We start from the raw sequence: 56405 nt of genomic DNA, 5'->3' as shown, positions 1-56405 counted from the left end.
CGTCTCCAGGGCGATGGCCTCCATTTCGGAGAGATTCCACTGCCGGATCGCCGACATCCGGTCAGACCGCATCGCGATCTGTGGAAACGCTGCGATCTGACGTGCAAGCTCGACCGCACTCGTTAAGGCCTGGCCCGTCGGAACGAGGCGGTCCGCAAGGCCCATTACAACTGCTTCTGCAGCGGAAACCTTGCGCGCCGTCAGCAGCATATCGAGGGCGCGTCCCGCACCGACCAGGCGGGGCAGGCGGACCGTCGTGCCGTCACTCATCGGCACGCCCCAGCGCCTCGAGAGCACGGCGAACGTGGCGGTCTCCTCAGCCACCCTGAGATCGCAGCGGAGCGCGATACCCAGGCCGCCTGCGCAGGCGTAACCCGCGACGGCAGCTATGATCGGTTTCGAGAGGATGTCGTGGCATGGGCCGTCGGGATCGCCGGCCCATGGTTTGTATTCGTGGCCCGCGGCGAGCTCGTTGAGATCGGCTCCGGCGCAGAAGTGCCCGCCGGCGCCGGTCAGGACCGCGACTGCCTGGGTATCGGCACGGTCGAAATCCCGAAGTGCTTTCGAGAGCGCCGCGGCCGTCTCGTTATCGAGGGCGTTGCGGACTTGCGGACGATTGATGGTGATGACCGTCACCGGTCCATCGTCCTCGACCAATAGTTTCGGAGCATCCGCCATGTGCCGACACGCCTTTCCGCTTAATGGGTTGTCTTGAGCAGCGGACAATCGCTCTCATCGGCGGGCCGCCAGGCCTTCTCACCAGGTATCGTCGCGACAATCTTCCAGTAGTCCCAAGGTCCCCTGGATTCTTCAGGCTTCTTGACCTCAGTGACATAGAGATCGCGCAGCAGGCGTCCATCCGCACGGATCTTGGCGCCGTGAGTGAACGCATCGTCTACCGGCAGTTCGCGCATCTTGTCCGCGACCTTGGTGCCGTCATCGGTGCCGGTAGCGGCGACCGCCTTGAGGTAGTGCACGACCGAGCTGTAGACGCCGGCCTGAACGATTGATGGTGGGCGCCCCATCTTGTCCGAGAAGCGCTTGGAAAATGCGCGGCTACCCTCGTCAAGATCATGGTAGTAAGTCGTGGACGAGATCAGGCCTTGGCCGTCCTTCAGCCCCATGGCGTGAACGTCGTTGATGAACATCAGGAACGTCACGACCTGAGTGCTCGGTCCGATGACGTTATATTTCGTGCGCCTGCTTGATCGCGTTGCTCGTGTCGCTGCCGGCGGTCGCCAGCGCGAGCACTTTGGCTCCCGAGGCTTGCGCTTGCAGCAGGTATGACGAGAAGTCCGGGGTGTCGAGCGGCGCTCGAACGCCGCCGATGATCTTGCCGCCGCCGGCTTGAATTCGCTTGGTGGCCTCGCTTTCCATGGACTTGCCGAACGCATAGTCGGCGGTGATGAAAAACCAGGTGTCTCCGCCGCGCTTGAGAACTCCTGCCGGAGGCGCCGCGGCCAATGCGTAGGTGTCGTACATCCAGTGGAAGCTGTAGGGCGAACAGCTCTTTCCTGTTATCTCGGCCGTCGCGGGGCCCGACAACAGGATGATCTTCTTCCGTTCGCGCGAGACGTTCTGCATGGCAAGCGCCGCGGCGGAAGATCCGCCGTCAGCGATCACGTCGACGCCCTGGGCATCGTACTCCTGCCGGGCGAGATTTGAGGCGATGTCGGGCTTGTTGGCGTGGTCTCCGGAGACGACTTCGATCTTGGCGCCCGCGACCTTTCCGCCAAAATCTTCCGTTGCAAGTTCTGCCGCTACGATCGAGCCCTTGCCACCGGCGTCGGCATAGATGCCGGTCATGTCGTTGAGAATGCCGATGCGTACCACGTTGTCGGATATCTGCGCGACCGCAACCGACGATACCAAGCTTGCGAAGGCGCCAATTGCGACAGCGCACACCACGTTTTTCTTCTTCATTGTTTCCTCACCTCTGTTGTGCCTCGATGATCGTGCCGTCCCGGACGAGACGATCGATCCGGGATTGCGAATAGCCCCGTTCGGTCAACACCTCTCTCGTGTGTTGGCCAAGCCGGGGCGGGCCGGGAAGGCGGGTGCCCGCTGCCGCAGTGCCCGGCAACAGCGTGAGCGGGAGCCCCTCGAAGGCTCCGCCCTGCAGCGTGGCTTCCAACCCCAGTCCGCGGACATGTCCGTTGTTCAAGAACGACCGATAGTCCTGGACGGGACCGCACAGAACGTCTTGCCGCTCGAACTCATCGATCCAATGCGCGCTGGTCGCGCCCATGAGAATCCGCGAGACCTCCGCCGTGATCTCTCCGGCGTGGTTCAGGCGTCCCGCTTCGGTTGCGAACCTTGGATCGGTGATCCAATCAGCCTTTCCGATGGCCTTGCAGATGCCTTGGAACATCGCATTCGAGACGCACGACAGATTGATATGCCCATCCGACGTCGCGAATGTCCCAATTGGGACGCTTAAGGGAACGTTCGGCTGACCGCGTTGGCGGAGCGCGTCTTCGACGATAGGCATTGCCTGGAAGGCGGCGGCGACCTCGACGAGGGAGACCTTGATGTGCCGGCCGCCGCGTCCCGTCAAGCGGCGGTAAAGCGCTGCGCCGACCTGCTGGGCGGCGTAGACGCCGGCGGCAGTGTCGACGGCCAGCATGCCGATCCGTCGCGGCGCGCCGTGCCCGTCACGGTTCATCATCATCATGCCGGTGAAGCCCTGGATGATGGTGTCTGTCGCGGGGCGCCTTTCGTAGGGGCCCTGACCGAATCCGAGAATGGAGACATAGATCAGGCCTGGATTGTCGGGGCGCAGTTGATGATCTGCGATTTGCAGCCGCTCCACGGCGCCAGGCCGGAAGTTCTGGATGACGATGTCGGCATTCCTGGCGAGCTCGACCAGGATCTCACGGCCCTGCGCCGTGGCGCCGTCGACGCAAACGGCGCGCTTGCCAATATTCGGAACCAGGCTGAAAGCGGTATGACCATCGATCGCGCCGCCAATCGTGCGAGCCCAGTCACCCGACGGAGGCTCGACCTTGATCACCGAGGCGCCGCCACGCGCGAGAATGCCCCCGCAATAGGGACCTGCGAAACCCTGGCTGACGTCGAGCACTTTTATTCCGGCATAGTCGTCGAGCATGGTGCGGCACCTCCAAAGATACCGAGTAGTATGTTGCATCCTACCTGGTAGTATGTTTGACTGTCAACGCCGCTTAACGGAGGAGGACAGGTTGGGCAGGATGAGCAAGGTCGACACCGGTGAGCCGCTAGTTGACCGTCGCGTCGAACTATTGGATGCCGCGGCGCGCGCCTTCATGCAGCAGGGTTTTGCGGCGACCTCGCTCGACCGGGTTAGCGAGGAGATCGGTTCGACCAAGGGGGCGATCTACTACTACTACCGGAGCAAGTCGGAGCTGTTCTTTGCGGTCCATCGTCGCGGAATGGAGCTTACCGAGGCCGCCATCCGCCCAGCGTTCGAGGTGGCTGCTGCGCCGCGCGTGCGGCTTCACGCCATGGCCTTTGCGCATACGATGCTCGTCATCGATCACCTTCCATACTTGCGTGTGATCGCCCAGGGGCTGGAGATGCACCTCCTGCAACGCACGAATGAGAGCGAGCGGGCGGAGCTCGCGGAGGTGGCCGCGCTTCGCGAGGCCAATGAGAACCTCTACATCCGCGTCATCAAAGATGGCGTGTCATCTGGAGACTTTCGCTCCGTTGACGCGAAACTGGCAGCAAAACCGTTGCTGGGCGCACTGAACTGGACCTCGCGCTGGTATCAGCCGCGAGATGGCGAGACGCAGGCCAACAGGAAGAAGTTGGCTCAGTCGATCGCGGACTTTGTGACAGCGGGTCTGGAGGCGAGAAATTGAAGGCAAGCAATAGTGACGTGATGTCCGATGTGGCAGCATACCGCGCCGTCGACCTGATCTACCATTCCTATCTTACGGGTCTCATCCTCATGCTGTCGTCGCGTGCGGGGCCGCGGCGGGCCGCGGATGTCGTCTTCAGAACGTTCCGCCGGCAGCAATTGGCGCGCTTTCTGCCGGGACTAAAGAAGCTCGGGCTGGACGAACTTCCGCATGCGGTCGCATGTGCCCAGTATCACTATCTGTCCAATCAGGTCGGCGGCGTGAAGGTCGAATACGTCTACGAAAACGACCAAAAGGCCTGGGTGAGGTATCCTCCGCCACGATGGATCTGGTCGGGCACGGCCGTCTGCGGCATTGCGTCGGATGTATCGCGCGCCATGCTGCGTGGATGGCACGCCAACAACGGCGTTGTTCTCGGTAACCGGCGGCTCGGCTTCGTATGCACGGGCCAGACGGTCGACGGACAACCGGGGCTCGAAGGATACTACAAGGAATGGGACCGCGATCTTGCTCCGGAAGAGCGCCTGCAGTTCGCGCCAGGTGAGCGATGTCCGCGCTTCGATCCGCAATGCGCTCCAAGGCTGCCTGAAAACACCTGGCCGGAGGAGCGGCTTGGCAAGGTGCTCCGCAACTATTCGATGGAATACATTACCTCGATCGTTCCGGAGACGGTTGCTGCCCTCGGTCCCGAGGAGGGAGGCCACCTTGCAGGGGCTGCTGCGAGGTTGATAGGCATGCATACGTTCGACGAAGTTGCCGCGCTTCTCGGGGGCGTTGAGCCAGGGGCCGCCGGGTTTGCCAAGGCGTTCGCGCGACTTGCCACGGGCCAGGGCGACGATGCGGAGCTTCTGCAGGAAGGTTCTTCGACAGTGGTTCGTCAGTCGACGTGGCGCCTGATGTCGGAGCGAGAGAATCTGTCGCCAGCCGTGTTTGACGCCTGGAATGAGCTCTGGGTCGGCGCCGCGCTCGCGCATGATCGGTTCATTCAAATCGACCTGATCGGGCGGCGAGACCGGGGCGATCCCCATTGGGCATGGCGATTCAAGTGAACCGTGACGTGGGCGCGGAGTGAACCTCAAATGAAATCCCTCAAAGTCATTCTCAACCTGAATTCGAGGCAGCAGCAATGAACACACCTGTTCACGACGGCGCCGGCGCGGCCATCTCCGGCGTTCCGTTGGCGGGCCGGACCGTCATTGTCACGGGTGCCGGACAAGGGATCGGCCGTGCGACCGCTGAACTCGTGGTGCGATTGGGCGGGAACGTCGTCGCGCTCGATCTCAACGAGGCTACATTAGGCGAAACCGTCGCGGCCTTGCCGAAGGAGCGGACATTTGGCGTGGTCGGCAACGTCAGCGATCCCGATCTTGCCGCACGCACTGTGGAGAATGCCGTAGCGCGATTTGGCGCCGTGCACGGACTGGTCAACAATGCGGGTATCATCCGCCCGGCGATGATCGAGAAGATGAGCGCCCGGCAATGGCAGGACGTGATCGACGTGCATCTGACGGGCGCGTTCTATTGGCTGCAGGCGGTGGGGCGTCACATGATCCAGCGCGCCAAAGAGGGCGACGCGACCGGCGGATCGATCGTCAATATCTCGTCGGATGCGGGCCGCAAGGGCTCGATCGGCCAGATCAATTATGCGGCGGCAAAAGCCGGTCTGCTCGGCATGACCATGACGGCGGCGCTGGAATGGAGCAAGTTCAACGTCCGCACCAATTCGATTTGCTTCGGGGTTGTGGAGACGCCGATGACCGATACAATTCGCGGCGACAAGTTCCGGGAAGGGATTCTGGCCAAGATTCCGCTCGGTCGCTGGGCGCAGCCCGAGGAAGTGGTGAAGGCGGTCTGCTTCCTGCTGTCGGACGATGCGTCATACATCACTGGCCAGCATATCGGCGTCAACGGCGGCTACCACATCTCAGTCTGATTGGGCGGCGGCCCTTCGCTCATCTGTGCGCGGGGAGCGGAAGTCGAGCGCCGCTTGCGTGAATGCGGCATCCTCAAATCCGTGTCCGCTGCGCCTTCAACGCCGACATAGAACCGAGCCCAAATGACGTCGGTCCTCGTCATTCGGCAACAGCGGCTCTCGTCCGTAGACCGCCGGGCGACGTGGTCTTCTTCAGCTACTCGCGTTCCGGAACGAGAAGAGCCGATGTAAGAAGCCAACCAACGAACCAGACCAAGCCGGGAACGAGGAAGAGGCTTGCGAAGCCGGGGTCATGATGCGGCGCGAACGGAAACAGCAGTAACGGGACCAGTCCGAGCGAGGCGATTACGTTTCGCACCCGTGGCCCGGTACGTCTTTCGATCCCATCGAGGATCGCGACGATCATGACCGTCGGCAAGCTCCAAAATGTAAGCAAGAGCGACCCTATGATGCCAAAGCTCTCCGCATCTTCGCTGCCACCCCACGACAGCGTAGCAGTCAACAGCAGAACGGCAACGAGGAGTGCAGTTCGCCAGAATGCCTTCATGGCACCATTTTTCCTTTGAGCTTCAGCATGGCGCTTCGAGCAATGAGATGCTTTGATCCTGACTAATGCCTCTGAGGGATCAGTCGTCGATCCCGCCCAGACGCCGCCGAGCCGATCGACAACTCATCTCACGTTCGGTCAGATGAGCGGTCGAAGCGGCGTAGGGGCGCCGGGTTATTCGACGTGCTCGTCGATAATTGGTGCCTTACGAATCCCCTTTGCCTTTTCCGGCGTGATGCCCAAGGCATCCAGGAGCGGCGAGCCCGCGGTCGGCGACCAAGCGGTGGGCGGTCCGATCGACAAGCCGCCATCCACCACCAGATGCGTACCGGAAATGAAGGCGGAGGCGTCCGTCGAAAGGAAAAGTGCCGCCTGGGCGATGTCGTGCGGCAGTCCTGGCTTCGGGACCGGCTGGAACTTATGCGCGACCTGCGCGATCTTGGATGCCATTTGGTCAGCCGCTTCACGCGGAAGGCCCAGGGAGTCACCGATGATGGAGGTGGCAATCAGTCCGGGGCAGATCGCGTTGACACGAATATTCTGCGGCGACAGTTCCGCCGAGGCGACCTTGGTCAGATGGATCACCGCCGCCTTGCACGCGGAATAGGCGAGGCCCGCCATGCCCGCCTGTTGGCCGGCGATCGAGGCGATGTTGACGATCGCGCCGCCACCACGCTGCTTCATCAGTGGCACAGCGTGTTTCATGCCGATCACGGGGGCACGCACCAGAAGGGCAAAGGTATCGTCCCACGCCTTGGTTTCGATCTGCTCGATGCCTCCCCTTGCGCCGCCGTTGCCGGCGTTGTTGACTAGAATGTCGAGACCGCCGAATGCCGAGGCGGCCAGAGCGGCGGCGGCCTTAACGTCTGCCTCCACCGTCACATCGCAATGGATATAGCGAATTTGGCCGGGGAAGCACTGCTCCAGGAACGCGCCCTTGGCGTCCTGCATGTCGGCAACGACCACCCTGGCCCCTTCGGCCACGAACAAGCTAACCGTCCCCAACCCGATCCCCGAGCATGCACCGGTAATCAGGGCGACTTTTCCATCCAGGCCTTGCGGCATCCTACTCTCCTGTAACTTTTTACTTCGTTGTTTGGTCAGATTTGCCTGCCGCGAACCTGCGAGGCAGACGTCGTGTTGCCTCGGTGATGGTCGGTCGGCGAGGCAGCAGAAGGTCGGGGAAGGGGAAGTGAGGGGCTCTCGCAGCGCCGAGCGTCTCTCTCAGTGAGCGGCGGCCCGTGCAGCTAATGGGCCGATGAATAGCCCCAAGCCAATTGCGATCAACATCGCTCCTCCCTTCGCTCGGCTGCGCATAGCGCGCACGAGTTCGTCCCAGCTCGGGTGTATGAACTGCCCGCAAACGATGAATGCGGGCAGTTCAAGCCTCAAGGCTAACCGGCCTTGCCGCGCGAGGCGGCCCGGATGTCGGCGAGCTTGACGATCCGGCCAGCTGTGCCCCAGCCGCCGTCCTTGATCTCGCGAAGGTGCACCCAGTGATTGGCGCCAGCCCCGGTCGGCCCGATCACCTCCTCGACGATCTTGCCGATATCGGCGACGAGCCCAGCGCGGCTTTCGTCGGTCAGCACGCCTTGGGGGGTCGTGATCTTGAATTTGAACTTCGGGGTCTTGGCGGGCGATCCGCCGACATAGAAGCCAGCCATCGGAACCTCCTGATAGTAGCTCCAGGCGTTCGCCAGGATGACGGGATTGTCCAGCGGGGCGCCCTCGCGGGTCAGCAGAGCTTCCGTTGCCCGCTTCATCAGGGTGTCGCGGGCGGCTTGGTCCAGCGCGCCTTCCGGCGCGGTCACTTCGATCATGGGCATTGCAGGTCTCCTCGGGGGTGAGAAAATGATTCCGAAACGAGACTTATTAGTTGCGTAACGAAACCAAATTGCTGGTAGCGCATTTGGTTGCGTAACGCAACAGATTTTGATATGATGGCATTCATGTCCAGAAAACGCTTTTCCGAGATGAACTGCGCCGCAGCCCAAGCGCTCGATCAGATCGGCGACTGGTGGACGCTGCTCATCGTTCGCGACGCATTCAATGGTTCGACGACGTTCAGCGAATTCCAGGAAGGGCTGGGAATTGCCAAGAACATCCTGACCGAACGTCTCGGCGCGTTGGTGGCCAATGGCATCATGGCGCGCGAGCAAACCCGGCCCCATGTTAACCGGTACACTTACCATCTCACCAAGAAGGGTGAGTCTCTGATGCCGATTCTGATCGCGCTGATCCAATGGGGCGATCAGTGGGCCTTCGGAGGCGAGGGGCCGCTCCGGATCCTCGATGCAAAGGAAAAGAAGGCCATTCGGCCGGTGACAGTGCAGGCGGCGGATGGCCGCGCGTTGTCGTACACCGAACTCCGATATCGGCCCGGCCCCGGAGCAACTGAAGAGACGCTGGCTCAGTTTGCAAGCAAAGCCAAGCGTGTCGGTGCGTAGCCGAAGCGACGACTGCCAAAGCGCGCAGGAGAGTGTGGGCGAGCAATTTCCTTGGTGCGAAATTGCCCTGCTGGAGTATCAACTTGACGCACATGATGCTAATCATGCTGAATTGCCGCGGCAGACGAAGCAGATGAATATGTGACTTCCGTCGGGCTTCTTTGATCGGAGCTCGTGTCCAGAGGCACGGCATCGGGAGCCGATATTTGGTCGGACGCTCAAGACTAATTCTTAAAGCATAGAAAGCGGGAAGGCGTTCCACAGGCAGGTCGCAAGTCTTGCGAGGGCGCAATCGGCTGAATCTCGCAGTTACCACGGAGGCGCGAGTGATGGAGGCCAATTGGGATCTCTTCAGATTGTTTTTTTCAGTCACGAGGACAGGCAGCGTTAATCGGGCCGCTCGTGAACTTGGCATGAGCCAACCCACGCTAAGCCGGCGATTGAAAGAGCTGGAGCAATATATGGGAGCGCCGCTTTTCTTTCGCGTCGCTTCCGGGGTGAAGCTAACTCAGGAAGGCGAGGAGCTCCGCCGGGTGGCGGGAGGTCTCGTGGAATCCTTTGAGTCCTTTCAGCGAGACCTGTCATCGCGCGTGGGTCAACGGTCCGGCGTGATCAAGATTTCCGCTACGGAGGGGTTGACGAAGCACTGGTTGCTCCCCCGGGTGAGAAAGTTGCGAGCGTTGAACGAGCCCATCCGGCTCGAAATCAATTCGACGAACACGCAACAGGACCTTGCCGATCGTGATCTCGATTTTGTCATCAGGGTGGGCGATCCAGTTGACGATGACTTGATTGGAAAGCGAGTCGCAACGCTCGCGTTTGGGATCTTTGCCTCTTCGACCTACCTGGCACAGTATCCAGCGCCGTTATCGTTCGCCGAGCTCGCTCACCACGACCTGATCGGCAGGCCGGCGGATCTTCGGGAACTCCAGAGCGAACGCCAAACGAAGCTGCTCGCGCGATTCAGGGAAGCCCTCCGCGCCCAGAATGGGTTGCGCGTCACGTCGATCACGAACCATTTTGCTGCCGCTTCCCAAGGGCTTGGGCTGGCGTTCCTGGCCGTGCCGTTTGCACACGCCGAGGGCTTGGTACGGGTGCTACCCGAAGAGTCCTCGTCGCAGGATATCTGGCTCTTGCGTCGCCGCGAAAGCGATCTTCGGAAACTGACCCGCCAGGCGCGACGGGTCTTGGAGAGCGAGCTCTCGCGATCGCGCGCATGGTTCCTTGGACAACAAGGAGTGGAGGAGCCTGATCCTCGGCCGAAGCTCAGCGTCTTGTGTCCAGAGATGCGCAATCCCGGGCGGAAGGCGCGACGATTGTCTGGAAAGCGTTTGCATCTCGTCCCCTCGTAAGGGTGAATTGAGCGCAAACTTGACAAGGCCCGCGCGCTCGCGTGTCGCCGCCGCCTAGGATTGCGGGTGACCTTCCGCAAGTTCCAGCAGCATCTTGCGTGTGGTCAGTAGCAGCCTATCTGACATTTCCTCGCCGCTCATTGCTCGGGACAGCGTTATCGCTCCCACAATTGCGCTCACCGCCAGAAGAACGAAGTCAGCAGCGTCTTCATCGTCAACCAGCTTCGAGATGCCGTCGATGAACTTCGCGATGTGTCCGGTCATTATCCTGCGCAGGCGCGGGCTGGTGCGCACGACGTCGGCTGCAAGTGCAGATATGCCGCAGCCCGAGATGCGATCGTCCCGATGGGCCTTGCTTAGGTAGTCGTTCAAAAAGGATCCAAAACTGCGTACGCCTTTGCTGCCATTCGCGCTAACGTGAGGCGCTTGGTCGTCCTTGAGCGCCCATTTCAGGGCCTCGGAAATCAGCTCGTCCCGCGAGGCGAAATGCCCATAAAAGCCACCGTGGGTAAGCTTCGCCGACTTCATCAATGGAGCAATCCTGAGGCTAGGCAGACCAGACTGCCTGATTTGTAGAGCCGCAGCATCCAGGATCCGCCGGCGGCTGTTTGCCTTCCTGTTTCGCGAGTAGCCCACCTGTGCTCTCCTCAAGCAAATGCCCCTTTGACCCCTGAACCGGTCCGCTGCCCGGCAGCGGAATGGCACGCGACCTCTTGAGGCAGGTGAGACAACAATCAGTATTTTGAGAGCTCGGCGAGCTCTCAAAACCATCTGACGCGCGGATACCTGGATCCGTTAGAGGGTTGCCATCGCGCTCGCCGAAAAGGCGGTGAGCTTTTCGAACTGCCTGTCGCGCACCTTCGCCGGCCATTCGGCGTCCGCGAGGAGAGCGCGTCCGACGGCGACGAGATCGAACTCGCCACTTGCGAGGCGGACTTCCAAATCGTGCAACTCACCGACTTCGGCGCCCTTGCCCTTGAAAGCCTCGACAAAGTCGGCGCCCTTGAGCCCGACGGAGCCGACCGTGATCGTCGGCTTGCCGGTAAGCTTCTTGGTCCATCCGGAAAGGTTGAGGGCGGAGCCAGGGAATTCCGGCTCCCAGAACCGCCGGGTCGATCCGTGAAAGATGTCGACGCCCGCCTCGACCAGCGGGGAGAGGAAGGTGGCCAGTTCGTCCGGCGTGTGCGCAAGCTTGGCTTCGTAGTTGCCCGATTTCCATTGCGAGAAGCGCTGGATGATAACGAATTCCGGCCCGACGCGGGAGCGAACCGCCTTGACTATCTCCGCGCCAAACCGTGTCCGGCTCGCGATGTCTCCGCCAAAGTCATCTTCGCGCTGATTGGTCTGCGACCAGAAGAACTGATCGATGAGATAACCGTGCGCACCATGCATTTCGACCGCGTCAAATCCGATCTCTTTCGCAACGCCGGCCGCGCGCGCAAATGCGTCGATGGTGTCCGCGATATCGGCATCGGTCATGGGATCACCGACCTGCTTGCCCGAAGCGGACAAGCCCGAAGGTCCGTCCGACTTGCCTTCAGGCCGAGGTCCGGTACCGGGCTTGCGCATCATGCCCTGATGCCAGATCTGCGCTGCAATCCTTCCGCCAGCAGCGTGGACGGCGGCCACAACCTTTCGCCAACCCTCAATGCTGTGCGGAGAATACATGTTTGGAATCTTGGAATCGTTGGAACTGCCCGCTCGATCGACGGCGACACCTTCCGTGATGATTAAGCCAACGCCTCCCTCGGCTCGTCGTCGATAATACGTGACAACGTCTTCGCCGGGGGTTTCGTTGGGGCTCTTTGCCCGCGTCATCGGAGCCATCACAACGCGGTTCCGGACGTTGAGCGACTTGAGGGTGTAAGGCTCGAAGAGGGGGCTTGTTGTCATGATGCTCATTTGTCGCGAGTGGCAGCCAGCTTCTGGAATCCTCCCGCGGCATGGCGGCCAAGGAATGATAGTCTGAGGGTAGTGAGGGGCGCATTCGACCGCAAATTCAAATCTGAATAAGCCCACTACAGAAATGCTATGGCGGTGACCATGTCTTGCCATGCATGATTACGGTGATCTGATCCTTGCAGGGTCTGACGTCGTTCGATGACCTTACGAGCTGATCATTTCCGCTTTAGTCTTCCCGAGACTTGAAACTGCAAATCCCTGGCCTCTGGCCAGGGATTTTTTTGTTTCGGGGAGCTTGCCTGCCCAGGAAGTCAGCTCGTCCTGCGTCGTCTGCCGGCGCCGTTCAATGTTCAACGTCCCGGGCAGGCGTGAGAGATGAAGTCCATGTGCGTGAAGCGCACTCATTGCCCCAATTGATCGCACAGAGGAGGTCTATTGAACGATCATGAAGCAACGGTACGTCAGCTCAGTGTCGAAGACGCGAGGAACAGGCCTCAAAGGATCCGCCGAACAGAATTTCTGCAAGAACTATTCGAAGCCAACGGTGTCGCATTCTTCGGTGGAGAAGATGCCGTCCAGACCTATTGGGAAGCGCGGTTAGCCTTCACTCACGGAGTATACTTGGGATCGGCGCTGCTTAGCTTAAGTTGCATCGAGAAGGAACTCAGTGCGAGAGCTTTTGCGCGCGGCGTTCATGAGGTCGTTGGGAACACTCTTGAAACGATTCTCGACGTCTCTTGCGTTCTCCAGGAAATTGATCGCGAGATAGCTGACCGGATAAAGGACCTTCTTTGCTTGTGCAGGGGATACGCAACATTCCGACCGCCAATATTCATGGGTGGAAATCATATGCTTCAGCGCAAGGTCGGTGTTCATAGAATATCGGAGCCAGACGCGGTTGATGCACTCAGGGCGCTCGCAGACGTGATTGTTCGGTCCATCTCATCAAAACCGACCAGCAATTCGTAGTTCTGCGAAACGCCGGTGTGCTAAGGGTGTGGCGCAATCACATAACAGGACGCTAAATGCGTGCCGCTGTCGCCGAACGCCAAAACGGTTAAAGACGGCAAGCAACTCGAGGGAGGGCGGATGTCGGACCTAATTGTCCACCACTACGATTTCTCAAACTACTCGGAGAAAATTCGTGTGGCACTTGGGGTCAAGTCACTCGAATGGGGGAGCGTGGCTATTCCGCCCGTCCTGCCAAAGCCGAACCTAGTGCCATTGACAGGCGGCTATCGCCGAGCGCCTGTCCTGCAGATAGGTGCGGACGTCTACTGTGACACGCGTTTGATACTCAGGGAGCTCGAGCGTAGGCACAACGAGCCCACCTTCTTTCCGCGAGGACGGGTTGGTCTGGCGAACGCTGTCGCTGCCTGGGCAGAGGGCCCGCTGTTTCAGTCGGTCAGGCTTTACGCTTGGGGAACCAATCACGACCTGATGCCGAGGGAACTGTTCGAGGACCGCGCGCGCATGCGAGGACTACCTATTCCAAGTGTCGCATCGGTTGAGCAGGCGGCCGCTCGCAATGCACCACTCGTTCGGGCGCAGCTCCCTTTGGTCGAAGAGATGCTGTGCAACGGTCGCCCTTGGTTATGTGGAGAGCAGTTTAGCGTAGCCGACCTCGCGGTCTATCACGCCCTTTGGTTTCTGACAGATCGGAGCGAAAGGCTTGCGCACGAGCTCGACCGATTTGAATCGATCCGGTCGTGGATGTCGCGTGTCCGGAGCGTCGGGCACGGGCGGCCGCACCCGATGACCGCCGAAAGCGCACTGGAGGTCGCCCGGCGGTCGCAACCTGCGCCGGCACGCGCATCATTTCGCCAGCCGGAAGATCCTGAGCTCGGGAGCATCGTAGAAATTCGTGCAGTCGACTACGCGAAGGACAGCATCGTTGGGAAGCTTACGTTGCTGGACGAAGACGAGATCGTAGTGTCGATTGAGAATGATCTTGTGGGCATTGTAGCTGCCCATTTTCCTCGCATCGGCTTCGAGATGAGAGCAGCACGTAGTTCCCAGCAATAGTATCCAGTCATGCTAGCACTCGCGCCGTACCTACACTGGGCACCGGCGCGATACTTAAAGGAGGCACTGAAATGAAGACTACCTTCGAAGTTGGACCGGTAAATGTTGTTGTCGACGACCGGATTGCCGTCGTGACGCTCCGCCGCGGCGACCGATTTAACGCTCTTTCGGTCAAGGCGATCGAGTCTCTCCGAGAGGTCGCTTACCGGTTGCGAGAGGATTTCGTCACCAGCGCCGTCGTGCTGACCGGAGATCCGGTCTTCTCGTCCGGAGCGGACCTGAACGATCCTGATCACAAGGCGCGTCGTACAGCGCCCTTGCTGCAAAAACGGGAGCTGCTTCGGTTGGCACCGACGACCTGCGCCGCGTGGGAGGGATTGGACCAGCTTACGATCGTCGCTATCGAAGGTTTCTGCTTGGGTGGCGCTTTGGCATTGGCGGTATCCTGTGACTTCCGCGTAGCCGGGCGAAGCGCCCATCTCCGTCTGCCGGAGATCCCGCTTGGCTGGAATCTGAATTGGAATGCCCAGCCACGGGTCCTGAATCTGATTGGTCCGTCTCGGGCGAAGCAACTGATCATTTTTGGCGAACGTATTTACGCCGAGGAAGCCTGCCGTTGGGGCCTGATCGACGAAGTGGCGGAAGACGGAAAGGCGCTGGAATGCGCCATGAATTGGGCGCGCAAGGCGGCGGCGTTACCACCGCTGGGAGTAAGAATGTCGAAGCGAACGATCACCGAACAGGCAACAGCGCTGAACCGTTTAACCTGCCACATGGACAATGATCAGTACATCTTGACGCAGGGGACGAGCGATCACCGTGAAGCCATGGAGGCGTTCTTTGAGAAGCGGTCGGGAGTCTTCAAGGGCGAGTAAGGGGCTTCGATGAGCGCAGCAACGACGCGGACGCGTCGTTGCTGAATTCCAGATCCCTTTTCAGGGCCCCAGTTGGAGACCGGCCAGACGCGCGGGCTGCTTCGTCGATCTGCGCTATCGGCGCCGCCTCCTCCTTGACCCTTCGTTCGTCGTCTAGCTAGGGCGTGTACCCGTAATTCCAACCGTCGAACGACGTCCACGTGAGCGTCAGAAGCGGACCGATACTCCTGTCGTCAAGCGGCGAAGATGGTCGTTCCTTCAGAACGGGGCGGGCGAACGTAGTGCTGCATAAGGTGTTTGGTCGGAATGATCAGGAGTGCTCTCGGCAGGGGCAGCGGCGCTGGCCTCGCGAGCCCTTCCTTGCGTTTGATGGGGAGTTGTGCGAGAGCCGATTACCCTGCGGAAAGCCGTTATTTCGTGACGCAGTGGGGGATCTGCTTTGGAAGGCCAATGTCGTCAGAAGGAAACCGGTCGATGCTGAGTGCGCATGGCATCATGCGTCGAGTTCTCCGCGGTGTCTCGGGAGCCGAAATTCGTCGTTCCGCCAGCGCTCCGGATCATCAAGTTGCCTATTCTGAGGAGCGCGCGAGCCATGGTGGGGTCGATCTGAGCGTCGATCCTGGCTTTCGCAACGCCCATAGTCGGTAACTCGTTTGCAGAGAAATCGATGTCTCCGCTGATTACGATGAGCGTTGCGCTCGTACTGAATACGATCGGCTTTGCGAATTATGCCGCAGTTCTTCCTCAGGTCCGCGCCGGCGTCGGGATTTCGGAAAGTCAGGCCGGGATTGCGGGCGGCATCTTCTTCCTGGCCTACGCCCTTGGCTCGCCGGTATTTTCTGCACTCACCGACGTCCGCAGTCCGCGGCGGCTCTACATTATCGGAGCCCTATTCGGAATATTCGGCGGCTTGATCTTTCCCTTGATCGATGGGAGCTTTCCTTCGCTGCTTGCTAGCCGGGTGCTCACGGGTCTCGGCATGGCTGGAACATACATGCCGGGACTGCGATTGCTCATCGAGACGCTCCCGCCGGATCGTCAGAGGAGCGGGGCGGGCATCTACGTCTCGGCCCTCACGCTCGGACTATCGGCGTCGTTCGGTCTGTCTGGAGCCTTGGATCTCGTATTCGGATGGTCCGCGGCTTTCATTGGCGCGGCGTCGTGCGCGGCGCTCGCGCTATTGGTGGTTTATGGTAGCATGCCATCGCCGCTCGTGGCACGCGAGTCCGTGAGCGTCCTCAGTCGGTTCTCTGCCGTCATTGGCCGTAACGGCGTAGCATCAACGCTGGCCGCGATGGCCGGAAACAGCTGGGAGGGCATGGCGTTCCGGACATGGTGGATTGCGCTGCTTACCTTTTCCAGCACTGGTCCCGGAAGTGGCTATTTCAAGGGTGTCAATCTCGCGATCGCGACCGCTTTCACAGGGCTGTTGGCAATGCCGCTCAGCGCCTTCGTTGCGAAGCGCGCCGAATCTCGAGGACGCTATGCAGTCATCGCTTGCGCGGCCGCATCATCCGCCATCGTGAGCATCGCGCTTGCAGCGGTGGTCGGTTCGAGCTTCATCGTCGTTTTTCTGGTCAGCATAGTATATGTGTGCACGATCTTCTCGGACGCTGGTGCACTGACCGCAGGCCTTCTGGTGCGAGTGCCCGTGGCTGAACGCGGAGCCGCGCTGGCGCTTCAATCGATCGCAACCAATTGCGGTGCGTGCATCGCGGTCGCGTTCTGTGGATTTGTCCTGCAATCCGCCGGTGGCGCGGCGTCAGCGTTCGCATGGCAAATCACGATCTTGACGATCGGAGCCGGATCGGCCGTGACCGCAGCGACCATGTTCTTCCTCCATCGGCAGTTTTCCGGAACCAGGATGCAAGGTCCGAGCGCCTCTTGAGCGACATCGAGTGTCGGTTCGTAATCCTCGCGTCCGCTTATCGACAAGTCGGTAATGTATGGCAAGCGAATGATTCCTCTTGGCGGAAGAACCACTTGCATAACCAGCCGGTGATTGTCCGGCATAGCTTGCCTCGCGTTGTTCGCTTTTGGTGAACGGCATTGTCGCCAAAGCACATCTCGATCCTCGAACCTTCGCAATACGGAGGACGGGATGAGTACGAGGGCGGACTGCAAATCGTGACATTCTGTTCGTGCCTCCGATGCCCGTTCCGGGTGACGGAATGGATGATGATGACGACTCTGCGCTACCTGCCTGTGCGCGCTGACTCGTACTGGGCTGCACGGGTTGAGTCTTGCTCAACGGGTTATCACAAAACCTCATTTGTCAGCCTCGTACCGGTCTGACAGAGAAAGCTGCGCTCATTAGAGCGCGTGCCGCGGGCCGGCAGAGCGTTGTTCAGAGGGAGCGACCAATGGATCTCAGCTTGAGCAGGGAAGAGATGGCGTTCCGTGACGAAGTTCGTACCTTTTTTCGCGACAACGTGCCGTGTCCCATCCGCCAGAAGCTCATCGAGGGACGTGAGCTCGGTAAGGAGGATTTCGTCATCTGGGCACGTATTCTTAACAAGAAGGGCTGGGCTGTCCCGCACTGGCCGACGGCTTACGGTGGTACCGGCTGGACGCCGACGCAGCACTACATCTTCTTCGAGGAGATGCAGGCCACCCCCGCGCCAGCGCTGCTGCCATTCGGCCCCAACATGGTCGGGCCGGTGATCTACACCTTCGGCAACGAGCAGCAGAAGAAGCACTATCTGCCGCGTATCGCAAATCTCGACGATTGGTGGTGCCAAGGCTTCTCGGAGCCTGGCGCGGGCTCCGATCTTGCCGCTCTGAAGACGACTGCAAAGCGTAGGGGAGACGTCTACGTCGTCAACGGCCAAAAGACCTGGACGACGCTTGGGCAGCACGCTGATTGGATATTCTGTCTCTGCCGCACTGACCCCGCGCCAAAGAAGCAATCTGGCATCTCTTTCATTCTAATCGACATGAGGTCGCGAGGCGTCACGGTCCGTCCGATCCAGACGATCGACGGCGGTTATGAGATCAACGAGGTGTTCTTCGACGACGTCGAGGTGCCCTTGGCTAACCTCGTCGGCGAGGAGAATAAGGGGTGGGACTACGCCAAGTTCCTGCTCGGAAATGAGCGCACCAATATCGGGCGTATCGGTATGTTGAAGGAGCGTATCGGTCGCATCAAGGCGCTGGCGTCCAGTGTGATGGCTGGAGACAAACCGATGATCGAGGATCGGCAGTTCCTCGAACGCCTCACTACGACCGAGATCGAAATCAAGGCGTTCGAGATCACACAAATGCGAGTCGTCGCCAACGTGAGCAAGAACGGCCGGGGCAAGCCGGATCCGGCCTCATCGATCCTCAAGGTGAAAGGCTCGGAGCTCCAGCAGACCATCACCGAGCTTCTGCTCGATGTGATTGGTCCGTTCGGCGCGCGTTATGTAGCGGAAGACGAAAGTCGCAACGAGCTTTCGGATTGGACCACAACGATTGCACCGTCGTACTTCAACTTCCGCAAGGCGTCGATCTACGGCGGATCAAACGAAATTCAGCGCAACATCATCGCCAAAGCCGTACTGGGACTGTGACGGAGCCTTGTAGTCCGATTCGACAAGATCGGAACGAGTACCGTGAAAGCATGGACAGACCACAGACGTTAGCGAAGCAGGCGGCCTCGGCCGACACTACCGTCGCGCACAGTGACGGATGCGCTTTGCTGCCTTCAGCCCGCAAGCGGAGACAGCCATCCCGTGCACTATGACGTCGAATACTGTCAAACCCGTGGGATGCCGGGAATGCTGGCTTACGGCTTTCGGCGCGCAATACAGACCGCGACCGGGGCAGGTCTGCTCCCCATATGGTCGAAGAGTCGCTTGTTGGGTTCCTCGAGCGGAGCAGTCGGCTTTTAAAGCCGGTTTACGTGGGAGACACGCCTTATAGCGAACTGTAAGTCAGCGACCTAAGACCTCAGCGGACCACTGGCGTTCTCACGATGACGACACCTGTCGTCAATCAAAGAGCCGAGAAGGTGCTCGAAGGAAAGCAGATCTACCTTCTTCGAAAACGGGTGCGCAACGGTGTGACGCGTCGTCGAGCGTGGCGACCAGGTCATCGCGCATAGGCTGGTGCCCACGGCACGAAGTCGTTGGAATGAACAATTGAGGAGGAAAGACATGCCGAAAATCGTCTATGTCGCGCACAGCGGAGAAACGTTCGATATCGAAGTTTCCGAGGGGCTTAGTGTCATGGAAGGTGCTGTTGGAAACAGCGTTCCCGGAATTGATGGCGACTGCGGAGGACAAGTTGCTTGTGGGACCTGTCACGTCATGGTTGACGCCGTCGACGCGGAACGCGCAGGGTCGCCGGACAACCGTGAACGTGAGATGCTTGCCATGATCGATTCGGCTGGTCCGTACTCGAGACTCGCTTGCCAGATCGAGGTGAATGCGTCGCTCGACGGCCTCGTGATCAGGCTGCCGGAAAATCAGTTCTGAAGCGAGAGCACAATCGGTCTGGAAGGAGACGCCAATGAATTTCGTATCGACACGCGCCGCCGAAGACGCTCGGGCCGCAGCTTATGCCGCGCCGCTGGCGGAACTGAATCCGTACGACCCTGCGCTATTTGCAAGCGATACGGTGTGGCCGTATTTCGAAAGATTGCGCCGCGAAAGCCCGGTGCACTACACAGCCGAAAGCCCGATCGGTCCCTATTGGTCCATCACCAAGTACAAGGACATTATGGACATAGAGATCGACCACGAGACCTTCTCGTCCGCAGCGGGCATTGCCTTGCCTGATGGTGAGCTGGATTATCAGCGATTTCCGATGTTCATCGCGATGGACCCGCCCAAGCACGACGACCAGCGCAGGGCGGTTAGCCCAGCAGTTGCGCCGGCAAACCTTGCTTTGCTCGAGCCGTTGATCCGGGAGCGGGCGGCGGACATCCTGGATAATCTGCCGATCGGCGAGCCATTCAACTGGGTCGACAAGGTATCGATGGAGCTGACCGCGATGACGTTGGCGACATTGTTCGGCATCCCTCAGGAGGACAGGCGGCGCCTCACGCGATGGTCGGATGTCTCGACTGCAATACCAGGGCATGGCCTGGTCGAGACGGCGGAACAGAAGGTCGCTGAGATGTCCGAATGCTTCGCCTATTTCGTCGATCTTTGGAATAAGCGGGTGAACAGCGAGCCAGGCGGAGATCTGATTTCCATGCTTGCTCATTCGCCTGCTACACGGAATATGGATCGTCAGGAATATTTCGGCAACCTGATGTTGTTGATCGTGGGCGGAAATGACACCACTAGAAACACGATTACTGGCAGCGTCTACGCTTTGAACCGCTTCCCGGATCAGTATCTAAAATTGAAGGAGAATCTAAGCCTGCTGCCATCAATGGTTTCGGAAACCATTCGATGGCAGACCCCTCTTGCCTACATGCGACGCACGGCGAAGCGGAACGTCGAATTTCGCGGTCGGCAGATCCGCAAGGGAGATAAAGTCGCGCTTTGGTATGCATCCGGAAATCGGGACGACGAGTCGATCGAGCGAGCCGACGAATACATCATCGACCGCCCTCGTGTCCGGCAGCATCTTTCTTTTGGTTTCGGCATTCATCGTTGCGTTGGGAATCGGCTCGCTGAGCTGCAATTGAAGCTCGTCTGGCAAGAAATGCTGACGAGATTCCCTGAGATTGTCGTCCTCTCGGAGCCAAAGCGAACCTTTTCCGCATTCGTAAAGGGATACGAGTCGATGCAAGTCATCATCCCTGCTCGCGTCTGAAATCCACGAAACGCACAATGCTCAAGGAATACCCGTTATGGCTGTAGTGCGCCGCCAGTCTCTGACAGAATTCGACGCGCCACTCTGCGAGACGATCGTTTATACCGCCCTATGCCGCGCGCGGCACAGGGCGGTATAAACCGCCAAGCTTAGCGACGTCGATCCACAGGCTTGGCTGGTCGACTTTGCTTGCCCACCTGCCGGATCATCCCGCCAAACGCATCCACGAACTCATGCCTTGGGATTGGCGACCTCACCCGCAACAGACAGATTCCGATCTCGTCCAAACAGGTTAGATCGTCTGGGGTTATGACGCCGTCGCGAGCTCATGATCGCCCCGCAGTCGCGTCGACTTACTCAAGCCGAACTCGCCGAGAAGCCTTGGCTGCCGGAAAGTCCACCAATCGCCGACGGACGCGGACCACACGCATGATGAACAGATTTTGTGAAAATTCAACTCAACGTAGGACGGGCTTCTATCCGACCCTATACGACGTCCGCGTTGCGTCATATTCGACGGCTTCAGATTGTCGGCAGGTTGACGTTCGCTCTGCCGCAGACGCCGAACCGGGCCGAGCCAGATGCATTTAGTCGAACTCCCGTGATTCAAACTCCCGAACTGGCTCGAATCATGCGCTACGAACTCGCCGATCATGAACGGGTTGCCGAGTAGTAGAAAGAACGTAGACGTGGCCTCAAATGCAAATCTGAATAAGCCAGCCACAGAAATGTTGTGGCGGCTATCGTGCCATGTTCCGCAAAATGAAGAAGGTTCGGCTCGTTCGGAACGACCTATTACGACTCGAAAGACCTACGGGTCGGTCTAGTTCCAAAGGCTGGACCAAACAACTTCAGGAGAAGATCCGATCTTCTTTAATCTCCGGAGAATCGAGCTGCCTGAAAAGGCGCCTTGGCGTGTACTCAAGAACGACGCAGGTGCCTGAGCATATGAGCATGCTCTCACGAACTCACAAAGAACGGGGGAAATTGACTCGTTGCGTCGACGTTAGCGGCTCCTCACGCCGAAGCGTCCCGATAATCCACTAAAGGAGCGCGCTATGTCCTGGAAGTCGAGGCCGAGTTGGTACTTCGTGGCCGACGAGGGCAGCACCGTCCAACCGGAGCTTCAAGGTTTCGTCGCAAAACGCATGGGTGCAACTGTCTTTGAGACCAACGGCAGCCGCGTCCCCAAGCTGGCCCAGACCGACCTCGTACTTTATGTGATCCGCAAGGCTGCAACCGCCGTTCAGCTTCTAAGGCAACGCAAAGTACATCGCACCTGTTGCAACGAACCAAAGGGAACTCTCGGCGATGCAAAGAGCGAAGCGTCATTGGAGGCCTCAGCAGATTTCGTGCGAACCTATAGCGCTGTCGTCGACGCGCTCACAGCGACGATCATGAATGCAGAGGCTGGGTTAAACTGGCTGAGAGCTCAACCCCCAAATCTGGAAGAAGTCCGCCGAACTCTCAATAGCATTGCTAGCGACGGCAAGCGAGCAGGCGCAATTGCCGTTCGACTTCACGCGCCGTTGAAAGGGTCCCCACAGCGGGAAGACGCTGTTGAGTCTTGAGCTGAAACCACCGAGTTGGCCGGAGCAACATCGCGTTTTGCCCGACTCAGTGCCTGGGCGATGCCCGCTTTCGCACCGCTGTTAAGGGCAAAGCAGACATCAAGCGCGCTCTGATCCGCACCATCCCGATTTATGATGAGTACACAGCTTAGCTTGTCCGAACGTCCGAACCGCAACCATGATCCCGATGGCAACTTCCTCGCGCCGTTGGAGATTAACAGCTTTGAGATCAGCGCGTGCCAGACAAGCGAGACCCAATCGTCCGTCACGAGGATCGCTCGCCAATCTAGTGGCAGTCCTCCGGCTCCATCCAACGATCGAACGCGACGGGCGGCTCACAAGGCTGGCCGAAGCACGGCGATCCAATGTCTCCAGTTAGCGGACCGCGCATGAACGCTGTCGATCTTCGGTTTAGCTTGATCGAGGGTGCCGAAGACTTGATTAATCGTATTGCGTTCTGCACGGCTGTCGAAACGGATCGTGCATTTCAGGCGCGCCTCCGAAGCCTAGCGGGTTGCGCGGAGGCAGAAGATCTGCTCGTGAGGCCGCCGGGTGCGCAAGCCTGGCTGAAGCTTTCTGTTATAGCTGTGCAGCTAGAGGTTCTCCGCGAACCCTTGCCGGAGGTGCGAAAACTCGATCTGTGGACGACGATCGACCGCGATCCTCAACTCAGGCAGGAGGCCTCGGCAGCCGCGTCACGACCGGAGGCTCGACAGCGGGCTGTCGACTTGTTGGCACCGGTCTTCAACCCAAAAGCCTCCTTGAGTGGAGCGCAACTAAGCTTGCTACTCAACTGGGCGCCGATGTTAGAGCATGTCGCCTACAGCTATTTCACTAACGCCGGCATGCTGCTCGACGAGCTTCGCAAACCGCTGATCGGGCAACTCGGCCTCTCACCGAAGGAGCGCGATCGCGGGCTGCTCGACTACTGGACCATTTTGCATACCATGGGCCACTTGTTGACGATTGCTTCCACACGCGGAGCGCGCCAATGGCTTTCCGAGATGGCGTCTTCGTTCGAATGGATCACATGGACGCCGAGCTTTCCCCTTCTACGAGAGCGCACGCTTTGGCTGATGGCCGCTGCGGTAAAGTCCGCCGTCGCGTTCGGGGAGAGCACCGTCGAGAATTACCTCATTAAGCTGTCGAGCGTCGACGAACCCATGAAAACTTTCGATCGCCTCATTGCGCTTGTGGCGTTGGGGCTGGATCAGCCGAGGCTTGCTGGCTACCTGATCAGAGAACTCGAAAGCCTGAAGTCCCGGCTGCTCCTTCAATCTGCGATGGGATTTCAACAGGTATCCCCATTGTTTGACGAAGCCGTCGACGTCCTGCGGGACCCTGAGCGCTATCAATGCCGGTTCATGACGTTAGGTCTGATGGATGGGGGCTGGCAGCTGGATTCCAGGCCAAAAAGGTCTGGTGTTGATGTGCTGCGAAGCGATCCAACCGAGCGGCTTAAATGGGGTGACAGGCTCGGATTCGTCGCCTTGCCGCACATTATAAGCACGCGTCCAGAGACCTACTATCCCAAGGGCAATTCGGATGTTCTGCTCACGCCGCCGGAGATACGGAAGATCCTGAAGAGGGCCTGGGCTGGCGAGCAAAGGCAGAAGCGATCGCTTCACTGAAGCCAATCGGTTGCGGGCGCCTCCTGCGTGAGCTCTGCCGCGCGGGTCAGTGCAATAGATTAGCAACGATCGGGGCTAACCTAGTTTGAACAACAGCTACGGCGTCCTGAGATGTTGGTGTCATAAAATAGCTCAGACCTGTTCTTCGACGGCATCAGGTCCGTCGCGACACTCGAGAAGGAAGCTTGCTGTTGCGTCCGATCAACCCTACTGAAGTGCTTTTTTCCGCGATTTCGCAGGGGCTAAGGCGGATATGGCGCTGTTCCTTGCGTTGGTAACGAACGATTCGATTAAGGCCGTCAGCGCGGCAGAGGGAGAAGGAGGTTCGGGCCGCCATACGACGAATGTCTCCGCGACTCGCCCATAGTCGCACAAATCGCGGAACACCACGCCGGCTGGCGCCATCCTTGTCTGCCTCGAGCTCTTGAGTACGGCGCCAAGTCCAGCCGACACCAAACTTAGGGCGACAGAGGCCGACACCGTCTCATATCGGATCTTAGGCGTGAACCCTGACGCCTCGCAGGCTTCTACAAATGAATCATAGAAGGCGGCGCTCGCGGACCGCGGCAACATGATCCACGATATGTCGGCAAGGTCTCTCAATCTCAGCGGACGAGTACCCTTGGCCGCGGCGATTCTCGTTGGTAAGGCTACGGCGAAAGGGTCTTTCATGAGAATAAGATGCTTGAACCCTTCGGCCGGCGGAGGCGGAGAATGCGTAAGCGCGAGGTCGATGATGCCATCACGCAACGCACCGAAGCTTTCGGTTGTGCCCATGACGGAAACCGAAATGGTGACATTCGGCCTACCCTTTGCGAAGGCTCGCAGCGAGTCGGGCAGAAAGCCATCATAGGCCGCCGCTGCGACGCAACCGATGGAGAGCCTTCCGCTTTCGCCCCGCGAGGTTGCTACGGCCCGTTGCTTGGAGTCTTCGAGCTGCCGGAGCAAGGGCAGCACACCTGAGCGAAATTCGCGTCGCCGGCGTCAGTGTGATGCCGCGTGGCGTCCTGTCGAAGAGCTTCACTCCGACCGCATCCTCAAGCGCCTGAAGCCGCCGGCTGAGTGGTGACTGTTCGATACCCAATCGAGCCGCCGCACGGCCGACATGGCCTTCCTCTGCTAGCGTAAGAAAGGATTGCAGGTGTCTTAGCTCGATCAACGGTCAGACCCTTTCGGTCTTAAACGGGCGCTTATTATGCATTGGACGCAAGAGGATTACCACCCCACTGTTCGTCTCTCGAAGTGAGGGGGCGCCACCAGAGCTATGCCGTTTCCGGTGTTGGCTCCTGACAGCACGCATCCTCATGGGCAAGAATGAAATGCAGGCCACATGGGTTTCAAAGAACGTGGTGTCGCCGCAACCACACTCGATCCAAATGAGAAATGCTTCAGAGTTCCGTTCGAAGGCGTGGGCGGACTGTGCTTTTACCTTCGCTATCTGCCGGCGACGGTAGAAGGTGCTGGACGTAAGGCCGTGCTTTATGCGCACGGTGCAAGGCTGGCGTCTGCAGTTACCATCGCGCATCGCTTCGATGGACTGTCGTGGCGCGATAATCTGGCGTCAGACGGGTGGGACGTCTGGGCGCTGGACTATGTCGGCTACGGCGGATCGGATCGGTACGCGGCTATGGGTGAGGCACCGGAAGCGAATCCGCCGATATGCCGTGCCGAAGAGGCTGGCCAGCAGATTGAGCGTGCAGCCGAATTCATCGTAAAGCACAGCAATCTCTCGAGCATCTCGATCATCGCGCATTCATGGGGAACGAACGCGGCGGCGCTGACGACGATCCGCCGGCCGGAACTGGTCGACATGCTCGTGATGTTCGGTCCGGTCACACATCGGCCAAACACGGGAGTCCAAGCCCCGTTCGTTCCGGCATGGCAGTACATCACCGTCGAAGACTGGTGGAAGACGTTCATGGCCGACGTGCCTTCGGGCGAAGAGCCGGTTTTCGATGAGCAGCACTTCAAGGTATGGGGGCAAGCTTATCTTGCCTGCGATACGGAAAGTGGGCAACGCTCCCCGAACAGCGTCAAGACCCCCTGGGGCGCCCTCACGGACGTTTCGGAATTGTGGAATGGCGGTAAGCTATTTGAGCCTGCTGACATCAAGGTGCCAACGCTGATCGTGCGGGGTGAGTGGGATAGCTATTCGACCGATGCGGATGCGAAATGGTTGTTCGATTCGCTTACGCAGGCGCCCGTCAAGAGGGACGTCAAGATCGCGCGAGCGACCCATTTCATGCACTTCGAAGTGAACCGTTTCGATCTCTATGAAGAGACGCGTGCGTTCCTCGCGGGTGCGAAGACACGCCAAAGTGCCTGCCGCACCCGGAACGAACATCTCGCGCTCAGATCGGCCGTCCAGAACTAGCCGAGCTTCGACGCCGCCCGATGCGATCGGCGACATACTGGGCTTTCCGTCGGCTACGATATCTCGGCCACCCTACAGGGTATGCTAGTTCTTTTGGGGACACTCGCAGCAGCGCGACATCAACGATCATGGCCGCTTGTCGCCTGCCGCGCGAGTCCTCAAATCGTTCCCGGCCCCCGACTGCGCGGCTCGAACGTCTTTTGTGCTTGTCCCCGTGCAACATCAATCATGGCTTTCAGGCCAGGCCGCTGATCGGTGTCCTTCCAGACGCACCACGTTTCGGAGGGGTCGTGTCGCCCAGCGATTTCAATAAACTTGGCTCTGGTGACATGTCGTGTGTTCAAAGTCTTTGGAACGAGAGACACGCCCATGCCGGACTCGACAAAGGACACGACGCTGGTCCAGTGACGGACCTCATGCTTGATGTTGGGCATAAAGCCGTGCGCTACGCATATCGATATGATGGATTCGAAGTAATGCGGGGAACCGCTGCGCGAGAACAGAACAAATTCGTCGTTCTTCAGTCTGTCGAGCTTTATCGAACGTGCTTTCGCCGCTGGATGGCTTAAGGGGACGCAGGCGAGGAACGGCTCGGAGTGGAAACGGAAACAATTTAGTCCTGCAGCTGTCGTTGCGCCCAGGACAAAGCCGAAATCGATCTCGTCGCGCTTGATTGCCGCGATCTGTTCGACGGAATTCAGCTCCGTCAGGAGAAGTTCGATGCCGGGATTTTGCTTGCGGAAGACATCCACGATCTGCGGCATACCTCTGTAGATCATCGATCCGCCAAAACCAACCCGCAGCCGGCCTTCCTTGCCGTCGGCGACGGCCTTCACCAGCGCCTTGGTCTCGTCGAACTGCCGCAAGAGGAGCCGTGCTTCGCGCTGCAGGGCGACGCCAGCGCGGGTGAGCTCGACGTTGCGGCTGTTGCGATTGAAGAGGGGGGCTTGCAACTCTGCCTCGATCTGCCGGATCGCCAGGCTCAACGGAGGCTGCGACATGCCGAGCCGTTTGGCTGCACGCCCGAAGTGCTTCTCGTCGGCAAGGGTTGCAAAATACCGGAGTTGTCTGAGGTCCATGGCTGTCGCCAACGCTGGGATCGATATGTGACATATATCAATCGGTTCAATTCGGATATTGGACTATATCGATCGGGGTGTCGATAATCGGCTCAAATCGTTTGGAGGAGAACTCATGAGAGCGGAACCGACCGTCGTCGCCCAGATTCCGGATGCTCGCGGCACCAACCTGTATCGGGCCGATCGCGACGCCGCTCCACTCCTGCAGCACTACCTGCCAGCGGACCTTTTCCGTCATCTTGAGCCCAAGCTCGACCGCCTCGGCGCCCTTGCCGGAGACCAGCTGGACCGCTTGGCCACGATTGCGGACAGAAATCCCCCGACGCTGTCGGTCCGGCTCCGGACGGGGCAGGACTGTGATGCGGTCGAGAAGCACCCGGCCTATCTTGAGATGGAGGATCTGGCGTTCGGCGAATTCGGCCTCTCGGCCGTCTCCCATAGAGCAGCGCTGGGATGGCACGAAGCCATGCCACCGGCGGCGAAGTACGCGATCGCGTTCCTCTTCACGCAAGCGGAGTTCGGCCTGATGTGCCCCGTCAGCATGACGGACTCGCTCGCCCGGACGCTCAAGCGCTATGGCGATCCCTCGCTCGTCGCCCGCTACTACGAGAAGCTCACGACCACGGACATGGATGAGCTGATGCAGGGGGCCATGTTCATGACCGAACAGGGCGCCGGATCTGACATCTCTGCAACGGAGACAAGGGCGGAGGTTCAGGACGACGGCACGTGGCGCCTGACCGGAGACAAGTGGTTCTGCTCGAACGTTGACGCGGACCTGGCGATGGTGCTCGCCCGCAGCGAAGACAGGGCGGGTCTCGGCGGCGTTTCTCTCTTCCTGTTGCCGAAAGTGAGAAAAGATGGCCTTCCGAACGACTATCGGATCCTCCGCCTCAAGGACAAGCTGGGCACGCGCTCGATGGCCAGCGGCGAGATCAGGCTGTCCGGAGCTGAGGCATACCTGATCGGAGAGCGCGGGCGCGGCTTCAATCAGATGGCGGACATGGTCAACAATTCCCGGCTGTCGAACGGCATGCGCGCAGCGGCCCTGATGCGGCGGTCTGTGACCGAGGCCATGTTCATCGCGCGTCGCCGCAGCGCCTTCGGCCGCAGGCTGATCGAACTGCCGCTGATGCGCCGGCAACTCGCCAAGATGACGGTCTGGGCCGAGCAGGCGCGAACCATGATGTTCCTGACGGCGGATGGGCTGCATCGGGCCAACCAGGGCGACGCGGAAGGCGAAAAGCTCGCCCGGATCTTGACGCCGCTCATCAAATTCCGGGCGTGCCGCGACGCCCGCAAGGTCACGGGTGACGCGATGGAGGTGCGGGGAGGTTGTGGCTATATCGAAGAGTGGCCGGATGCCCGACTGCTCCGTGATGCTCATCTGGGTTCGATCTGGGAAGGCACGTCCAACATCGTTGCGCTCGACGTCGTCCGGGCGATAAGCCGCAATGAGACACTGCCAGTCCTGAAAGCAGCCAACGAAAAGCTCTTGGCGCAGGCCGGCCTCGACGGGGCCCTGAACGACACATTGGCGCAAACGCTCGACAGGGTCTGCCGCTTCGCCGCAAAAGTGTCTGACGAGAAAGACGAGACGCTGGCGCGTCAGGTCGGATCATCGCTCTATCATGTGACGTCGGCGATCGGGCTGGCTCACGAGGCTTCGCGGATCGGTGCTCCGCATCGCCTGGCAATGGCACGCATGGTGCTGCAGCACCGGCTGCTTCCACGCGATCCGATCGGGGCCGAGGATGATTCAGCGATGGTGAATAGTCTTCTTGGCACCTGAGCACATTACTTCACCAAGAAATCAAGAAGTGCAGGGGGAAACACATGAGACTCAACCGCAGGACGTTCATGGCGGCGGGAGCCGCAACCTTGCTCGCTGGCCGGGCGAGGGCCGCGCAGACCATCAAGATCGGCGTCTTGACGGATCTTGCCGGTCCGTATGCCGACGATAGCGGGCAGGGGTCTGTCGTCATGGCGAAACTCGCCATCGAGGACTTCCGTAAAATGAACCCGGCCATCAATGTGGAGATCATCTCGGCTGACTTCTCCACCAAGCCCGACGTCGCCGCAAACCTGGCTGCCCAATGGTACGATCGCGAGGGTGTCGATCTCGTCATCGACGTTCCTGTTTCCTCGGCGGCCTTGGCGGTCGCAAACGTAGCCAAGCAGAAGGACAAGGTCGCGTTGTTCAACGCGGGATCGTCAGCGTTGAGCGGGGCCAGCTGTACGCCCAACACCGCACACTGGGCCTTTGACACTTACGGGCTCGCAGCCACGACGGGGCGCGCCGTCGTCGAGGCGGGTGGCAAGACCTGGTTCTTTGTCCAGGCGAACTACGCGTTCGGCGCGTCGCTGGTCGAAGACGCAAGCTCCGTCATCACGGCGGCCGGCGGCAAGATCCTCGGGACGGTGAAGTATCCGTTCCCGGAAACCAGCGACTACGCGTCCTTCCTGCTCCAGGCGCAGGCGAGTGGCGCGGAGGTCATAGGCTTCGCGAGTGCAGGCGCCGACTCGTCCAATCTGATCAAGCAGGCATCCGAGTTCGGTCTCGCCAACGGCAACGTCAAGCTGGCGGCGTTGCTGTGCTTCATTCCCCAGATTCACTCGCTCGGTCTTCAGGCCGCGAAGGGACTTCTCGTCTCGGAAGCCTTCTATTGGGATCTCAACGACAGCACTCGCGCGCTGACGGAGCGGTATGCGCCACAGGTCGGCGGCGCCAAACCCTGCACGATCCAGGCAGGCTGCTACTCGGGCGTTCTGCATTATCTAAAGGCCGCCGCTGCGTTGGGGGTCGACAATGCCAAGAAGAGTGGCGCCGCAGTTATGACAAAAATGAAAGAGATGCCGACCGACGACCTGGCTTTTGGCAAAGGACGGTTGCGGGAAGACGGTCGGAAAATCCACGACATGCATTTGTTCGAGGTGAAAGCGCCAGACGAGTCGAAGAAGCCGTGGGACTACTACAAGTTCATCAGAACCGTTCCGGGCGAGAAGGCATTCCGGCCGCTCGCCGAGGGAAAATGCCCACTGGTTCATCTTTGATCGGGAGGCGCTCAGCTCCTCCGACATTGGATATGGCGCGCTTCCCAATGGGGATCAGTATTGCCTGGGCGATCCGGACGGCGGACTGATGTGCGCGCCGAGCCGCGACGCCTGGATCGCCGCCCATCGGATGTTGTTAGAGGAGAACTTGGGGCGGAGCTACGGTCCGAAAAGCTCCGGCCGGGCCTTCTCCTTCAAGGCTCCGCCGATATGCTTGTCGAGCAGCTTGGCGGCACGCTCGAGCGAACCCTTCTCCAGAAGATCGATGATGGCCAGATGCTCGCCCGTCTGCCGCCACACGCGATCCCGGTCGAGGGTCTGCCGATACTCAATCAGGCGCCTTAGTTCGTTCTGCCGGGCGACGGTCTGGGCCAGGAATCTGTTGCCCGACATGAGAGCCAGCGCCTCGTGGAAGTCGCTGTTCGATTTGAACAGTTCGACCTGGCCCAGCGTCTTGTACCCCGCCGTGTGGAGGAACTCCTGTCGCTTGCGCTGCTCCGACAACACGGCGCGATCGAGCTTGAAGGTCGGGGATCGCAGGCCTTGCGGCTCCAGAAAGCGTCGCAGTTCGTAGCTTTCCCGATAGGCCTCGACCGAATCGATCATCGGCAGGAACGCCCACCCGTGTCCCGTACGCCGTTGCATCCAGCCTTCGTTGACGATCCGCGACAGGATGCGCCGCAGCGTGTGCCGCGGAATATCGTAACGGCGCATCAGGTCGGCTTCCGTCACCGAGTCCGTGAGCTTTCCGCGCAATCGGTCTTCGGCAAGCTTCAGATATAGCTGCTCGGTATTGGCCGCTGCCAAGGCCTCCGCGGCTTTTCCCGTACGAGGCTCGGTTCTGGCCAGGAAGAAGCCTTGGTGCGGGCGGCGCTCGAGATACCCGACCGCAGCCAGGTAGCCGAGGGCGCCCCTGATGGGGCCTCGGGATGTGCCAACCACCTGCGCAAGCGACGTCTCGGTCAAGTGTGCGCCGATGGGAAGGCGCTCCATCCGAACGTGCATCAGGATCCGCTGCGCGATCTCCCGGTGGAGCGCGTTAGGCGATCCGGCCCCTCTGTCAGAAAAATCAGTCGACTGTTCCATTTCGAATGCGAGCTGCGCGGTCCGACTCGGGCGTTCAACTGGCTCTGCCTCTAACAAAGATCCGGCTGGCTGTCTGCCGGGAGCGCCCGCGCCGCCACCGGGCGGCTGCTCCTAGATTGTCATTTCTATTGACAAATGACAGTGTCATATTTAGCGATATATTGCAATCCGCCAGGGCAGGTCCGAAACCACCCCCTAGGCTGGCCCGGACGCCGCGCCTTCGGCATCCGCCGCAAAGAAAGAAAACAGGGAGAAGAACGTGAAGCTGAAAACGTATTCGGTTGCGCTTCTGTCATGGCGCCGCGTCGTGCCGACGATGGCCGTCGCCGCGGTTCTGGCGGTGCGCGCTGCGTTTCCGGCAGCGGCCGCCGAGAAACTGACGCTCAGCGGCGTCTTCGCATAGGTCAACAAAAGCGCGCGGGCGAAGCCGCGCAGGGAAACGCTGTTTCAGGGAGGAAGTAATGCAGAAGAAGCGGCTTTGGATTGCGCTGATGCTCTTCTCATTGGCGATGCTCAACTATATCGACCGGGTCACTCTGTCGTTCGCGGCTTCTCCGATCGCCAACGAGTTCGGCCTCTCGCCGGTCGCCCTCGGCTACCTGTTCTCGTCCTTCCTGTGGACCTACACGGTCTTCCTGATTCCGATGGGCATGCTCGTCGACAGGTTCGGGGCAAAGAAGGTCGCGGGCTTCGGACTCGGGCTCTGGTCGGCGGCCACCGCGGCGACCGGCGTCGCCGGAAGCTTCCCGTTGTTGCTCGCCACGCGCCTGGTGATGGGCGCGGGCGAGGCCACCAGCAATCCCGCCGGCGCCCGCGTGATCCGCGAATGGATCCCCGCTTCCGAGCGGGGCATGACCAACGCGATCTTCAACAGCGGGTCATATGCCGGCCCGGCCGTCTGCGCGCTCGTCGCGGGCCCCATCATCGCGAGCTTCGGCTGGCCGGCGCTGTTTTTCGCCGCTGGCGGCATCGGATGCGCCTGGCTGGCGTGTTGGCTGACATGGTTCGCGCGTCCGGAGGATGCTTCCTGGCTCGGCGAGGAGGAGCGGCAGAAGATCCTGAACGAGCGCGGTGCGAAGAAGGTCGATCTCGATGCGTCGGCGCCTAAAGTCGGCCTCATCGGCCTGCTGCGAAAGGGGCCGACACTGTGGGGCCTGGCCCTCACCCAGGGATGCAACGTCTATTCGCAGTATCTCTTCCTGACCTGGATGCCAAGCTACCTGCAGGCGACGAAGGGGCTCACGATCGCGAAGACCGGCTTCTACGCCGCCATTCCCTATGCGGTGGCCGTGGTGCTCTGCATCTTCGTGGGCCGGATCAGCGACCGATTGCTGCAGGGCGACGTGCGCGGCGGAAAGCGCCGCTACATGATCGCGTTGGCGATGCTTCTGGCCGCCGTCATCCTTTTTGCGCCCCTGGTCCAAGACATGTGGCTCATCCTCGGCCTCATCGCCATCTCGCTGACCGGCGTTGCCTCTACGACGTCATTGAACTTCGCGTTGCTCAATGATCTCCTCAAGAGACCGCGCGACGTCGGCGTCGCGATGGGTTTCCTCGTTGTTGGCGGAAACGTGTTCGGCCTGCTGGCGCCCATCGTGACGGGCTACGTCGTCGAGAGCACCGGCAATTATGACCGGGCCTTCCTCATCGCCGGTGCGCTGCTCGTGGTCGGTGCCACGTCCATCCTGACGCTCACGCGAAGCCCGTTGGGAGATGACGCCGAGATTCCTGCGGTCGCTGCGCAGAAGCTCGCGACGGAGGCCTAGAGTCTCGCATGGAAACGATCGATTTCGAACGCCGCAACGTCCTGCGGGGAGTATTGCTCATGACGATAGCCGGTACGGCAACAACTCTTGAGACGGCCGCGCGTGCGGCGGACGCTGCTCGTTTTGCCCGGTTCGCCTATACGGGCTGCCGTACGACCAAGGACCGTGGGGCGAGTGGCAAGGGCATCAATGGATATCGCGTCGATCCGGCGAGTGGCGCGTGGACCCACGTGCAGCTCGTGGAAAATCTGGTCAACCCGTCGTTTCTGGCCTTCGATCGGGAGCAGCGCTTTCTGTATGCGGTGCACGGCGACTTCAGCGAGATCTCCTCGTTCCGCATTGACCGGGAGACCGGGAGCTTGTCGTTGATCAATCAACAGTCGACCGGCGGCAGGAATCCTGTCCATCTGGTCGCCGATCAGAGCAACCGCTTCATGATTGTGGCGAACTATGCGACCGCCTCGCTCGCCGTGCTCCCGATCCGTCAAGACGGCGGCCTGGAGCCGCTCGCGCAGTTGCTGCAATTGCCGGGCAACGGGGGGCCCCACAAGGTCGAGCAGACAGGCTCTCATCCGCATCACGTCGTCTACGATCCGGCCGGGCGCTTTCTCGTCGTTCCGGACAAGGGTGTCGATCGCATATTCACGCTCGAATTCGATCCCGCGAAGCCGCTCCTCAAGCTGACGGACCCCGGCTTTGCAGCGACCCGGCCCGGCGCGGGCCCCAGGCACGCCTCGTTCCATCCGACCCTGCCGTTCGTCTACGTGAACTACGAGCTCGATTCTTCCCTCAGTGTGAACCGCTACGATCGGGCGACGGGCACCATCACGCCCGTCCAGATCGTCCCGTCGACGCCGGACTCGTTCGTGGGTGCCAATACATCCGCCGAGGTGGAGGTCGATCCCGCCGGCCGCTTCGTCTACGTGTCTAACCGCGGAAACGATTTGATCGGCGCCTACGCGATCGATGCTGCGTCCGGACGCGTGACCTCGGCCGGGTGGACCTCGTGCGCCGGCCGCGGGCCGCGCTTCATGACGATCGATCCGAGCGGAACGCTGCTCCACGTCGCCAACGAACTCACCGACACGATCGTCACTTTCGAGATCAATCACGAGAGCGGCGCTCTCTCGCCGACGGGGCGCGTGGTCGAGACAGGCAGTCCGACCTGCATCGCGTTCGCAAGCGCATGACGACACGGCGTGAATTCACCGAATTGAAGAAGGAGCCACAGATGAAGATAGGCTTTGCAGGCCTCGGGCAGATGGGCCGCCCGATCGCACTGAATTTGCTGAAGTCCGGTGCGACGCTGGCGGTGACGGATCGGACGCCGAAGTCGTTCGCCGAATTCGAGAGCAAGAGTGCGGTTACTTCGACGGATCAGTCGACAATCTTCGACGCTGATGTCGTCTTCCTTTGTTTGCCCAACGACAACGCCGTCGAAGAGGTCGTCGCGGGCGAGGGGGGATTCTTGAACCGCTCACGCGCGGGCCAGATCGTGATCGACCTGAGCACGATCACCTATAAAACGACCGTTTCTATCGCCCAGAAGCTGGCGGCACGGGGCGTCCAGTTCCTCGACGCGCCGATCTCGGGAATGGAGGCCCGCGCGATCGACGGGACCCTCACGGTGATGTGCGGTGGCGATCGCACGGTGTTCGATAAGGTGAAGCCGCTCTTGGATTTAATCGGCAACAAGATCCTTTATATGGGGGGCCCCGGCAGTGGGCAGCTTACGAAGCTCATCAATCAGCTTCTGTTCGACATCAATGCCGCGGCGCTCGCGGAGATTCTGCCGATGTCGAAGAAGATGGGGCTCGATCCCGATCTGGTCGGCGAAGTCGTCAACAGCGGGACCGGCCGCAGCTACGCGTCCGAGTTTTTCATTCCTCGGATTCTCAGAGGGCACTTCGGCGACGGTTACCCGATGAAGCACGCCTACAAGGATCTGATCAGCGGCGCCGAGTTGGGAGCCAATCTCTCGATCCCCATGCCGGTCTTGGCCGCGGCGACCGCGACCTACCAGATGGCTCTGCTGAAGGGGCACGGCGACAAGGACAAGGGCGGGATGGTCACGGTCTTCGAAGAGCTGCTCGGCGTCGGCTACCGAAGTCAGGAAAGCGCGTCGGCACAGTCAGGAGCGAAGTGATGGCGGATCACGGCATAGACAACGGACTTACCAACTACGGTGACAAGGATTTCGCAAGATTCTTGCGCCGTTCGTTCGCGCGGTCGATGGGACTGTCCCGCGAGATGCTCGCCAAGCCGATCGTCGGCATCGCGATGACGCCGTCGGGCTTCAACAATTGTCACCGCCACATGCCCGAACTGGTCGAGGCGGTCTCGCGCGGCGTGCTTGCTGCGGGCGCGCTGCCGCGGCCGTTTCCGACGGTCTCGCTCGGCGAGGTGTTCCTCAACCCGACCAGCATGATGTACCGCAACCTCATGGCCATGGACACCGAGGAAATGATCGGCGCCCAACCCATGGATGCGGTCGTGCTCATCGGCGGCTGCGACAAGACCGTACCCGCTCAACTGATGGGCGCTGCTTCGGCGAACCTGCCGGCAATCCAGCTCGTCACGGGACCGATGATGACAGGGCGACACAAGGGGCAGCGGTTGGGGGCCTGCACGGACTGCCGCGGGTTCTGGGCAAAGTATCGGGCGGGAACGGTTGATAAGGACGAGATCAACACCGTCGAAGGCCGGCTCTCGGTGACGGCCGGTACCTGTGCCGTCATGGGTACGGCCTCCACCATGGCCTGCATCGCCGAGACGTTGGGCATGTCGTTGCCGGGGACCGCGGCAATCCCTGCGGTGCACGCTGACCGCTTGGTCGCAGCGGAGGAGACCGGCAAGGCAGCCGTCCGCTTGATCGGGACCAAAATCTCTCCGCGGGACATCATCACCCAGAAGTCAGTCGAAAATGCCTTCCGCGTGCTGCAGGCCGTCGGCGGCTCGACAAATGCGGTCGTGCATCTCACCGCGATCGCCGGACGGATGGGGATCAAGATTCCGTTCTCGCGCTTCAACGAGATCTCAGACGAGACGCCGGTTCTCGTGGACCTGAAGCCGGTCGGCGAAGGCTACATGGAAGACTTCCATGCGGCCGGAGGCATGGGAGCGCTGCTGCGTGAACTGAAGCCGCTGCTTCATCTGGACACCATCGACGTAGAAGGGCAGACGCTCGCCGAGCGATTGGAGGAACCTCTCGACTGGGTCAATCCGGTGGTCATCAGGCCGTTCAACGATCCGGTTTCCAAGGATGGCGGCCTCGTCGCCCTGACAGGCAACCTCGCTCCGGACGGCGCGATCTTCAAGCGCGCAGCGGCCACCCCGGCATTGTTCGAGTCGGAAGGGCGGGCTGTGGTGTTTACCAGTCTCGAGGACCTCAGCAATCGGATCGACGATCCCGACCTGGACGTGCGTCCCGACGACATCCTGGTCCTACAGAACGCCGGCCCACACGCAGCGGGTATGCCGGAGGCCGGGTACCTGCCGATACCGAAGAAACTGGCCCAGGCTGGCGTCAAGGACATGGTCCGGATTTCGGATGCCCGAATGTCCGGAACGGCATTCGGGTCGATCGTCCTTCACATCGCGCCGGAGGCTGCGGTCGGCGGCCCGCTCGCAGCCGTGCGCAACGGGGACCGCATCCGGCTGTCGATCGCCAATAAGCGGATCGACCTTCTGGTCGAGGACGCCGAGATCAAGCGGCGTTTGGCGGACCATCGCCCGCCGCCGGCACCGACGCGCGGCTACAAATCGCTATACCGGCGGACGGTGCTGCAGGCGCCCGACGGCTGCGACTTCGATTTCCTGACGCAGGGTGACGCGCTATGACGACTTTCGATCCCAATCCCGCAGCGCGCCTGCTCGCGCACGTCTGGCACGGCTCGCAGCAGATCGCGGAACTACCGCAGGACATCAGGCCGGCGAACATCGACCAAGGCTACGACGTTCAGGATCGTCTGATCGACCTGCTGAGCGTCCCCGTCGCTGGCTGGAAGCTGGGCGTCGGCAGCGCCAAGCAAAAGCAGCAATCCGGCGTCGGGCGGTCGATCGCGGGGCGCGTGCTCAAGACCCGCCGACACGAACCGGGCGCTGCGGTCCGGCTCTCGTTCGGCGCCCCAGTGACGATCGAATTCGAGATCGCCTTCGTCCTCGGCGAAGACATCGATGATCGGTTCGCCGGAGATCCGAAGAGCACGATCGAGGAAACACGCGTCACGTTCGAACTGGTCATGGCACGCTTCGTCGATCGTCGCTCCGTCGGGTGGCCGAGTTTCGCGGCCGACGACTCCGGCTTCGAGGCACTGATCGTGGGCGAACGCATCGACGAACGCCAGATCCCGGAACTGTTGTCTTCGCTCGTCGTGTCTGTTGACGGTCAGGAAAAGGCCCGCGCGGCCGCGGGAGACGACGCTACCGACCCCTACGGCGCTCTGGCCGATCTCGTTTCGATCGCCCGTGAGCGAAAGATGATCCTGCCGAAGGGAAGCATCATTTCCACAGGGTCGGCTTCGATGCCGTTCGCCGTGTCCGCGTCGAAAGGCGAAGTCAGCGCTTCGTATCTCGGAAAGACGCTCAGCTTCACATTCCAGGCGCCGGCGAACACCTAAGCTACGGAGAATAGTCCGATGTCCACGGCCACCAAGATCGATCCGACCCGCCTGTTGAACTTCGCGACCGCCGTCTACGTCGCGGCCGGGATGTCGCAGAAGGACGCGCAGCTGTGCGCCGATACGTTGGTGCAGGCGGATCTGTGGGGTCACCAGTCCCACGGCGTGATGCGGCTGTCTTGGTACGCGGCGCGTCTGAAGGCCGGCGTCTGCGACCCAAAAGCCACCCCCGAGCTGGTAGTCGACGCCGGCGGCCTCGCGGTCATCGACGGCCGCGACGGCATGGGCCAGGTGCTCACCGCGCGCGCCGCCCAGGAGGCCGTCCGACGTGCCAAGGCGCACGGGATCGCCGCCGTCGGGATCCGCAACTCAAATCATTTCGGTACGGCGTTCTACTTCACACTGATGGCGGCGCGCGAGGGGTGCGTCGCCTTCCTCTCGACCAACGCCAGTCCGGCGATGGCTCCGTGGGGAGGGCGGAAGAAGACCGTAGGAACCAATCCTTGGTCTTGGGCCTGTCCGGCGGGCGTCCATCCTCCGATGGTGCTCGACATCGCCAACACGGGAGTCGCGCGCGGAAAGATCTACCTTGCGAAGCAGAAGGGGCAATCAATACCGGAGGGTTGGGCGATCAACGCGGCGGGCGCTCCGACGACCGATCCCTCCGAAGCCATCGATGGAATCATCCTTCCCATGGCTCAGCACAAGGGATACGCGATCGCGCTGATGATGGACATGCTGTCCGGCGTACTCACCGGCAGCGGCTTCGGGTCCCAGATCGCCGGCCCTTACCAGGCCGAGCGACGCAGCCGGGCCGGACAACTGATGATCGCGCTCAACATCGAGTCGATGCAGCCGTTGATCGAATTCAACGCGCGGATGGACGAGCTGATCTCGCAGATCAAGTCCGTACCTCTCGCCCAGGGATTCTCAGAGGTTTTCTATCCGGGCGAGATCGAAGCGCGCAACGACGTCAAGAACAGAAAGGAAGGCCTGCTCCTCCCGGACGATACGCTCGCCGATCTCAAGAAGGTTGCGACCGAATACGGGCTCCAAACGCAGTTGTCCTTCTGAAATCCTGGGCGAAGCAGCTAAGCCTAAGGCGTCGGATCCAGTGGTGCGCGTCGTGTCCTGCTTCCTTGTTGGGCTCGGGCCGTGATGCGAGTGACCGTCGTCGAGCCGACGACAAAAATAGCCCCGGCTCGTTCGAGGCCGGGGCCCAAGTCTGGGAGGAACGGGTCGACTATTTGCCGAGCCAGACTTTTGGTGCTGCCTCGGCGACCATGGCGGCGCGGGCCTCAACTTCGGCCTGGGTGATCGACGAGACCGGGTGGTCGATGACCACTGGGATCAAGCCTTCCATGCCGATCGCGGTCCGGGTGAGCACAGTCTCCTTCTCGAATTCCGTCGTGATGATCGCCGCCGACGGGATGCCGAGCTTCTCAAGTGCGACCGAGTCCCGGATGCAGCAAGAGCAGCAGGATCCGCAGTCGCCGATCGCGGTTAGGACGAGGTCGTTGTTGGCAGCGATCTCGGCGATCAGTTCGAGTTCGGCGTCCTTGGAGAAGGATCCCTTCACGTAGTAGTTCACTTTGCCGAACTTGATGCTCTTTTCGAGCGCCGCCGTGGACGCTCTCAGGACCTTGTTGGCGTTCCACTTCGAATTGTCGAGGATCGCCAGGCGCAGACCGTCCAGGCTCTTCGGGCGAGCCGCGATCGGCGTATTCGCCAATTCCACGACGCCGCGCGGGTCGAACACCGTCACCGAATTCGCGTCAGTTACTTTCATCAACATGATAGTTCCTCCTGCATTCGTTAGAGCACACATGCGCCGTCGGCGCATCCGTCGTCGGCCGGGCCGGCCGCCGCATTGATCGGCCTGAGCACCGGTGTGCTCATGTGTCCCCAGCCAGGAATGAAGGCCGAGAAGCGTCCGGCGTGTCCGCCTATGATGAACAGATGGATGTTGTCGGCGGAGGGCACGATCGGAATGCGGGTATCGGGATCGCGCTTCAGCCACTTGGGCAGATTGCGGTTGTAAACCTTACCGTAGCGGTGGTCGCGGGAGATCAGGCGAAACGCGTTGCCCGAATTCATCCAGAGGTAATGACGGATGTCCGAACGCGTCCAGCCGGCCTTCGCGATGGTCTTCGCGTGCTCGAGGCCGAGCACCACCGTGCAGTGGCCGCCAAGAACGGCCGAGTTGGAAGCGATCGTGCTCATCGCCGAGCACATCGTGTCGAGAATTCCTTCCGGGTCGTTGCACTGATGGTCGGTCACGCTGTGAGGCGCTTCCGCGGCGATCGCGAACACGGTCGAATCCATCGCGCTGTAGCCGTGCTCGACGTGGTACGGAGCGAAAGGGCTGTCGAGCTCGTTCTCGGCGACGCAATAACTATACTTGCCTGGGTGACCGAGCGTGCTCTTGTCGAAATCCGGCGGCCATCCACCGCCGACGTTCAGCATAATCAGACGGACGGCCCGTCCGATTGTCGCGTTGGCGCGATTTCCCGACCCGAAAGCGTTCGGACCGCCGTTCATGCCGACTTCCGCAGTGAGCGGTCCGTTGACGACGATGAGCGGAGAGGCGACGTGGGTGGTCGCCTGCACGCCGTTGAGATTGAAGGCACGGTCGGTGAGCGCCAGCATAGCGGCACGGACGATCGGCGCGTATTCGGGACGGCAGCCGGCCATCACCATGTTGATGGCGAGTATCTCTCGGGTCAGCGCGCCCCAGCGCGGCGCCACCTTGCATTCGACGAACTGCGGGTCACCGCCGAGCAATTCCACAACTGCGTCGACCTTTTCTTGGGTGGGCGGTACGACGGGAAGTCCGTCCGACCATCCGCGTTCGTAATAGAGTTCGATGAGATCCGTATTGGTCGGTACCCGCTCGGTGGCGGCCGCGCCGACCTGTTCCAATGTCTCTAGTGCCATCTCTCGCTCCGGCTGTTTCAACCCGGAGTCACCCTATGCCCAATCCGTTATATGCCAAGGAAATCCTGATAGCCACGATTGATACAGAATTCGTATAAATCGGCGCTTCGATGCTACTTCCGATGCGTCTTGTTCCAATTCGTCCGCAGGAGCGACATCAAACCTGACGCGGCTGGCGAAGGGTCGCGTTCCTTCAAGGTGATGAGGCCGAGTTCACGTGCAAGGGGTCTTCCCTTGATCGGCACAGCGCTCAATTCCTTGTCGAGAAAGCCGGCGACGCCGCTGTGCGGAGCGATCGCAAGCCCGATGTCGGCCCGCACGAAACCGAGCATCGTCGCGAATTGCGAGACGGTGACGACGTGATTCAACGTCAGACCCAGAGACGAAGCCGCGCTGTCGATCACGCGCCGCGTCCTGGAATCGCTGGGAAGAGAGACGAGCGGTGCATCCTTCAGGTCGGAAAGAGTGAGGGCTTTCTTCCTGGCTAAGGCGTGATCGCGCGGAAGCACCACCGTGAATTCCTCCTTGCCGAGCAACGTCGACTGGAAGGGATCAGGTAGGTCGTCGAGATAGGTTATGCCGAAGTCGGCGGCGCCGCTGCGCACGTCCTCGATGACGGTGCCGTGGACGCCGTCGCGTACGTGGAGTTCGATGCCCGGATAGGCGAGACGATATTCGGAGACCAGGCCAGGCAACTTGCCGTTCGCCACCGACATAATCGAGGACACGATGATCTGGCCGCGTCGCTGGTCCGCGAGTTCGCGCATGCTGCGGATGGTGATCTTCAGGTCGTTGAGCATGCGGCCCGCGACACCCACGAATTCCTTTCCCGCCGCGGTGATCTGGACCGACCTTGTGCTGCGGTCGAACAGCTTTACGCCGAGCACCTCTTCGACATGCTTCACGGTGCGCGTTACGGCGGGCTGCGAAGTTTTGAGCAGAGAGGCGGCTGCGATAAAGCTTCCATACTCGGCGAGCGCCAACACCGTCTCGAGTTGGCGGGAAGTAAGATCGGGTAATCCTGAGGTGTTCATCCCATTTATACCTGTTTTGCAATTATTGATGGTATCAGAAACTCCTTGATATAACCAGCCATTCCGCCGACCGTCGTCTCCTCGGCATTCCGGAGCGACAGATGGCCCAATTGGAACGAGTATCGCGTTCAACGACGCATCATCCCGCATTTGCGTGGGACGACCCGTTCCTGCTCGATCAGCAACTCACCGAAGACGAGCGCATGATCCGCGACACGGCCCGGGAATACGCGCGCGAGAAGCTGCTGCAGCGCGTGACTGACGCCTATATGAACGAGGAGACGGACCGTGAGATCTTCCGCGAGATGGGGGCGCTCGGCCTGATCGGCGTGACGTTTCCCGATGAGTACGGCTGCGCCGATGCGGGGTACGTATCCTACGGCCTCGTCGCGCGCGAGATCGAATGGGTCGATTCCGGCTATCGCTCGATGAACAGCGTACAGTCGTCGTTGGTGATGTATCCCATCTACGCCTACGGCGACGATGCGCAGCGCAAACGCTATCTGCCCAAGCTTGCCAGCGGCGAGTGGGTCGGTTGCTTCGGTCTAACGGAACCGGACGCCGGGTCGGATCCTGGCGGAATGAAGACGCGCGCTGAGAAGGTCGTCGACGGCTACCGGCTGACCGGTTCGAAGATGTGGATATCGAACTCACCGATCGCCGACGTGTTCGTCGTCTGGGCGAAGTCGGCCGCTCACGACGATCAGATCCGTGGCTTCGTCCTAGAGAAGGGGATGAATGGTCTCTCGGCACCGAAGATCAAGGGCAAGCTCTCGCTGCGCGCATCGATCACCGGCGAGATCGTGATGGACGGCGTGGTTGTGCCGGAAAGCGCACTCCTGCCGAACGTCTCCGGACTCAAGGGTCCGTTCGGCTGCCTCAACCGCGCGCGGTACGGAATTTCCTGGGGGGTGATGGGTGCTGCCGAGAACTGCTTCCATCGGGCTCGGCAGTACGTGCTCGACCGTAAGCAGTTCGGCCGGCCGCTCGCCGCGACGCAGTTGATCCAGAAGAAACTCGCCGACATGCTGACGGAAATCTCCCTCGGTCTGCAGGCTTCGCTCCAGGTCGGGCGGCTGATGGATTCCGGTCAGATGGCCCCGGAGATGATCTCGGTGGTCAAGCGCAACAACTGCGGCAAGGCGCTCGATATAGCTCGGGCCGCCCGCGACATGCACGGCGGCAACGGCATCTCAAGCGAATTCCAGGTCATGCGGCACGCCCAGAACCTGGAGACTGTGAACACCTACGAAGGCACCCACGACGTGCACGCCCTGATCCTCGGGCGTGCCATCACCGGCATCCAAGCATTCTCCTGAGGCGATCATGAAAGCATGTCTGGAAGGACTGCGCGTACTCGACCTCAGCCGCATCCTCGCAGGGCCCTGGGCGACGCAGCTTCTCGCCGACCTCGGCGCCGAGGTGATCAAGATTGAAAGACCGGGCGAGGGCGACGACACCCGGGGCTGGGGGCCGCCTTTTGTTGTCGGAAAGGACGCCGGCGACGTGTTCGCTGCCTACTATCTGGCCGCCAATCGCGGCAAGAAATCCGTCACCATCGACTTCAGCAAGCCCGAGGGCCGCAACCTCGTCATGGAACTGGCGAAATCCTGCGACGTCATGGTCGAGAACTTCAAGGTAGGCGGGCTCAAGCGCCTTGGGCTCGACTACACAGCCCTCTCGGGCTTGAATCCGCGGCTCATCTACTGCTCGATCTCCGGGTTCGGGCAGACCGGACCCTACAAGGATAAGCCTGGCTACGACCTGCTGGTGCAGGCGATGGGCGGCCTGATGAGCATCACCGGCGCGGCGGACGGCGAGCCGATGAAGGTCGGCGTCGCAGTCGCCGACATCTTCACCGGCTTGTACGCCACGGTGGCGATTCTCGCCAGTCTCAACGAGCGGCGGGCGAGCGGACTGGGCCAGCACATCGATCTCGCGCTTCTCGACGTGCAGATCGCGACGCTCGCCAATGCGGGCATGAACTACCTCGCGTCCGGCAAAAAACCGCAACGTCACGGCAACGCCCACGCGAACATCGTGCCCTATCAGGCCTTCGCGACCCGTGACGGCCACATTGTCGCAGCGGTCGGCAATGACGCGCAGTTCGCTAGGTTCGTCGCGATCCTCGGCGCTCCCGAACTCTCTTTGGATCCAAAATTCCAGCGCAACGCCGACCGAGTGCGCAACCGCGCCGAGCTTCTATCCGTCCTGACCTCGAGGATCCGAGCGTGGAGCAAGGCGGAACTGCTACGCGCACTCGACGGCGAGAAGATCCCCGCAGGGCCGATCAACGAGATGGACGAGGTGTTCGAAGACCCGCACGTCGTCGCGAGAGGTCTGGTCGTCGAACAGCACCTGCACGATGCTGGGGCGGCTACGAAGTTGATCGGCAATCCAATCAGGTTCTCGCGTACACCAATCGAATACGGAGGCGCACCGCCGCGTCTGGGTGCTCACACCGAAGAGATCCTCCGCCGCGATCTATCGATGGCAGTGAGCGAAGTGGACCGGCTGGAAGAGCAGGGAATCGTTTCGAAGAACAGAGCCTAGGTCCGACGAAGAAGCGGACGGCGCAAACAAGTAAAAGCGAGGAAACATGGCGAGGAATGGAATTTCACGACGCGAGGCGCTGGGTGCCATGGCGGGAGCGATGGCTCTATCGGGCCTGGCGAGAGCGCAGGCTGCTACCGAGGTACGGGTCATCATCCAGTTCGGCGTATCCTATCTGCCGCTGATCATGATCGAGGAAGAAAAGCTGCTCGGCGCGGCATTGGTCGAACAGGGCGATCCCCGTGTCGAAGTCAAGTTGCAACGGGTGAGCGGTTCGAATGCCGTGAATGAGGGGCTTCTGGCTGGAACTGCGGACATGGGCGTGATGGGCTCTCCGTCGCTCCTGATCCTCGCGGAAAAATCGCGCGGAGCCTTCAAGGGGCTCGCGGGCTGTTCGTCTTTCCCCATGGTGCTGAATACGGTGCTCGATGGGGTGAAGACAATCGCCGACTTCCGACCTCAGGACCGGATCGCTCTCCCCGCGACCACGTCGCCCCAGAATCTATGCCTCCGAATGGCAGCAGAGAAGACGCTCGGCGACGCCAAGAAGTTGGACGCGAATGTCGTGAACCTGCCACATCCCGACGCGATGGCCGCGATGCTGTCCGGCACCGAGGTTTCCGCGCACTTCACGAACGCTCCGTTCGCCCAGTTCGAGGCCGACGACAAGCGGGTACACCGGGTGCTCAGTTCGGAAGACGTTCTCGGCAAGGCATCGACGTTCGTGCTGCTCGCCGCGAGCACCCGCTTCGTCGACCAGAACCCGAAGGTCTCGGCTGCGATGGTCAAGGCCATGGAGACGGCAATGCAACGGATTAAGGCGGACCCGGCTCAGGCGGCCGCGCTCTACCTCAAGCAGGAGCCGTCCAAGTCGTTGGACCCCGAATACGTCGAAAAGATCCTCCGCGACCCGGAGAACGTGTTCAGTGTCGCCCCGGGCGGAGTTATGGCTTACGCGGACTTCATGCAGCGGACCGGTCAGATCAAGACGAGGCCGGCGAAGTGGCAGGATCCGTTCTTCCCGTTCATTCAAGAACGGCAGGGGTCCTGAGATGAACATGATCAATCAGCGTCAGATCAAGCAGGCCTATACCGCAACCGGATCCAAGCCGGTGCTGAGCCTGAAGAACGTGACGCTCCGCTATCGGACCGACGAGAGCATCGTGACCGCGGCCTACGACGTGAGCTTCGACGTGTATCGGGGGGATCGGTTCATCCTTCTCGGAGCGTCTGGATGCGGGAAGTCCTCGTTGCTAAAGGCGGTGGGCGGCTTCCTGAAACCCGTCGCCGGCGAAATCAGGCTCGACGACAGGATAATCGATGCACCCGGGCCGGACCGGATGATGGTGTTCCAGGAATTCGACCAGTTGCTACCGTGGAAGACCATTCTGCAAAACGTCGCCTATCCGATGCAGAAGTCGAAGCGATGGTCGGCGGCCGAAGTCATGGACCGGGCTAAGCTCTTCACGGCCAAGGTCGGCCTCGAGAAGTTCGGCGACGCCTACCCGCACACGCTCTCGGGCGGCATGAAGCAGCGGGTCGCGATCGCCCGCGCCATGGCGATGGAGCCGAAGATACTCCTGATGGACGAGCCGTTCGCCGCGCTCGACGCGCTGACCCGCCGGAAGATGCAGGACGATCTGCTCGAACTCTGGAGCGGGACGCACTCTACCATCCTCTTCGTCACGCATTCCATCGAGGAGGCCGTGATCGTCGGGTCGCGCATCCTGGTGCTGACCCCGCACCCAGGGCAGGTACGAGCCGAGATCAATTCCCATCAATTCGCCTTCGCCGACATGGGGACCACGGAATTCGGCGACCTCTGCGGTCGCATCCATCACATGCTCTTCACGCCGTGCCCGCGGCACCCGAAAGGAGCTTGAGACGATGACCACGATCAAACAGGCCGCGGGTCTAGCGCTCGCGCTTCCTCTGGTTCGCGACGAATTCGAGTTGTCGAGCGTGACCGAGCCGTCGGCCGACGTCGAGCGTCCGCTTCCGCTCCATGAACGGATTCTCCAAAGCACCATATTCCGCCGTCTCGTCGTCGTCGGAGGTCTGGCGGCCGTCTGGGAGGGCTACGCGACCTGGCTCGACAATCCGCTCATGATGCCGCGCCTTTCGGAGGTCGTCGTCGCACTCTTCTCATCGTTGGTTTCGGGCGGTCTCTTCGCGCGGATCCTGATGACGATGAAGGTGCTGGTGATCGGCTACACTGTCGGCATCGCCGCAGCCGCGGCGATCACGATCCTGGCTTCCACAACGCGCTTCGGCAGTGACGTGTTGTCTACTCTCACGTCGATGTTTAACCCGTTGCCGGCCGTGGCGCTGCTGCCGCTCGCGCTGTTGTGGTTCGGTCTCGGCATGGGAAGTCTGGTCTTCGTAATCGTGAACTCGGTCCTGTGGGCCGTGGCTCTCAGCACGCATACGGGCTTCCAGTCCGTCAGCGAGACGCTGCGGATGGCCGGCCGATGCTTCGGCTTGAAGGGACTGTCGCTCGTCGCCGAGATACTCATCCCCGCCGCGCTTCCCTCCATTCTGGCCGGCCTCAAGATCGGCTGGGCCTTCGCCTGGCGCACCCTGATCGCGGCCGAATTGGTGTTCGGCGTGAGCTCGGGACAGGGCGGCCTCGGCTGGTTCATCTACGAAAACCGCAACAATCTGGAGACGGCCAACGTCTTCGCCGGATTGCTATGTGTGATCCTCATCGGTCTCTTCGTCGAAAGCGTCATCTTCCGCACGATCGAGCGCCGGACGGTGAGGCGCTGGGGAATGCAGAAGTTCTAATCGGACAAGGACGACGACATGGCTCGCGAGTACAAGACTGACATCATCATCCTGGGCGCAGGTCCGGCCGGATACACGGCCGCGATCTACGCAGCGCGCGCGAGTCGCAAGCCGATCCTGATCACGGGCATGCAGCCGGGCGGTCAACTGGTCACGACGACGGACGTCGAGAACTATCCGGGCTTCGCCAACGTCATCCAGGGGCCATGGCTGGTGGAGCAGATGCAGGCGCAGGCCGAGCACATGGGCACAAGGGTGATCTACGACCATGTCGTGGAGATCGTGACCGACGTGCGTCCGTTCCGCCTGATCGGCGACAGCGGCGACCACTTTCTCTGCGACGCCTTGATCTATGCGACCGGTGCACAGGCCAAGTGGCTCGGAATTCCTTCCGAAGAAGCCTTCCGGGGCTTCGGCGTATCGGCATGCGCCACCTGCGATGGCTTCTTCTTCCGCAACAAACGCGTCGCGGTGGTCGGAGGCGGCAATACCGCTGTCGAGGAAGCGCTTTATCTCGCGAACATCGCCAGTTCCGTCACGTTGGTCCACAGACGCGACACGCTTCGCGCAGAGCGCGTGCTGCAGGAGCGGCTCTTCGCGCATCCCAAGATCGAGGTCCGCTGGAATAGCGAGGTGGATTACTTCGTAGGCAAGAGCGACCCTGCGAAGGTGGAAGCGATCGCCCTGAAGAACCGGACGTCGGGAGCCATCGAGCAGCTCGATCTCGACGGCGTCTTCATCGCCATCGGACACGCGCCTGCGAGCGCGCTGCTTGAGGGTAAGGTGGAGCTGCACGCAGACGGCTACATCAAGGTGAAGCCGGGCACGACGACGACGAGCGTGCCCGGACTGTTTGCGGCGGGCGACGTCGCGGACGGTGTCTACCGTCAGGCCGTCACTGCGGCCGGACTGGGATGCATGGCCGCGCTCGAGGCCGATCGATACCTAATGGTCCACGCCGCTCCGGATTCCGCAGACTCTCTGAAGGAGGCAATCGTTGCCTAAAGGAGGCGGGAGTCGCATCCGCATCATGGGCACAAACCCAACAGACTATTGCTGAGCAGAATCCACTACTCGGCAGTCAGATTCGTATCCTTCGGTACGTCGCTGGTATTTGTGCTGAGCAGACATCGCATTGGCGCGCCGGCGTGAGCGCCTTGTCGTACGAAAAGGCATGCCAGTCGATGTTCCGCAACGCTTCTGCGCTCGGCCCGATGGTTCGCCGCTTACGGGCAGAAACGGACATCAACCCTGCCGACGCCCCGCCGAATCGGCCGTTCTACCTGATGCCCAAGTTTGAGACCGATATTGCGCGAGTCTGCTGACGTCGCGGACACCGATGTTGACGTTGCGTTAGGCTTGATCGCAAGCTATTACGACCAGCATCAAATCTCTACGGCTTAACTATGATCCGTCACATTGTTCTGTTTACCGCCAAAGATAAGGCCGATATCGATCAAATAATCGATGGCCTATCGATTCTCACCGCGATCCCGCACGCGCGCCGGCTTGAGGTCGCTCGCAACCGAAAGACTGATCAGCTCGGAAACGACATCGACGTTGTTGTTTACGGTGAGTTCGACAGCGAGACGCAGTTCGCAGCTTACAAAGCTCACGATCTTTACCAGGAATCGATCAAGCGGGTGCGACCACTCCGCGAACTCCGGTTTGCGGCTGACTGCAACACCTCAGCGGATACGCTTTTCGCCTCGACCGTGAAGACGACCTGAGTTGACTCCGACGCTCTTGCCAGTTGGACGAGAAGCACAGCGCGGCGCCTTCCGGCCTCATCGATAAGTCAAGGCCGAATGCATATCCGGGAACTGCAGTGGATCGAACCCGTTACGGCGATGCGGTCTCTCGCAGATCGGCCGCAGCTGACGTTTCTCGATAGCGCAGCGAAGCATGATTGGCTTGGACGCTATTCGTATGTGGCTTGCGATCCATTCGGCACCTTCATATTTGCCGACGGGCAGGCGATGTGGAATGGGGAGACTCTCGCCGGTGATCCATGGTGTATTCTTCGCAGCCTTCTCGCCAAATATCCGCAAGAGCATTACCCCGGTCTCCCACCGTTCCAGGGGGGCGCCGCCGGCTTCTTTGCCTATGATCTGAACAGGACGCTGGAGCGATTGTCGCCGCCGGCAATTCCTGGTCAAGGGCTCCCCCAGTCGATACTGCATTTTTATGACCTGGTGCTCGCCTTTGACCATCGAGACGATAAATGCTGGATCGTTTCTACGGGATGGCCGGAGCGGGACCCCGCGGATCGCAATGAGCGCGCACGGCGTCGAGCCGACGAACTGGTCGCTCTGCTCGCCTGTCCAAAGCCACTGCAGGAAAAGTCCCGCGACACAGTGAGCGCGTGGCATTCAAACTTCAGTCGCGAGCGCTATATCGCGGAGGTACGGCGCGTCATCGATTTGGTTCTTGCGGGAGACATCTTTCAGGCTAACATCGCGCAGCGCTTTTGCGCCAGGCTGTCGGCCTCGTTTGACCCACTTGCCTTCTACTGCCGGCTTCGTTCCCTGAACCCGGCGCCCTTTGCAGCCCTGCTGCTCTACGACAAGCTGGCAATTGCATCCAGCTCGCCGGAACGGTTCCTCAGGCTCGACGGACGACAGGTCGAAACGCGACCTATCAAAGGCACGATCGCGCGCTCGGCTGATCCGACAGAAGACCGGCGTCGCGCCGCATCCCTGCGCTCCTCCGAGAAAGATCGCGCCGAGAACACCATGATCGTCGACCTATTGCGCAACGATCTGTCGCGTGTTTGCACGGCTCATTCGGTCGAGGTCCCTCTGCTTTGCGACCTCGAATCCTATGCTTCTGTGCATCACCTCGTGTCGGTGGTGACCGGCGCACTCGCGGCTGATCAAGATGCCGTCACTCTATTGCGGGCTTGCTTTCCCGGTGGCTCCATCACTGGAGCCCCCAAGGTGCGATCGATGGAAATCATCACTGAAATCGAGCGTGTTGCGCGAGAGGTCTATTGCGGAGCAATCGGTTTCGTCGGCTTCAACGGGCGCATGGATACGAACGTGGCAATTCGAACCGTAACGATCAACGATGGATTGGCAGTCTTTCATGCGGGCGGTGGGATCACGATGCTGTCGGAGCCAGACGCCGAATACGAGGAAACGCTCGCCAAGGCGCAGCGCATCTTCGAGGCGTTTCATACCGAGACAGCCCCCGGGTCATGATTGCGATCATCGATAACTACGATTCGTTCGTCCATAATGTCGCTCGCTACTTCCAGGAACTTGGGGAAGGGGCGGAGGTCATTCGAAACGACGCGATCAGTATCAGTGATCTTATCCGGCTAAAGCCTCGCGCGGTGGTGATCTCGCCTGGCCCCTGCACCCCAGTCGAAGCCGGGATCTCCACAACGATCGTTCGTGAACTCTCCGGTCGCGTCCCGATTCTCGGCATCTGCCTCGGACACCAGTGTATTGGAAGCGTTTTTGGAGCGCGGGTCGCGCGTGCGCGGCGCCCCATGCACGGACGAGCTGCCCGTATTATGCATAATGGGCGAGGGCTGTTCGAAGGACTTCCGTCGCCGCTTTGCGTGGGGCGGTACCATTCCCTTGTCGTAGAATTCGATGAATTATGCTCTTGCCCTTTCGCGGTAACGGCACGTTCGGAAGAAGGCGAGATCATGGCTCTCGCGCATCACCATCAACCCACATATGGCGTACAGTTCCATCCGGAATCGATACTGACCCAAGAGGGATACCGATTGCTTGGCAATTTTCTACGCCTCGCGGACGCGGCATGCTCGTAACCGAGAAAATTGTCGTTCAAGCAACGGGCGTCAAGTTGGAGCACGCCGTGCTATGCTAGTTACTCGCTTCGGGCGAGCGGCCAAACGGCTTAGGCGGCGCGAACCGTCCTGAGGAATGCTGCGAGCTCTAACTTCAGGCGGCTTGAGTTTGCCGCTAGGGATCGCGCCGCGGACAGGACCTGCGCCGAGGACGCCCCGGTCTCGCTGGCGCCTTGCTGCACGTCCGTGATGCTGAGGCTCACCTGCTGAGTTCCCTGAGCGGCCTGCTGCACATTGCGGGAAATCTCGCGGGTCGCGGCGTCCTGCTCTTCCACCGCTGCGGCGATCGTTGACGCGACCTCGGACATCCGGCCGATGGTGACGCCAATCCCTTTGATGGCCAGGACTGCCTCCTGCGTCGCATTCTGGATTCCGCTGACCTGCACGCTGATCTCATCGGTCGCCTGCGCGGTTTGCTGGGCCAGGGCCTTGACCTCGGAGGCGACGACAGCAAATCCCCGGCCGGCATGTCCAGCGCGCGCGGCTTCGATGGTCGCATTGAGCGCGAGAAGATTCGTTTGCCGTGCAATGGAGTTGATAAGTTGGACGACCTCGCCAATCTTGTCCGCTGCAGTCAACAGTTCGCCGACCTGCTGGTTTGTCGTCTCGGCCTGCTGCACAGCCTGTCCGGCGATGTGAGCCGAGCCTTGCACCTGCCGACCGATCTCGCTCACCGAGCTCGAGATCTCCTCGCTCGCCGACGCCACCGACTGAACGTTGGCGGAGGCAGCTTCCGACGTGGCGGCCACAATCTTGGTCAGGTCGCTTGAGCGTTGGGCGGCCGCGGTAAGCGTGCCGGCCGCGGCCTCCAGCTCCGCCGCCGCGGCAGAGACTGTCTCGATAATTTGGCCCACTGTGCCTTCAAATTCGCCCGCGAGCCTGTTCATGTCAGCCTTTCGGGCTTCGGCTGCGAGGAATTCCTGATTCATCCTGGCCTTGGCTTCTTCGTCGGCCTTCTGTCTGGCCAGGATTTTGAACATCTCGACCGCTTGCGCCATGTCGCCGACCTCATCGGCTCGGCCCAGTCCCGGAAGCACCACCGCGAAATCTCCCGACGCCAGCTTTTGCATCGCGCCGGTCATTCTGGCAATCGAACCAGCAATGCGCTGGCCAAAGAAGATCGCAACGAGGCCAATGCAGATCGTTGCCGCCGCGATCGTCCAGATCATAATCTGCCGCAGCTCTGCGGCATGAGCTTGCGACGCCAGATAGCGGTCGCCGGCCACCTTGACCAACGTGTCCAGCGCGGGACGGTTGCGCTGAAAGACCGTTGCGAAATCAGCGACCTCATCGTTGAGGGAGCTTTGAGTAACCATGTAGCCCGCAAAGCTCTCGCCATAGGCCTTCATGAGAGTCGACACTTGATTCCGCACGGGCTCGGGCAGGCCCGAACTTTTGAGTGCTTCAGCGAACTCGGACCGTCGCTTGTCGAAATCATCGCCATATTTCTCGTCACCGCGCATGATGAAGTCCTTTTCATGCCGGCGCATCATCAGAAGGAGATTGATCAGACGAGGCTGGTCGAGGTCTGCCAGTCTGCGTTCGGCCTGATGAACCGCAGTCCGCAGCTTGCCCTGCAATCCCTGGTCTTCGTTCAATCCGAGCGTGCGCTGCATCGAAACGATATTATTGAACCGGGTCTGGTAGAGGTTGAGGCCCGATCGCAATGCGCTGCTCTGCTTCAGGGCATCCCCGTCCGGAAGTTTGTCGACGAACGCTTCAATCGCCGATAGATGTCCCAGCGCAGTCTCAACGATACCCGCATGCCGACCGACCAACTTTTCGTCGTGCTTGCGCAAGAACTCGTTGGCGATTTGACCCGCCTCGAGATAATTGGCCGACAGGCCGACCACGTCCTGGCGCAAGCTGATCATCTGATCCGATTCCGCCTGGGCCTTGGCGTCGAGATAGAGGCCACCCAAACAGATCAAGCCGGTCAAAAGGATGCCTACGATCGCCAGCAGCGCAATCTGGATTCTTAGGCCAAGTCGAATTCGCGGCAGAGGCGTTAGAATTACGCGTATACGTGAGGCGAACAATGGCATCAGTCCTTTTTGGCACCGCAGCATGCGACATACCGCAGCGCACCTAAAGGATTTCCTAAGTTGCCCAACCTGTCGAATTTGTTTTGGCGTGTTGGGAGCACCGGCTGTTGCTCAACACCTTCCAACAGTTGCGCACGAAAAGTGGTCTTGGGCGTCGACCGCATTGCCGTCTGAAGAGAAGCAAGATGGTGATAAGGGCTAGAGCCGCCAGGGTCGCGCCGCAGTAGGGCAATTCGACAAGCGTCTCCTTCAGAGGCTGCGCTTGCCCGTCGGGCGACATCGGCGTCCGAGTCCCGTACTCCTCCGCCAAAATGATGCCGTCGGCGCCAGGCCATCCATGCCTCGGCAACGTAAACCACACTGCTCGCTTTGGCGAAGCTGACCTTACACTGCGTTTGAACAGCTCCCGTCGAACCAGGTGGGCTCGATCGGCATTGGATCGGCATATTGCCGAGGATCAAACTCTGTCGTCCCCGATACTCGATATTCTTGCACCCGCCGATGCTGGACTCGAAGCTGGCGAAACCGGCTAAGGAACTCCCGAGTGTGTGGCTGACGCAGGTGGGTAGCGAGAGCATCGGCGCTTTCCCAACACTCAACGAGTAACATCCTGTTTGGGTCGGCGACATCAACCGAGAAGTGGTACCGTTGGCACCCTGGTTCTCCGAGAGTTGCCGCTACTACAGTCTTGGTGAGGTCTGTTGCCAACGGCATTTCGCTGGCGAGGAGATTGAACGTTCCCACAATCAATATCATGCGAATATCCAGTCCCCTTGTTACTGGTTAACCAGCGGGCAGTTCCGTTCGCCAAGAGGCCGATCGGCCTCCTCTCCAGGAATGGTTGCCAAGCGTCGATAGAGATCGAAGGGCCCGTTTGACTCATCAGGTGACTTCACCTGGAAGAGATGCATGTCATGCAACACACGTCCGTCGTTACGAATGCGAATATTCTTGTTGTTCATGTCGTTTACGGGAATATCGGTCGGCGCTTATGCGAGTTTGGCGCATGCGCACCGGGGTTTCGAATACGATCACGCCGACTAATCGCCATCGCCTTGAGGCGGTGGGCGCTGGCCGCAACGCCGCCCAGAAGCATGAGTGGCGGACGGTGATCGTGCTGCTGAGCGCGGACGAGGTAGGCACCAACGAGATCATGCGTCGGACAGGCAAGTCGAAGACCTGCGTCTGGCTATGGCAGGAACGGTTCATAACGGCTGGCGTCACTGGGCTCTTGCGCGACAAGACCCGGCCTTCACGCGTCAAGCCGCTCGGAATCGAGGTAGCGGAGCGCATGGTGGCTCTGATGCTGGCCGACCCGTCGGTCGAGGCGACGCTCTTGACCGCGAATATGATGGCCAAGAAGGCCGGCATGAACGCCGGCGCGGTGCGGCGCATCTGGAAGGCGCACGGGCTGGAGCCGCATCGCTGTCGGCAGCTTGCACCGCGAGCACTCGATCTCGAGTTAGGTGGTATGCCTTGCATGCTAGGGCAACACAGCGCCGGTATAGCGCCACGTGCTGGGTGCGCTCGGTCGCCGCAACGAAGCCATGAGGGCGGAGACGTACGTATCGTGGGCGACGCTTCCTGAAGATCCTTCCGTTATGCACCTTTTCGAGCGTTGACTCAAACTCAACAGAAGTCCGGGTCCGTGCGGCGCGCTCCACGTTCGTTTTTTGTTCGTTTGGCGATTTTTGATAGGCGTCGCGCCCGGGGCAAGCGCTTGCGGCGTACGACCTTGGACGATTGTACTTCCTCGCCAGCACACGCTATCTCTGAGCTCTAGGGCTGGCCGAAGGGATGGGCTGACGGAGAAATGGGACGACGCAAGGGCGGGTCATCGGCGGGGATGGGCTTGCTGATCGTGTTGGGCTTGCTCTTCGCGGCTCTCAATGCCGTCTACCGGTTCATCGTTGAAAACTTGGCCGGGGTCATCGTAACGTGCGTGGGATCCGGTCTAATTTTTCTCCTGATTTACTTCTCTTCCAGGATCGGAAGGCGCAACCAAACCACGGCGACCGAACCGAAGCCAGCTCGGGCACCATTGAGTTCTAATCAAACCGAAACGAGTGATCAGCGGCTCTTCCGTTCGGCTCGGGCTGGTTCGCCTCCGATTCTGGCAAAGTGGGTGCAGCCTGGAGAAACGGTGACTGTCCAAGGCATCACCATCGCCGCTGGCTGTTTCTATCTGGGCGAAGCGCTATCGTTCGATGGTCGCCAGATTGACCAGTACGTCGTCAATCCCAAGCTTCCGGTGCAAACCTCGCGGCCGGACGTCTCCGGCGATTCCATGCCCTACTGGCCGTCTTATGCTGGTGTGCAGCCGGCGGCGCGGGGGGCGTTTCTCGCCTGGATGTCGACTGGAAGGAAGCAAACGGACTACGGCATCGGCTACGTCTTCATGTTCCTTTATGCCCTGGAACACAGGCTTTTCGTCGATCGGGACCTTGCGAGCGCGCCGGCCTTGATTGCAGAAGTCGAGCGACTGCTTTCCCGCCGACCCGACAACGAGTCCTTTCAGAGCTATGGCAAGCGTTTTGTGGATGTCGCAAAATGCGCCGCCGGTTTACCGCTTGCAGTTCCGCAGCCATCGGCCGAGCGACCGCACGCCGGCGAGATGGATATTTCGGTGCGCCTGCATCTTGGACGACGTCTTGCGCAATCGCCGGTCATTCTGTCCGAAGATGCGCTTCTTTGGGTTCTTGCATTGCCTGACGTGTATCTGCGAACGGCAGCCGCGCGATGCTTCGGCGAGTTTGTCGGCCTGTGGCATCTCCGGTTCCGGAACGCATTTCCCGAGGGGGTAGCTGTCGCGACCTCAGGCAACATCGATCTTCGTTACGAGGCCGCAAGTGGTGCGTTCAGCGTTCCAGTGGAGGGCGTTCATCAATCATATCCCGACGTCGCCAAGGCCGTGATGTCCTCCGAACCATTGCGACGCCTTGTGCAGGACTGTACCGACGAGTTGGACGGCTTCAGCCGGCTGCTAGGCCGTCAACCGAACGCTCGCAACTCGGTGCAGGCGTCGCTTCTGCTTCCGCAGGATCTCGTGGCGGCGACAGGATTCGAGGCTTTGCGTGGGTTTGGCGAGCGTCTGTCGGAGATCATGGGTGGTCAGACGCGTGCCAGCACAAAGATGGCCACCGTGTTGGCCGCGGCCAACTTTGACCTGCCGGATAATGGCAAGGTCCCATCGGGGCTTGCCGATCAGCTCGGGCAGCTGCTCGATCGCATGGACATCGCGATCGAGCCCGATCGACGCTTCGGCGGCTCCATCCCTCAGCCCGATGAGCAGATTTTCCTGTTCAAGGCGTCTGGTGGGGGACCGGTCGATCCGGAGCGGCCGGCCTATCGCGCCATGAAGGCCCAGGTCGAAGT

The 56405-nt window shown here is 60.6% G+C and carries 54 protein-coding genes (2 of these 54 cut by a window edge); 34 read left to right on the top strand and 20 right to left on the bottom strand.

The window, feature by feature from the left end:
- The 4 genes in view from ACVW1B_RS18130 to ACVW1B_RS18115 are tightly spaced (at most 37 nt apart) and all read right to left on the bottom strand, a layout consistent with a single transcriptional unit that may run on beyond the window.
- Positions 1-678 carry the 5' portion of a crotonase/enoyl-CoA hydratase family protein gene (locus tag ACVW1B_RS18130; protein ID WP_456821917.1) on the bottom strand. 96 nt of this gene lie to the left of the window's left edge, so only the first 678 of its 774 coding nucleotides appear in the window; its start codon is at positions 676-678; its stop codon lies off the left edge, out of view.
- A gap of 20 nt (positions 679-698) precedes the next feature.
- Entirely contained in the window at positions 699-1148 is a 450-nt protein-coding gene (locus ACVW1B_RS18125) for an ABC transporter substrate-binding protein (protein ID WP_456821916.1), read from the bottom strand.
- A gap of 37 nt (positions 1149-1185) precedes the next feature.
- The gene (locus tag ACVW1B_RS18120; protein ID WP_456821915.1) at positions 1186-1923 is read right to left on the bottom strand and encodes an ABC transporter substrate-binding protein; all 738 of its coding nucleotides are present in this window, start codon (positions 1921-1923) and stop codon (positions 1186-1188) included.
- 7 nt (positions 1924-1930) lie between these two features.
- The gene (locus tag ACVW1B_RS18115; RefSeq protein ID WP_456821914.1) at positions 1931-3109 is read right to left on the bottom strand and encodes a CaiB/BaiF CoA transferase family protein; all 1179 of its coding nucleotides are present in this window, start codon (positions 3107-3109) and stop codon (positions 1931-1933) included.
- A 100-nt stretch (positions 3110-3209) separates the two neighbouring features.
- Here ACVW1B_RS18115 and ACVW1B_RS18110 point away from each other — a divergent pair, with 100 nt between their 5' ends.
- The 3 genes from ACVW1B_RS18110 (at position 3210) to ACVW1B_RS18100 (ending at position 5775) form a co-directional block, all read left to right on the top strand.
- Positions 3210-3842, top strand: coding sequence for a TetR/AcrR family transcriptional regulator (locus tag ACVW1B_RS18110; RefSeq protein ID WP_456821913.1), 633 nt, complete (start codon positions 3210-3212; stop codon positions 3840-3842).
- Complete coding sequence (locus tag ACVW1B_RS18105) at positions 3839-4891, top strand: hypothetical protein (protein WP_456821912.1); 1053 nt, start codon at positions 3839-3841, stop codon at positions 4889-4891. The genes ACVW1B_RS18110 and ACVW1B_RS18105 overlap by 4 nt, the downstream gene beginning before the upstream one ends.
- Before the next feature lie 77 nt (positions 4892-4968).
- Positions 4969-5775: an SDR family NAD(P)-dependent oxidoreductase gene (locus ACVW1B_RS18100; RefSeq protein WP_456821911.1), complete on the top strand. Its 807-nt coding sequence runs from the start codon at positions 4969-4971 to the stop codon at positions 5773-5775.
- 196 nt (positions 5776-5971) lie between these two features.
- Here ACVW1B_RS18100 and ACVW1B_RS18095 read toward each other — a convergent pair whose 3' ends face one another.
- The 3 genes from ACVW1B_RS18095 to ACVW1B_RS18085 all read right to left on the bottom strand — a co-directional run bounded on the left by ACVW1B_RS18095 (position 5972) and on the right by ACVW1B_RS18085 (position 8148).
- Positions 5972-6322: a hypothetical protein gene (locus tag ACVW1B_RS18095; RefSeq protein ID WP_456821910.1), complete on the bottom strand. Its 351-nt coding sequence runs from the start codon at positions 6320-6322 to the stop codon at positions 5972-5974.
- Positions 6323-6496: 174 nt separating this feature from the next.
- Entirely contained in the window at positions 6497-7387 is an 891-nt protein-coding gene (locus ACVW1B_RS18090) for an SDR family NAD(P)-dependent oxidoreductase (RefSeq protein WP_456821909.1), read from the bottom strand.
- Positions 7388-7716: 329 nt separating this feature from the next.
- Entirely contained in the window at positions 7717-8148 is a 432-nt protein-coding gene (locus ACVW1B_RS18085) for a tautomerase family protein (RefSeq protein ID WP_456821908.1), read from the bottom strand.
- Positions 8149-8271: 123 nt separating this feature from the next.
- Between ACVW1B_RS18085 and ACVW1B_RS18080 the strand changes: the two genes are divergently transcribed.
- Both ACVW1B_RS18080 and ACVW1B_RS18075 read left to right on the top strand, forming a co-directional pair.
- Positions 8272-8769, top strand: coding sequence for a winged helix-turn-helix transcriptional regulator (locus tag ACVW1B_RS18080; RefSeq protein ID WP_456821907.1), 498 nt, complete (start codon positions 8272-8274; stop codon positions 8767-8769).
- Between the two features lie 329 nt (positions 8770-9098).
- The gene (locus ACVW1B_RS18075; RefSeq protein ID WP_456823042.1) at positions 9099-10121 is read left to right on the top strand and encodes a LysR family transcriptional regulator; all 1023 of its coding nucleotides are present in this window, start codon (positions 9099-9101) and stop codon (positions 10119-10121) included.
- 54 nt (positions 10122-10175) lie between these two features.
- Here ACVW1B_RS18075 and ACVW1B_RS18070 read toward each other — a convergent pair whose 3' ends face one another.
- The 3 genes from ACVW1B_RS18070 to ACVW1B_RS18060 form a co-directional block, all read right to left on the bottom strand.
- Positions 10176-10892: a TetR/AcrR family transcriptional regulator gene (locus ACVW1B_RS18070; RefSeq protein WP_456821906.1), complete on the bottom strand. Its 717-nt coding sequence runs from the start codon at positions 10890-10892 to the stop codon at positions 10176-10178.
- 24 nt (positions 10893-10916) lie between these two features.
- Positions 10917-12023, bottom strand: coding sequence for an NADH:flavin oxidoreductase (locus ACVW1B_RS18065; protein WP_456821905.1), 1107 nt, complete (start codon positions 12021-12023; stop codon positions 10917-10919).
- 642 nt (positions 12024-12665) lie between these two features.
- On the bottom strand, positions 12666-12899 hold the full coding sequence (locus ACVW1B_RS18060; protein ID WP_456821904.1) for a hypothetical protein: 234 nt from the start codon (positions 12897-12899) through the stop codon (positions 12666-12668).
- A 153-nt stretch (positions 12900-13052) separates the two neighbouring features.
- Between ACVW1B_RS18060 and ACVW1B_RS18055 the strand changes: the two genes are divergently transcribed.
- The 8 genes from ACVW1B_RS18055 (at position 13053) to ACVW1B_RS18020 (ending at position 23873) form a co-directional block, all read left to right on the top strand.
- Entirely contained in the window at positions 13053-14048 is a 996-nt protein-coding gene (locus ACVW1B_RS18055) for a glutathione S-transferase family protein (protein WP_456821903.1), read from the top strand.
- Positions 14049-14119: 71 nt separating this feature from the next.
- A complete protein-coding gene (locus ACVW1B_RS18050; RefSeq protein WP_456821902.1) occupies positions 14120-14923 on the top strand; it encodes an enoyl-CoA hydratase/isomerase family protein in 804 nt (267 codons plus the stop codon).
- A 667-nt stretch (positions 14924-15590) separates the two neighbouring features.
- The gene (locus ACVW1B_RS18045; protein WP_456821901.1) at positions 15591-16811 is read left to right on the top strand and encodes an MFS transporter; all 1221 of its coding nucleotides are present in this window, start codon (positions 15591-15593) and stop codon (positions 16809-16811) included.
- A gap of 475 nt (positions 16812-17286) precedes the next feature.
- Positions 17287-18474, top strand: coding sequence for a pimeloyl-CoA dehydrogenase large subunit (pimC, locus tag ACVW1B_RS18040; protein WP_456821900.1), 1188 nt, complete (start codon positions 17287-17289; stop codon positions 18472-18474).
- Between the two features lie 585 nt (positions 18475-19059).
- Positions 19060-19380 carry a 2Fe-2S iron-sulfur cluster-binding protein gene (locus ACVW1B_RS18035; protein WP_456821899.1) on the top strand — a complete coding sequence of 107 codons (321 nt, stop codon included), beginning with the start codon at positions 19060-19062 and terminating at the stop codon, positions 19378-19380.
- A 34-nt stretch (positions 19381-19414) separates the two neighbouring features.
- A complete protein-coding gene (locus ACVW1B_RS18030; RefSeq protein ID WP_456821898.1) occupies positions 19415-20671 on the top strand; it encodes a cytochrome P450 in 1257 nt (418 codons plus the stop codon).
- A gap of 1058 nt (positions 20672-21729) precedes the next feature.
- Positions 21730-22242, top strand: coding sequence for a hypothetical protein (locus ACVW1B_RS18025; RefSeq protein WP_456821897.1), 513 nt, complete (start codon positions 21730-21732; stop codon positions 22240-22242).
- A gap of 389 nt (positions 22243-22631) precedes the next feature.
- A complete protein-coding gene (locus ACVW1B_RS18020; protein ID WP_456821896.1) occupies positions 22632-23873 on the top strand; it encodes a hypothetical protein in 1242 nt (413 codons plus the stop codon).
- 207 nt (positions 23874-24080) lie between these two features.
- On the opposite strand, the gene ACVW1B_RS18015 is transcribed toward ACVW1B_RS18020, so the two are convergent.
- On the bottom strand, positions 24081-24830 hold the full coding sequence (locus ACVW1B_RS18015) for a LysR family substrate-binding domain-containing protein (protein WP_456821895.1): 750 nt from the start codon (positions 24828-24830) through the stop codon (positions 24081-24083).
- Entirely contained in the window at positions 24721-25032 is a 312-nt protein-coding gene (locus ACVW1B_RS18010) for a LysR family transcriptional regulator (protein ID WP_456821894.1), read from the bottom strand. Before ACVW1B_RS18010 ends, ACVW1B_RS18015 begins: the two co-directional genes overlap by 110 nt.
- A 171-nt stretch (positions 25033-25203) precedes the next feature.
- Between ACVW1B_RS18010 and ACVW1B_RS18005 the strand changes: the two genes are divergently transcribed.
- Positions 25204-26247: an alpha/beta hydrolase gene (locus ACVW1B_RS18005; RefSeq protein ID WP_456821893.1), complete on the top strand. Its 1044-nt coding sequence runs from the start codon at positions 25204-25206 to the stop codon at positions 26245-26247.
- A 158-nt stretch (positions 26248-26405) separates the two neighbouring features.
- On the opposite strand, the gene ACVW1B_RS18000 is transcribed toward ACVW1B_RS18005, so the two are convergent.
- A complete protein-coding gene (locus ACVW1B_RS18000) occupies positions 26406-27326 on the bottom strand; it encodes a LysR family transcriptional regulator (protein ID WP_456821892.1) in 921 nt (306 codons plus the stop codon).
- Positions 27327-27441: 115 nt separating this feature from the next.
- Here ACVW1B_RS18000 and ACVW1B_RS17995 point away from each other — a divergent pair, with 115 nt between their 5' ends.
- Entirely contained in the window at positions 27442-29118 is a 1677-nt protein-coding gene (locus tag ACVW1B_RS17995; protein WP_456821891.1) for an acyl-CoA dehydrogenase family protein, read from the top strand.
- Positions 29119-29162: 44 nt separating this feature from the next.
- Positions 29163-30380 (top strand): ABC transporter substrate-binding protein, encoded by a 1218-nt coding sequence (locus ACVW1B_RS17990; RefSeq protein ID WP_456821890.1) that lies wholly within the window; start codon positions 29163-29165, stop codon positions 30378-30380.
- Between the two features lie 159 nt (positions 30381-30539).
- On the opposite strand, the gene ACVW1B_RS17985 is transcribed toward ACVW1B_RS17990, so the two are convergent.
- On the bottom strand, positions 30540-31466 hold the full coding sequence (locus ACVW1B_RS17985; RefSeq protein ID WP_456821889.1) for a GntR family transcriptional regulator: 927 nt from the start codon (positions 31464-31466) through the stop codon (positions 30540-30542).
- Positions 31467-31725: 259 nt separating this feature from the next.
- On the opposite strand from ACVW1B_RS17985, the gene ACVW1B_RS17980 reads away from it, so the two are divergent.
- The 7 genes from ACVW1B_RS17980 to ACVW1B_RS17950 are packed head-to-tail and all read left to right on the top strand — an operon-like array spanning position 31726 to position 38925.
- Complete coding sequence (locus ACVW1B_RS17980) at positions 31726-31869, top strand: hypothetical protein (protein ID WP_456821888.1); 144 nt, start codon at positions 31726-31728, stop codon at positions 31867-31869.
- Positions 31870-31927: 58 nt separating this feature from the next.
- Positions 31928-33232, top strand: coding sequence for an MFS transporter (locus ACVW1B_RS17975; protein WP_456821887.1), 1305 nt, complete (start codon positions 31928-31930; stop codon positions 33230-33232).
- Positions 33233-33240: 8 nt separating this feature from the next.
- Positions 33241-34422 (top strand): lactonase family protein, encoded by a 1182-nt coding sequence (locus ACVW1B_RS17970; protein ID WP_456821886.1) that lies wholly within the window; start codon positions 33241-33243, stop codon positions 34420-34422.
- A gap of 41 nt (positions 34423-34463) precedes the next feature.
- Positions 34464-35378, top strand: a complete 915-nt coding sequence (locus ACVW1B_RS17965) for an NAD(P)-dependent oxidoreductase (RefSeq protein ID WP_456821885.1) — start codon at positions 34464-34466, stop codon at positions 35376-35378.
- Positions 35378-37072, top strand: a complete 1695-nt coding sequence (locus tag ACVW1B_RS17960) for an IlvD/Edd family dehydratase (RefSeq protein ID WP_456821884.1) — start codon at positions 35378-35380, stop codon at positions 37070-37072. The genes ACVW1B_RS17965 and ACVW1B_RS17960 overlap by 1 nt, the downstream gene beginning before the upstream one ends.
- Positions 37069-37851 carry a 2-keto-4-pentenoate hydratase gene (locus ACVW1B_RS17955; protein ID WP_456821883.1) on the top strand — a complete coding sequence of 261 codons (783 nt, stop codon included), beginning with the start codon at positions 37069-37071 and terminating at the stop codon, positions 37849-37851. Before ACVW1B_RS17960 ends, ACVW1B_RS17955 begins: the two co-directional genes overlap by 4 nt.
- An 18-nt stretch (positions 37852-37869) precedes the next feature.
- Complete coding sequence (locus tag ACVW1B_RS17950) at positions 37870-38925, top strand: Ldh family oxidoreductase (RefSeq protein WP_456821882.1); 1056 nt, start codon at positions 37870-37872, stop codon at positions 38923-38925.
- Between the two features lie 169 nt (positions 38926-39094).
- Here ACVW1B_RS17950 and ACVW1B_RS17945 read toward each other — a convergent pair whose 3' ends face one another.
- From ACVW1B_RS17945 to ACVW1B_RS17935, 3 genes are all read right to left on the bottom strand, one after another.
- The gene (locus ACVW1B_RS17945; protein ID WP_456821881.1) at positions 39095-39616 is read right to left on the bottom strand and encodes a UGSC family (seleno)protein; all 522 of its coding nucleotides are present in this window, start codon (positions 39614-39616) and stop codon (positions 39095-39097) included.
- A 50-nt stretch (positions 39617-39666) separates the two neighbouring features.
- On the bottom strand, positions 39667-40788 hold the full coding sequence (locus tag ACVW1B_RS17940; protein WP_456821880.1) for a hypothetical protein: 1122 nt from the start codon (positions 40786-40788) through the stop codon (positions 39667-39669).
- Between the two features lie 113 nt (positions 40789-40901).
- Positions 40902-41822, bottom strand: coding sequence for a LysR family transcriptional regulator (locus tag ACVW1B_RS17935; RefSeq protein WP_456821879.1), 921 nt, complete (start codon positions 41820-41822; stop codon positions 40902-40904).
- A gap of 101 nt (positions 41823-41923) precedes the next feature.
- Between ACVW1B_RS17935 and ACVW1B_RS17930 the strand changes: the two genes are divergently transcribed.
- The 9 genes from ACVW1B_RS17930 (at position 41924) to ACVW1B_RS17890 (ending at position 50946) form a co-directional block, all read left to right on the top strand.
- Positions 41924-43141, top strand: a complete 1218-nt coding sequence (locus ACVW1B_RS17930; protein WP_456821878.1) for an acyl-CoA dehydrogenase — start codon at positions 41924-41926, stop codon at positions 43139-43141.
- A 7-nt stretch (positions 43142-43148) separates the two neighbouring features.
- Positions 43149-44375, top strand: coding sequence for a CaiB/BaiF CoA transferase family protein (locus tag ACVW1B_RS17925; RefSeq protein ID WP_456821877.1), 1227 nt, complete (start codon positions 43149-43151; stop codon positions 44373-44375).
- A 46-nt stretch (positions 44376-44421) separates the two neighbouring features.
- Positions 44422-45426, top strand: coding sequence for an ABC transporter substrate-binding protein (locus tag ACVW1B_RS17920; protein WP_456821876.1), 1005 nt, complete (start codon positions 44422-44424; stop codon positions 45424-45426).
- 7 nt (positions 45427-45433) lie between these two features.
- Complete coding sequence (locus tag ACVW1B_RS17915) at positions 45434-46258, top strand: ABC transporter ATP-binding protein (RefSeq protein WP_456823041.1); 825 nt, start codon at positions 45434-45436, stop codon at positions 46256-46258.
- Positions 46259-46262: 4 nt separating this feature from the next.
- On the top strand, positions 46263-47162 hold the full coding sequence (locus ACVW1B_RS17910; RefSeq protein ID WP_456821875.1) for an ABC transporter permease: 900 nt from the start codon (positions 46263-46265) through the stop codon (positions 47160-47162).
- An 18-nt stretch (positions 47163-47180) separates the two neighbouring features.
- Complete coding sequence (gene trxB / locus ACVW1B_RS17905; RefSeq protein WP_456821874.1) at positions 47181-48167, top strand: thioredoxin-disulfide reductase; 987 nt, start codon at positions 47181-47183, stop codon at positions 48165-48167.
- Positions 48168-48568: 401 nt separating this feature from the next.
- Positions 48569-48892: a Dabb family protein gene (locus tag ACVW1B_RS17900; RefSeq protein ID WP_456821873.1), complete on the top strand. Its 324-nt coding sequence runs from the start codon at positions 48569-48571 to the stop codon at positions 48890-48892.
- Positions 48893-48970: 78 nt separating this feature from the next.
- Positions 48971-50365, top strand: a complete 1395-nt coding sequence (pabB, locus tag ACVW1B_RS17895) for an aminodeoxychorismate synthase component I (RefSeq protein ID WP_456821872.1) — start codon at positions 48971-48973, stop codon at positions 50363-50365.
- Positions 50362-50946 (top strand): anthranilate synthase component II, encoded by a 585-nt coding sequence (locus ACVW1B_RS17890; protein WP_456821871.1) that lies wholly within the window; start codon positions 50362-50364, stop codon positions 50944-50946. The genes pabB and ACVW1B_RS17890 overlap by 4 nt, the downstream gene beginning before the upstream one ends.
- Positions 50947-51035: 89 nt before the next feature.
- Here ACVW1B_RS17890 and ACVW1B_RS17885 read toward each other — a convergent pair whose 3' ends face one another.
- From ACVW1B_RS17885 to ACVW1B_RS17875, 3 genes are all read right to left on the bottom strand, one after another.
- Positions 51036-52925: a methyl-accepting chemotaxis protein gene (locus tag ACVW1B_RS17885; protein ID WP_456821870.1), complete on the bottom strand. Its 1890-nt coding sequence runs from the start codon at positions 52923-52925 to the stop codon at positions 51036-51038.
- A 489-nt stretch (positions 52926-53414) separates the two neighbouring features.
- Positions 53415-53786: a putative quinol monooxygenase gene (locus ACVW1B_RS17880; protein ID WP_456821869.1), complete on the bottom strand. Its 372-nt coding sequence runs from the start codon at positions 53784-53786 to the stop codon at positions 53415-53417.
- 20 nt (positions 53787-53806) lie between these two features.
- Positions 53807-53992: a hypothetical protein gene (locus ACVW1B_RS17875; protein WP_456821868.1), complete on the bottom strand. Its 186-nt coding sequence runs from the start codon at positions 53990-53992 to the stop codon at positions 53807-53809.
- A gap of 44 nt (positions 53993-54036) precedes the next feature.
- Here ACVW1B_RS17875 and ACVW1B_RS17870 point away from each other — a divergent pair, with 44 nt between their 5' ends.
- Together ACVW1B_RS17870 and ACVW1B_RS17865 are read left to right on the top strand one after the other, a co-directional pair.
- The gene (locus ACVW1B_RS17870) at positions 54037-54618 is read left to right on the top strand and encodes a hypothetical protein (RefSeq protein WP_456821867.1); all 582 of its coding nucleotides are present in this window, start codon (positions 54037-54039) and stop codon (positions 54616-54618) included.
- Positions 54619-54876: 258 nt separating this feature from the next.
- Positions 54877-56405: the 5' portion of a tellurite resistance TerB family protein gene (locus tag ACVW1B_RS17865; protein ID WP_456823040.1), read on the top strand. It continues 850 nt past the right edge of the window; the window shows 1529 of its 2379 coding nt (coding positions 1-1529); the start codon lies at positions 54877-54879; its stop codon lies off the right edge, out of view.

Source organism: Bradyrhizobium sp. USDA 4502 (genome assembly GCF_054063355.1).
Note: the sequence above shows the minus strand (reverse complement) of the source record. Positions and strands in the feature narration are given on the sequence as shown.

Coding starts and splice junctions, on each gene's coding strand:
- ACVW1B_RS18125 (WP_456821916.1), bottom strand. CDS start 1,148: ATGTTCATCAACGACGTTCACGCCATGGGGCTGAAGGACGGCCAAGGC.
- ACVW1B_RS18120 (WP_456821915.1), bottom strand. CDS start 1,923: ATGAAGAAGAAAAACGTGGTGTGCGCTGTCGCAATTGGCGCCTTCGCA.
- ACVW1B_RS18115 (WP_456821914.1), bottom strand. CDS start 3,109: ATGCTCGACGACTATGCCGGAATAAAAGTGCTCGACGTCAGCCAGGGT.
- ACVW1B_RS18110 (WP_456821913.1), top strand. CDS start 3,210: ATGAGCAAGGTCGACACCGGTGAGCCGCTAGTTGACCGTCGCGTCGAA.
- ACVW1B_RS18100 (WP_456821911.1), top strand. CDS start 4,969: ATGAACACACCTGTTCACGACGGCGCCGGCGCGGCCATCTCCGGCGTT.
- ACVW1B_RS18095 (WP_456821910.1), bottom strand. CDS start 6,322: ATGAAGGCATTCTGGCGAACTGCACTCCTCGTTGCCGTTCTGCTGTTG.
- ACVW1B_RS18090 (WP_456821909.1), bottom strand. CDS start 7,387: ATGCCGCAAGGCCTGGATGGAAAAGTCGCCCTGATTACCGGTGCATGC.
- ACVW1B_RS18085 (WP_456821908.1), bottom strand. CDS start 8,148: ATGCCCATGATCGAAGTGACCGCGCCGGAAGGCGCGCTGGACCAAGCC.
- ACVW1B_RS18080 (WP_456821907.1), top strand. CDS start 8,272: ATGTCCAGAAAACGCTTTTCCGAGATGAACTGCGCCGCAGCCCAAGCG.
- ACVW1B_RS18075 (WP_456823042.1), top strand. CDS start 9,099: ATGGAGGCCAATTGGGATCTCTTCAGATTGTTTTTTTCAGTCACGAGG.
- ACVW1B_RS18070 (WP_456821906.1), bottom strand. CDS start 10,892: ATGGTTTTGAGAGCTCGCCGAGCTCTCAAAATACTGATTGTTGTCTCA.
- ACVW1B_RS18065 (WP_456821905.1), bottom strand. CDS start 12,023: ATGAGCATCATGACAACAAGCCCCCTCTTCGAGCCTTACACCCTCAAG.
- ACVW1B_RS18060 (WP_456821904.1), bottom strand. CDS start 12,899: ATGAACACCGACCTTGCGCTGAAGCATATGATTTCCACCCATGAATAT.
- ACVW1B_RS18050 (WP_456821902.1), top strand. CDS start 14,120: ATGAAGACTACCTTCGAAGTTGGACCGGTAAATGTTGTTGTCGACGAC.
- ACVW1B_RS18045 (WP_456821901.1), top strand. CDS start 15,591: ATGTCTCCGCTGATTACGATGAGCGTTGCGCTCGTACTGAATACGATC.
- pimC (WP_456821900.1), top strand. CDS start 17,287: ATGGATCTCAGCTTGAGCAGGGAAGAGATGGCGTTCCGTGACGAAGTT.
- ACVW1B_RS18035 (WP_456821899.1), top strand. CDS start 19,060: ATGCCGAAAATCGTCTATGTCGCGCACAGCGGAGAAACGTTCGATATC.
- ACVW1B_RS18030 (WP_456821898.1), top strand. CDS start 19,415: ATGAATTTCGTATCGACACGCGCCGCCGAAGACGCTCGGGCCGCAGCT.
- ACVW1B_RS18025 (WP_456821897.1), top strand. CDS start 21,730: ATGTCCTGGAAGTCGAGGCCGAGTTGGTACTTCGTGGCCGACGAGGGC.
- ACVW1B_RS18020 (WP_456821896.1), top strand. CDS start 22,632: ATGAACGCTGTCGATCTTCGGTTTAGCTTGATCGAGGGTGCCGAAGAC.
- ACVW1B_RS18005 (WP_456821893.1), top strand. CDS start 25,204: ATGGGTTTCAAAGAACGTGGTGTCGCCGCAACCACACTCGATCCAAAT.
- ACVW1B_RS18000 (WP_456821892.1), bottom strand. CDS start 27,326: ATGGACCTCAGACAACTCCGGTATTTTGCAACCCTTGCCGACGAGAAG.
- ACVW1B_RS17995 (WP_456821891.1), top strand. CDS start 27,442: ATGAGAGCGGAACCGACCGTCGTCGCCCAGATTCCGGATGCTCGCGGC.
- ACVW1B_RS17990 (WP_456821890.1), top strand. CDS start 29,163: ATGAGACTCAACCGCAGGACGTTCATGGCGGCGGGAGCCGCAACCTTG.
- ACVW1B_RS17985 (WP_456821889.1), bottom strand. CDS start 31,466: ATGGAACAGTCGACTGATTTTTCTGACAGAGGGGCCGGATCGCCTAAC.
- ACVW1B_RS17975 (WP_456821887.1), top strand. CDS start 31,928: ATGCAGAAGAAGCGGCTTTGGATTGCGCTGATGCTCTTCTCATTGGCG.
- ACVW1B_RS17970 (WP_456821886.1), top strand. CDS start 33,241: ATGGAAACGATCGATTTCGAACGCCGCAACGTCCTGCGGGGAGTATTG.
- ACVW1B_RS17965 (WP_456821885.1), top strand. CDS start 34,464: ATGAAGATAGGCTTTGCAGGCCTCGGGCAGATGGGCCGCCCGATCGCA.
- ACVW1B_RS17960 (WP_456821884.1), top strand. CDS start 35,378: ATGGCGGATCACGGCATAGACAACGGACTTACCAACTACGGTGACAAG.
- ACVW1B_RS17955 (WP_456821883.1), top strand. CDS start 37,069: ATGACGACTTTCGATCCCAATCCCGCAGCGCGCCTGCTCGCGCACGTC.
- ACVW1B_RS17950 (WP_456821882.1), top strand. CDS start 37,870: ATGTCCACGGCCACCAAGATCGATCCGACCCGCCTGTTGAACTTCGCG.
- ACVW1B_RS17940 (WP_456821880.1), bottom strand. CDS start 40,788: ATGGCACTAGAGACATTGGAACAGGTCGGCGCGGCCGCCACCGAGCGG.
- ACVW1B_RS17935 (WP_456821879.1), bottom strand. CDS start 41,822: ATGAACACCTCAGGATTACCCGATCTTACTTCCCGCCAACTCGAGACG.
- ACVW1B_RS17930 (WP_456821878.1), top strand. CDS start 41,924: ATGGCCCAATTGGAACGAGTATCGCGTTCAACGACGCATCATCCCGCA.
- ACVW1B_RS17925 (WP_456821877.1), top strand. CDS start 43,149: ATGAAAGCATGTCTGGAAGGACTGCGCGTACTCGACCTCAGCCGCATC.
- ACVW1B_RS17920 (WP_456821876.1), top strand. CDS start 44,422: ATGGCGAGGAATGGAATTTCACGACGCGAGGCGCTGGGTGCCATGGCG.
- ACVW1B_RS17915 (WP_456823041.1), top strand. CDS start 45,434: ATGATCAATCAGCGTCAGATCAAGCAGGCCTATACCGCAACCGGATCC.
- ACVW1B_RS17910 (WP_456821875.1), top strand. CDS start 46,263: ATGACCACGATCAAACAGGCCGCGGGTCTAGCGCTCGCGCTTCCTCTG.
- trxB (WP_456821874.1), top strand. CDS start 47,181: ATGGCTCGCGAGTACAAGACTGACATCATCATCCTGGGCGCAGGTCCG.
- ACVW1B_RS17900 (WP_456821873.1), top strand. CDS start 48,569: ATGATCCGTCACATTGTTCTGTTTACCGCCAAAGATAAGGCCGATATC.
- pabB (WP_456821872.1), top strand. CDS start 48,971: ATGCATATCCGGGAACTGCAGTGGATCGAACCCGTTACGGCGATGCGG.
- ACVW1B_RS17890 (WP_456821871.1), top strand. CDS start 50,362: ATGATTGCGATCATCGATAACTACGATTCGTTCGTCCATAATGTCGCT.
- ACVW1B_RS17880 (WP_456821869.1), bottom strand. CDS start 53,786: ATGATATTGATTGTGGGAACGTTCAATCTCCTCGCCAGCGAAATGCCG.
- ACVW1B_RS17875 (WP_456821868.1), bottom strand. CDS start 53,992: ATGAACAACAAGAATATTCGCATTCGTAACGACGGACGTGTGTTGCAT.
- ACVW1B_RS17870 (WP_456821867.1), top strand. CDS start 54,037: ATGCGCACCGGGGTTTCGAATACGATCACGCCGACTAATCGCCATCGC.